Source organism: Streptomyces sp. NPDC031049 (assembly GCF_055571015.1).
On sequence record NZ_JBVIGC010000011.1, the window covers coordinates 71,308 to 126,502 of the forward strand.

54 protein-coding genes and 1 pseudogene (1 of these 55 cut by a window edge) are annotated in these 55,195 nt (G+C 73.4%); 32 read left to right on the plus strand and 23 right to left on the minus strand.

Features of this window, described 5'->3' with window-relative positions; translation table 11 throughout:
- Positions 1–195 precede the first annotated feature (195 nt).
- Positions 196–1,362, minus strand: coding sequence for a xylose isomerase (xylA, locus tag ACZ45Q_RS19670; protein WP_468262697.1), 1,167 nt, complete (start codon positions 1,360–1,362; stop codon positions 196–198).
- A 179-nt stretch (positions 1,363–1,541) separates the two neighbouring features.
- On the opposite strand from xylA, the gene xylB reads away from it, so the two are divergent.
- From xylB to ACZ45Q_RS19700, 6 genes are all read left to right on the plus strand, one after another.
- Positions 1,542–2,987: a xylulokinase gene (gene xylB / locus ACZ45Q_RS19675; RefSeq protein WP_468262700.1), complete on the plus strand. Its 1,446-nt coding sequence runs from the start codon at positions 1,542–1,544 to the stop codon at positions 2,985–2,987.
- A 268-nt stretch (positions 2,988–3,255) separates the two neighbouring features.
- A complete protein-coding gene (locus tag ACZ45Q_RS19680) occupies positions 3,256–4,491 on the plus strand; it encodes an ROK family protein (RefSeq protein ID WP_468262702.1) in 1,236 nt (411 codons plus the stop codon).
- A gap of 207 nt (positions 4,492–4,698) precedes the next feature.
- On the plus strand, positions 4,699–5,958 hold the full coding sequence (locus ACZ45Q_RS19685) for a GAF domain-containing protein (protein WP_468262705.1): 1,260 nt from the start codon (positions 4,699–4,701) through the stop codon (positions 5,956–5,958).
- 147 nt (positions 5,959–6,105) lie between these two features.
- On the plus strand, positions 6,106–7,629 hold the full coding sequence (gene adh, locus ACZ45Q_RS19690) for an aldehyde dehydrogenase (RefSeq protein WP_468262708.1): 1,524 nt from the start codon (positions 6,106–6,108) through the stop codon (positions 7,627–7,629).
- A gap of 232 nt (positions 7,630–7,861) precedes the next feature.
- Complete coding sequence (locus tag ACZ45Q_RS19695) at positions 7,862–8,434, plus strand: class I SAM-dependent methyltransferase (RefSeq protein WP_468262711.1); 573 nt, start codon at positions 7,862–7,864, stop codon at positions 8,432–8,434.
- 22 nt (positions 8,435–8,456) lie between these two features.
- Entirely contained in the window at positions 8,457–9,635 is a 1,179-nt protein-coding gene (locus tag ACZ45Q_RS19700) for a bifunctional class I SAM-dependent methyltransferase/NUDIX hydrolase (protein WP_468263247.1), read from the plus strand.
- Positions 9,636–9,713: 78 nt separating this feature from the next.
- On the opposite strand, the gene ACZ45Q_RS19705 is transcribed toward ACZ45Q_RS19700, so the two are convergent.
- Positions 9,714–10,940: an MFS transporter gene (locus tag ACZ45Q_RS19705; RefSeq protein ID WP_468262714.1), complete on the minus strand. Its 1,227-nt coding sequence runs from the start codon at positions 10,938–10,940 to the stop codon at positions 9,714–9,716.
- Between the two features lie 230 nt (positions 10,941–11,170).
- On the opposite strand from ACZ45Q_RS19705, the gene ACZ45Q_RS19710 reads away from it, so the two are divergent.
- The 7 genes from ACZ45Q_RS19710 (at position 11,171) to ACZ45Q_RS19740 (ending at position 18,533) form a co-directional block, all read left to right on the plus strand.
- Entirely contained in the window at positions 11,171–12,292 is a 1,122-nt protein-coding gene (locus ACZ45Q_RS19710) for a DNA polymerase III subunit beta family protein (RefSeq protein ID WP_468262716.1), read from the plus strand.
- A 255-nt stretch (positions 12,293–12,547) separates the two neighbouring features.
- The gene (locus ACZ45Q_RS19715) at positions 12,548–13,591 is read left to right on the plus strand and encodes a LacI family DNA-binding transcriptional regulator (RefSeq protein ID WP_468262719.1); all 1,044 of its coding nucleotides are present in this window, start codon (positions 12,548–12,550) and stop codon (positions 13,589–13,591) included.
- Positions 13,592–13,881: 290 nt separating this feature from the next.
- Positions 13,882–15,027, plus strand: a complete 1,146-nt coding sequence (locus ACZ45Q_RS19720; RefSeq protein ID WP_468262722.1) for a glycoside hydrolase family 12 protein — start codon at positions 13,882–13,884, stop codon at positions 15,025–15,027.
- Positions 15,028–15,154: 127 nt separating this feature from the next.
- A complete protein-coding gene (locus tag ACZ45Q_RS19725) occupies positions 15,155–16,249 on the plus strand; it encodes a lytic polysaccharide monooxygenase auxiliary activity family 9 protein (RefSeq protein ID WP_468262725.1) in 1,095 nt (364 codons plus the stop codon).
- Positions 16,250–16,384: 135 nt separating this feature from the next.
- The gene (locus ACZ45Q_RS19730) at positions 16,385–16,774 is read left to right on the plus strand and encodes a luciferase domain-containing protein (RefSeq protein ID WP_468262727.1); all 390 of its coding nucleotides are present in this window, start codon (positions 16,385–16,387) and stop codon (positions 16,772–16,774) included.
- Between the two features lie 94 nt (positions 16,775–16,868).
- Positions 16,869–17,237: a DUF779 domain-containing protein gene (locus ACZ45Q_RS19735; protein ID WP_468263249.1), complete on the plus strand. Its 369-nt coding sequence runs from the start codon at positions 16,869–16,871 to the stop codon at positions 17,235–17,237.
- A gap of 75 nt (positions 17,238–17,312) precedes the next feature.
- Positions 17,313–18,533: a phosphodiester glycosidase family protein gene (locus ACZ45Q_RS19740; protein WP_468262729.1), complete on the plus strand. Its 1,221-nt coding sequence runs from the start codon at positions 17,313–17,315 to the stop codon at positions 18,531–18,533.
- Positions 18,534–18,553: 20 nt separating this feature from the next.
- Here ACZ45Q_RS19740 and ACZ45Q_RS19745 read toward each other — a convergent pair whose 3' ends face one another.
- The 6 genes from ACZ45Q_RS19745 to ACZ45Q_RS19770 form a co-directional block, all read right to left on the minus strand.
- On the minus strand, positions 18,554–18,748 hold the full coding sequence (locus ACZ45Q_RS19745) for a hypothetical protein (protein ID WP_468262732.1): 195 nt from the start codon (positions 18,746–18,748) through the stop codon (positions 18,554–18,556).
- 124 nt (positions 18,749–18,872) lie between these two features.
- Positions 18,873–19,736, minus strand: a complete 864-nt coding sequence (locus ACZ45Q_RS19750) for a phosphatidylinositol-specific phospholipase C/glycerophosphodiester phosphodiesterase family protein (RefSeq protein WP_468262734.1) — start codon at positions 19,734–19,736, stop codon at positions 18,873–18,875.
- 220 nt (positions 19,737–19,956) lie between these two features.
- Positions 19,957–21,042, minus strand: coding sequence for an acyl-CoA dehydrogenase family protein (locus ACZ45Q_RS19755; RefSeq protein WP_468262737.1), 1,086 nt, complete (start codon positions 21,040–21,042; stop codon positions 19,957–19,959).
- Positions 21,039–22,238 (minus strand): acyl-CoA dehydrogenase family protein, encoded by a 1,200-nt coding sequence (locus ACZ45Q_RS19760; RefSeq protein ID WP_468262740.1) that lies wholly within the window; start codon positions 22,236–22,238, stop codon positions 21,039–21,041. Before ACZ45Q_RS19760 ends, ACZ45Q_RS19755 begins: the two co-directional genes overlap by 4 nt.
- On the minus strand, positions 22,235–23,206 hold the full coding sequence (locus ACZ45Q_RS19765) for an NADPH:quinone oxidoreductase family protein (RefSeq protein WP_468262743.1): 972 nt from the start codon (positions 23,204–23,206) through the stop codon (positions 22,235–22,237). The genes ACZ45Q_RS19760 and ACZ45Q_RS19765 overlap by 4 nt, the downstream gene beginning before the upstream one ends.
- Positions 23,207–23,301: 95 nt before the next feature.
- On the minus strand, positions 23,302–23,877 hold the full coding sequence (locus tag ACZ45Q_RS19770) for a helix-turn-helix domain-containing protein (RefSeq protein WP_468262746.1): 576 nt from the start codon (positions 23,875–23,877) through the stop codon (positions 23,302–23,304).
- A gap of 77 nt (positions 23,878–23,954) precedes the next feature.
- On the opposite strand from ACZ45Q_RS19770, the gene ACZ45Q_RS19775 reads away from it, so the two are divergent.
- The 5 genes from ACZ45Q_RS19775 to ACZ45Q_RS19795 all read left to right on the plus strand — a co-directional run bounded on the left by ACZ45Q_RS19775 (position 23,955) and on the right by ACZ45Q_RS19795 (position 28,938).
- Positions 23,955–24,932 carry an NAD(P)/FAD-dependent oxidoreductase gene (locus ACZ45Q_RS19775; RefSeq protein ID WP_468262749.1) on the plus strand — a complete coding sequence of 326 codons (978 nt, stop codon included), beginning with the start codon at positions 23,955–23,957 and terminating at the stop codon, positions 24,930–24,932.
- Positions 24,933–25,215: 283 nt separating this feature from the next.
- Entirely contained in the window at positions 25,216–26,754 is a 1,539-nt protein-coding gene (locus ACZ45Q_RS19780) for an ATP-dependent DNA ligase (protein ID WP_468262751.1), read from the plus strand.
- Positions 26,751–27,212, plus strand: a complete 462-nt coding sequence (locus ACZ45Q_RS19785) for an NUDIX hydrolase (RefSeq protein ID WP_468262754.1) — start codon at positions 26,751–26,753, stop codon at positions 27,210–27,212. The genes ACZ45Q_RS19780 and ACZ45Q_RS19785 overlap by 4 nt, the downstream gene beginning before the upstream one ends.
- A gap of 77 nt (positions 27,213–27,289) precedes the next feature.
- Positions 27,290–28,675, plus strand: coding sequence for an NADP-dependent succinic semialdehyde dehydrogenase (locus ACZ45Q_RS19790; RefSeq protein ID WP_468262757.1), 1,386 nt, complete (start codon positions 27,290–27,292; stop codon positions 28,673–28,675).
- 26 nt (positions 28,676–28,701) lie between these two features.
- Positions 28,702–28,938, plus strand: a complete 237-nt coding sequence (locus ACZ45Q_RS19795; protein ID WP_468262760.1) for a DUF6213 family protein — start codon at positions 28,702–28,704, stop codon at positions 28,936–28,938.
- On the opposite strand, the gene ACZ45Q_RS19800 is transcribed toward ACZ45Q_RS19795, so the two are convergent.
- Positions 28,926–29,612 carry a thiaminase II/PqqC family protein gene (locus ACZ45Q_RS19800; protein ID WP_468262762.1) on the minus strand — a complete coding sequence of 229 codons (687 nt, stop codon included), beginning with the start codon at positions 29,610–29,612 and terminating at the stop codon, positions 28,926–28,928. The two genes, ACZ45Q_RS19795 and ACZ45Q_RS19800, sit on opposite strands and share 13 nt — an antisense overlap.
- Before the next feature lie 176 nt (positions 29,613–29,788).
- Between ACZ45Q_RS19800 and ACZ45Q_RS19805 the strand changes: the two are divergent.
- The 3 genes and pseudogenes from ACZ45Q_RS19805 to ACZ45Q_RS19815 form a co-directional block, all read left to right on the plus strand.
- A pseudogene (locus tag ACZ45Q_RS19805) lies at positions 29,789–30,868 on the plus strand (type III polyketide synthase); the annotation flags it as partial.
- Positions 30,865–32,106: a cytochrome P450 gene (locus ACZ45Q_RS19810; protein ID WP_468262765.1), complete on the plus strand. Its 1,242-nt coding sequence runs from the start codon at positions 30,865–30,867 to the stop codon at positions 32,104–32,106. The pseudogene ACZ45Q_RS19805 and the gene ACZ45Q_RS19810, both read left to right, overlap by 4 nt.
- 7 nt (positions 32,107–32,113) lie before the next feature.
- Positions 32,114–32,635, plus strand: coding sequence for a cupin domain-containing protein (locus ACZ45Q_RS19815; protein ID WP_468262768.1), 522 nt, complete (start codon positions 32,114–32,116; stop codon positions 32,633–32,635).
- Positions 32,636–32,659: 24 nt separating this feature from the next.
- On the opposite strand, the gene ACZ45Q_RS19820 is transcribed toward ACZ45Q_RS19815, so the two are convergent.
- Positions 32,660–33,886 carry an acyl-CoA dehydrogenase family protein gene (locus ACZ45Q_RS19820; protein ID WP_468262771.1) on the minus strand — a complete coding sequence of 409 codons (1,227 nt, stop codon included), beginning with the start codon at positions 33,884–33,886 and terminating at the stop codon, positions 32,660–32,662.
- A gap of 169 nt (positions 33,887–34,055) precedes the next feature.
- Here ACZ45Q_RS19820 and ACZ45Q_RS19825 point away from each other — a divergent pair, with 169 nt between their 5' ends.
- Positions 34,056–34,700 (plus strand): TetR/AcrR family transcriptional regulator, encoded by a 645-nt coding sequence (locus tag ACZ45Q_RS19825; RefSeq protein WP_468262773.1) that lies wholly within the window; start codon positions 34,056–34,058, stop codon positions 34,698–34,700.
- A gap of 25 nt (positions 34,701–34,725) precedes the next feature.
- Here ACZ45Q_RS19825 and def read toward each other — a convergent pair whose 3' ends face one another.
- A complete protein-coding gene (gene def, locus ACZ45Q_RS19830) occupies positions 34,726–35,274 on the minus strand; it encodes a peptide deformylase (RefSeq protein ID WP_468262776.1) in 549 nt (182 codons plus the stop codon).
- Between the two features lie 168 nt (positions 35,275–35,442).
- On the opposite strand from def, the gene ACZ45Q_RS19835 reads away from it, so the two are divergent.
- The 5 genes from ACZ45Q_RS19835 (at position 35,443) to ACZ45Q_RS19855 (ending at position 40,042) form a co-directional block, all read left to right on the plus strand.
- Positions 35,443–36,681 carry a DUF1727 domain-containing protein gene (locus tag ACZ45Q_RS19835; RefSeq protein WP_468262779.1) on the plus strand — a complete coding sequence of 413 codons (1,239 nt, stop codon included), beginning with the start codon at positions 35,443–35,445 and terminating at the stop codon, positions 36,679–36,681.
- 23 nt (positions 36,682–36,704) lie between these two features.
- Positions 36,705–37,433 carry a type 1 glutamine amidotransferase gene (locus ACZ45Q_RS19840; RefSeq protein ID WP_468262781.1) on the plus strand — a complete coding sequence of 243 codons (729 nt, stop codon included), beginning with the start codon at positions 36,705–36,707 and terminating at the stop codon, positions 37,431–37,433.
- A 217-nt stretch (positions 37,434–37,650) separates the two neighbouring features.
- Complete coding sequence (locus tag ACZ45Q_RS19845) at positions 37,651–38,676, plus strand: 6-phosphofructokinase (RefSeq protein ID WP_468262784.1); 1,026 nt, start codon at positions 37,651–37,653, stop codon at positions 38,674–38,676.
- A 116-nt stretch (positions 38,677–38,792) separates the two neighbouring features.
- Positions 38,793–39,746: a cytochrome c oxidase assembly protein gene (locus ACZ45Q_RS19850; protein WP_468262786.1), complete on the plus strand. Its 954-nt coding sequence runs from the start codon at positions 38,793–38,795 to the stop codon at positions 39,744–39,746.
- Between the two features lie 128 nt (positions 39,747–39,874).
- Positions 39,875–40,042: a hypothetical protein gene (locus tag ACZ45Q_RS19855; protein WP_468262789.1), complete on the plus strand. Its 168-nt coding sequence runs from the start codon at positions 39,875–39,877 to the stop codon at positions 40,040–40,042.
- A 3-nt stretch (positions 40,043–40,045) separates the two neighbouring features.
- On the opposite strand, the gene ACZ45Q_RS19860 is transcribed toward ACZ45Q_RS19855, so the two are convergent.
- The 4 genes from ACZ45Q_RS19860 to ACZ45Q_RS19875 form a co-directional block, all read right to left on the minus strand.
- Complete coding sequence (locus ACZ45Q_RS19860) at positions 40,046–41,251, minus strand: sensor histidine kinase (protein ID WP_468262792.1); 1,206 nt, start codon at positions 41,249–41,251, stop codon at positions 40,046–40,048.
- Positions 41,248–42,975: a sodium/solute symporter gene (locus tag ACZ45Q_RS19865; protein ID WP_468262795.1), complete on the minus strand. Its 1,728-nt coding sequence runs from the start codon at positions 42,973–42,975 to the stop codon at positions 41,248–41,250. Before ACZ45Q_RS19865 ends, ACZ45Q_RS19860 begins: the two co-directional genes overlap by 4 nt.
- Before the next feature lie 70 nt (positions 42,976–43,045).
- Entirely contained in the window at positions 43,046–43,405 is a 360-nt protein-coding gene (locus tag ACZ45Q_RS19870; RefSeq protein ID WP_468262798.1) for a hypothetical protein, read from the minus strand.
- Positions 43,406–43,407: 2 nt separating this feature from the next.
- Positions 43,408–44,193 carry a LytR/AlgR family response regulator transcription factor gene (locus ACZ45Q_RS19875; RefSeq protein ID WP_468262801.1) on the minus strand — a complete coding sequence of 262 codons (786 nt, stop codon included), beginning with the start codon at positions 44,191–44,193 and terminating at the stop codon, positions 43,408–43,410.
- A 77-nt stretch (positions 44,194–44,270) separates the two neighbouring features.
- Here ACZ45Q_RS19875 and ACZ45Q_RS19880 point away from each other — a divergent pair, with 77 nt between their 5' ends.
- From ACZ45Q_RS19880 to rocD, 3 genes are all read left to right on the plus strand, one after another.
- On the plus strand, positions 44,271–44,786 hold the full coding sequence (locus tag ACZ45Q_RS19880; RefSeq protein WP_468262804.1) for an Lrp/AsnC family transcriptional regulator: 516 nt from the start codon (positions 44,271–44,273) through the stop codon (positions 44,784–44,786).
- A gap of 127 nt (positions 44,787–44,913) precedes the next feature.
- Positions 44,914–45,735, plus strand: coding sequence for a dimethylargininase (ddaH, locus tag ACZ45Q_RS19885; protein WP_468262806.1), 822 nt, complete (start codon positions 44,914–44,916; stop codon positions 45,733–45,735).
- The gene (gene rocD, locus ACZ45Q_RS19890; RefSeq protein ID WP_468262809.1) at positions 45,732–46,952 is read left to right on the plus strand and encodes an ornithine--oxo-acid transaminase; all 1,221 of its coding nucleotides are present in this window, start codon (positions 45,732–45,734) and stop codon (positions 46,950–46,952) included. Before ddaH ends, rocD begins: the two co-directional genes overlap by 4 nt.
- Positions 46,953–47,017: 65 nt before the next feature.
- On the opposite strand, the gene ACZ45Q_RS19895 is transcribed toward rocD, so the two are convergent.
- The gene (locus ACZ45Q_RS19895) at positions 47,018–47,476 is read right to left on the minus strand and encodes an RpiB/LacA/LacB family sugar-phosphate isomerase (RefSeq protein WP_468262812.1); all 459 of its coding nucleotides are present in this window, start codon (positions 47,474–47,476) and stop codon (positions 47,018–47,020) included.
- A 116-nt stretch (positions 47,477–47,592) separates the two neighbouring features.
- On the opposite strand from ACZ45Q_RS19895, the gene proP reads away from it, so the two are divergent.
- Together proP and ACZ45Q_RS19905 are read left to right on the plus strand one after the other, a co-directional pair.
- Entirely contained in the window at positions 47,593–49,113 is a 1,521-nt protein-coding gene (proP, locus tag ACZ45Q_RS19900; RefSeq protein WP_468262814.1) for a glycine betaine/L-proline transporter ProP, read from the plus strand.
- 124 nt (positions 49,114–49,237) lie between these two features.
- Positions 49,238–49,960, plus strand: coding sequence for a lysophospholipid acyltransferase family protein (locus tag ACZ45Q_RS19905; protein WP_468262817.1), 723 nt, complete (start codon positions 49,238–49,240; stop codon positions 49,958–49,960).
- Between the two features lie 182 nt (positions 49,961–50,142).
- Here the strand turns inward: ACZ45Q_RS19905 and ACZ45Q_RS19910 are convergent, their stop codons facing one another.
- From ACZ45Q_RS19910 to ACZ45Q_RS19940, 7 genes are all read right to left on the minus strand, one after another.
- Positions 50,143–50,919: an urease accessory protein UreD gene (locus tag ACZ45Q_RS19910; RefSeq protein ID WP_468262820.1), complete on the minus strand. Its 777-nt coding sequence runs from the start codon at positions 50,917–50,919 to the stop codon at positions 50,143–50,145.
- Positions 50,916–51,596 (minus strand): urease accessory protein UreG, encoded by a 681-nt coding sequence (ureG, locus tag ACZ45Q_RS19915; RefSeq protein ID WP_468262823.1) that lies wholly within the window; start codon positions 51,594–51,596, stop codon positions 50,916–50,918. The genes ACZ45Q_RS19910 and ureG overlap by 4 nt, the downstream gene beginning before the upstream one ends.
- Before the next feature lie 137 nt (positions 51,597–51,733).
- Complete coding sequence (locus tag ACZ45Q_RS19920; protein WP_468262826.1) at positions 51,734–52,408, minus strand: urease accessory protein UreF; 675 nt, start codon at positions 52,406–52,408, stop codon at positions 51,734–51,736.
- On the minus strand, positions 52,408–54,129 hold the full coding sequence (locus ACZ45Q_RS19925; RefSeq protein ID WP_468262829.1) for an urease subunit alpha: 1,722 nt from the start codon (positions 54,127–54,129) through the stop codon (positions 52,408–52,410). Before ACZ45Q_RS19925 ends, ACZ45Q_RS19920 begins: the two co-directional genes overlap by 1 nt.
- Complete coding sequence (locus ACZ45Q_RS19930; protein ID WP_468262833.1) at positions 54,122–54,433, minus strand: urease subunit beta; 312 nt, start codon at positions 54,431–54,433, stop codon at positions 54,122–54,124. The genes ACZ45Q_RS19925 and ACZ45Q_RS19930 overlap by 8 nt, the downstream gene beginning before the upstream one ends.
- A gap of 12 nt (positions 54,434–54,445) precedes the next feature.
- Positions 54,446–54,748, minus strand: coding sequence for an urease subunit gamma (locus ACZ45Q_RS19935; RefSeq protein ID WP_468262836.1), 303 nt, complete (start codon positions 54,746–54,748; stop codon positions 54,446–54,448).
- A gap of 137 nt (positions 54,749–54,885) precedes the next feature.
- Positions 54,886–55,195, minus strand: the end of a protein-coding gene (locus ACZ45Q_RS19940; RefSeq protein ID WP_468262838.1) for a TetR/AcrR family transcriptional regulator. Its footprint extends 332 nt past the window's final position; the window shows 310 of its 642 coding nt (coding positions 333–642); its start codon lies off the right edge, out of view; its stop codon occupies positions 54,886–54,888.

Genomic DNA, 55,195 nt, shown 5'->3' on the forward strand with positions numbered 1-55,195 from the left:
AGGGACAGGAATCACAACCGCGGGGGCCGGGTGTGGGGAGAACAAGATGGGGGGGCTCCGGTGTCTCCCTTTCCCCCCCCCCCCCCCCCCCGCCTCCCCCCCCCCCCCCTCCCCCCCCCCCCCCCCCCCCCCGGGCCCGCCACGCGCGCGTGAGCGGGCCCGGCCCGGCGCACAGACGCGCGCGTGCTTCAGCCGTCAGCCTCGGGCGCCCAGGAGGTGGTCCATGGCGAGCTGGTCGAGGCGCTCGAAGGCCATGCCGCGGGCGGCCGCAGCGTCGACGTCGAAGTCCTCGAACGCGGTGCGGTCTGCCAGCAGGGCCTGGAGCCCGTCCTCGGCGGTGGGCCGGGCCAGTTCGTCCAGCCGGGCCGCCCGCAGGGCCTCCTGCACCTCGGGGTCGGCGCGGAAGGCGGCGGCGCGCTCCTTGAGGATGAGGTAGTTGCGCATGCAGCCGGCGGCCGACGCCCACACCCCGTCCAGGTCCTCGGTCCGCGGCGGCTTGAAGTCGAAGTGCCGCGGTCCCTCGTAGCCGGCCGTCTCCAGCAGGTCGACCAGCCAGAACGCGGCGCGCAGGTCACCGGCGCCGAAGCGCAGGTCCTGGTCGTACTTGATGCCGGACTGGCCGTTGAGGTCGATGTGGAAGAGCTTGCCGGCCCACAGGGCCTGGGCGATGCCGTGGGGGAAGTTCAGGCCGGCCATCTGCTCGTGCCCGACCTCGGGGTTGACGCCGTACAGCTCCGGGCGCTCCAGCCGCTCGATGAAGGCCAGCGCGTGTCCGACGGTGGGCAGCAGGATGTCGCCGCGCGGCTCGTTCGGCTTCGGCTCGATGGCGAACCTCAGGTCGTAGCCCTGGGAGGTGACGTACTCGCCGAGGAGGTCGAAGGCCTCCTTCATGCGCTCCAGCGCGTCGCGCACGTCCTTGGCCGCGCCGGACTCGGCACCCTCCCGGCCGCCCCAGGCGACGTACACGCGGGCGCCCAGTTCCACGGCGAGGTCGATGTTGCGGATGGTCTTGCGCAGGGCGTAGCGGCGCACGTCCCGGTCGTTGGCGGTGAAGGCGCCGTCCTTGAAGACCGGGTGGGTGAACAGGTTGGTGGTGGCCATCGGCACCTTCATGCCGGTGGCGTCCAGGGCCTGCCGGAAGCGCTTGACGGCCGCCTCGCGCTCGGTGTCGCTCGCGCCGAACGGGATCAGGTCGTCGTCGTGGAAGGTCACGCCGTAGGCGCCCAGCTCGGCCAGGCGCCGTACCGACTCCACCGGGTCCAGCGCGGCCCGGGTGGCGTCTCCGAACGGGTCCCGGCCCTGCCAGCCGACGGTCCACAGACCGAACGTGAACCTGTCCTCGGGGGTGGGCTGGTAGCTCATGCCGCGGCTCCTTGCTCGCTCGAGACTATTTCGTCATGGCGGTTTACAAATTAGTATGCGAGCGCGTCCCTGGGAAGGGACAAGGTGTTCCCGAAGGAGTGATGTGCGGGCCGGCCCGGTCCGCACGTCCCGCAGAAGCCAGGTCAGATCCCGCGGAGCCGCGGAGAGGGAGAAGCCCGATGTCAGCAGCCGAGGGTCCGCTCGTCGTCGGCGTGGACACATCCACCCAGTCCACCAAGGCCCTGGTGGTCGACGCGGGCACCGGCCGGGTCGTCGCGAGCGGCCAGGCCCCGCACACGGTGTCCTCCGGGCCGGGCCGGGAGAGCGACCCGCGCCAGTGGTGGGAAGCGCTGTGCGAGGCGCTGCGGCAGTGCGGCGACGCCGCGCGGGAGGCCGCCGCGGTGTCGATCGGCGGACAGCAGCACGGCCTGGTGACCCTGGACGACCGGGGCGATCCGGTCCGCCCGGCCCTGCTGTGGAACGACGTGCGCTCGGCGCCGCACGCGCGCCGCCTGGTCGGGGAACTGGGCGGGCCCAAAGCCTGGGCCGAACGGACGGGCAGCGTGCCCAGCGCCTCGTTCACGGTCACCAAGTGGGCGTGGCTGGCCGAGCACGAGCCGGAGGCGGTCCGCGCCACGAAGGCCGTACGCCTCCCCCACGACTACCTCACCGAGCGGCTCACCGGGCAGGGCACGACCGACCGCGGCGACGCCTCGGGCACCGGGTGGTGGGTGTCCGGGACGGAGGCGTACGACGAGGAGACCCTCGCGCACGTGGGGCTCGATCCCGCGCTGCTGCCCCGGGTGGTCCGGCCCGGCGAGGTGGCCGGGACCGTGCGCGACAGCCACGACCTGCCGTTCTCCAGGGGCACCCTGGTCGCGCCGGGTACCGGCGACAACGCCGCCGCCGCACTGGGCCTCGGGGTGCGCCCCGGGGTGCCGGTGATGAGCCTCGGGACGTCGGGCACGGTGTACGCCGTGTCGCAGCGGCGGCCCGCCGACCCGACCGGCACCGTCGCCGGCTTCGCCGACGCGCGCGGTGACTGGCTGCCGCTGGCCTGCACGCTGAACTGCACGCTCGCCGTCGACCGGGTGGCGGCGCTGCTGGGTCTGGACCGGGACGCCGTCGAGCCCGGCACGGGCGTCACGCTGCTGCCGTACCTGGACGGCGAGCGCACCCCGAACCTGCCGAACGCCTCCGGCCTGCTGCACGGCCTGCGCCACGACACGACCGCCGGCCAGCTGCTGCAAGCCGCGTACGACGGCGCCGTGCACTCCCTGCTCGGGGCGCTGGACCTGGTCCTCGACACCGACGCCGACCCGGCCGCGCCGCTGCTGCTGATCGGCGGCGGCGCCCGTGGGACCGCCTGGCAGGAGACCGTGCGCCGGCTGTCGGGGCGCCCCGTGCAGATCCCCGAGGCTCGGGAACTGGTCGCCCTCGGCGCCGCGGCCCAGGCGGCCGGCCTGCTCACCGGCGAGGACCCGGCCGCGGTGGCCCGGCGCTGGAACACGGCCGCCGGGCCGGTCCTGGACGCCGTGGAACGGGACGAGGTGACGCTGAACAGGATCGCCGGGGTAGTCTCCGACGCGGCCGCGCTCCTGGAACGGGGCGCGGACACCCGCTGACCGGCCGGACTCGGGCGTCCCGGGCGGACCGTCCGGCCGACGGGCGGCCCGACCAGTACCTCGGTGGGTGGCCCGACCAATATGACGGTGGGCGGCCCGACCAGTACGACGGCGGGCGAGGACCGGCTGTCGGCCGGGCTTCGACCGTCGCCGGGCGGGAACGCTGTCGACCGGACTTGGACCGTCGGCGGGCGCGGACCACCCGCCGACCCGGCGGGGGCCCGACCGAGTGGGGATCGTGCGTGGAACGAACGAGGACCGAGGGGGCATGACCGCACCGCTGCAAGGAGCACGAGCCGCCGGCTCCGGGCATGCCCTGCCGGACACCCAGCAGGGCATGCGCCGCCGCAATCTCGCGCGGGTGATGCATGCCGTGAGCGCCGAGGGACCGCTGTCCCGGGCGGCCGTCGCCTCCCGGATCGGGCTCACGCGCGCGGCGGTGTCGACCCTGGTCGACGAGCTGGTCCGCTCGGGCCTGCTGGAGGAACTCGGCCCCGAACGCCCGGGGCGCGTCGGGCGGCCCGGCTCGGCGCTCGCCGTCAGCGGACGCGGCCCCGCGGGCATCGGCGCCGAGATCGGCGTCGACCATCTGGCGGTCTGCGCGGTCGACCTGCGGGGGCGGGTACGCGCGCGTGCCGAGCGGCACGGCAGCAACCGGGGCCGCCGCCCCGGGCCGGTGGCCGAGGAACTCGACGGCCTGGTGCGCCGGGTGGTGGCCGAGGCGGAGGGCGAGGGCCTGTGGCCGGCGGGGCTCGCCGTGGCCGTCCCGGGCCTGGTGTCGCGCGATGCCCGGACCGTCGTGCGCGCCCCCAACCTCGGCTGGCGCGACGTGGACCTCGGCGCTCTGCTGACCGTCGGGGAACCGTCCCGGGACGTGCCGCTGTCCGTGGACAACGAGGCCAATCTCGGGGCCCTCGCCGAGCTGTGGCTCGCGGACGGCACCCCACCCGACTTCCTGCACGTGTCCGCCGAGATCGGTATCGGCGCGGCCGTGGTCGTGGACGGAGGGCTGCTGCGCGGCACCCGCGGGTTCGCGGGCGAGCTGGGACACGTACCGGTGCGTCCCGACGGTCCCGCCTGCCCGTGCGGCGGTCGCGGCTGCCTGGAGCAGTACGCCGGTGAGGAGGCGGTGCTGCGCGCGGCCGGCCTGGAGCCGGGCGAGGACCGCGTCGGACTGCTCGCCGAGCGCGCCGAGGAGGGCGACGAGGACGTACGCCGGGCCCTGCGCGAGGCGGGGACGGCGCTCGGGATCGCCCTCACCGGAGCGGTCAACCTGCTGGACCCGCGGTGCGTGGTGCTCGGCGGCGCGCTGGCCGGACTCGCGCCGTGGCTGCTGGCCCCGCTGCGGGACGAACTGGCCCGGCGCACGGCGGGCCCGGCCTGTCCCGTGGCGGTGTCCGGGCTGGGACCCCAGGGACCACTTCTGGGAGCCGCGCACTCCGTCGTGCGGGCCGTCCTGGACGATCCGGCGGCGGTGGCGGAACGTTCCGCGGGGCTCACCTGACGGACCGACGGTCCCACCTGACGGACCGACGTCACACCTGACGGACCGACCGTCACACCTGACGGAGCTCGCGGGGGCCGGCGGGAAACCGCGGGGAGACCGTGACGGAACGCCACGTTCGAGTGAGCGGGTCGGTCGAAACGGTTGTCGGCGCGCAGCACCGGAGTGACGATGTCACCGGCAGCGTCGCCGTCCGGGGAGGCCGAGTTGAGCGATCCATGGGTGGCCCTGGAGCCGGGTGTGGACCCCGCCGAGCGGGCGCGGACCCTGCGGCGCGCGCACGAGACGTTCACCCGGGCCGGCACGGTGCCGCGGCCGGTGCGAGCGGTGGTGGCGGAGTCGTGGCGGCGCTCGGTCCGCGCGGGCGTCGGCCCGGACCGCACCGCGGACGTCGAGCTGGTGGACAGTGACCTCGGCGCCTACCGGGCCGAGCATCCGCTGGCCCGGGTGATGCCTCTGGTGCGTGAGCTGATGGCCCCGTTCGCCGCCGACGGAGAGCATCTGCTCGCCGTGTCCGACGCGCACGGCAGGCTGCTCTGGGTCGAGGGGCACCCGGCCACCCGGCGCCGGGCGGGCCGGATGAACTTCGTGCCGGGTGCGCGGTGGGCGGAGAGCGCGGTGGGCACCAACGCGCCGGGGACGGCGGTCGCCGTCGGGCGTCCGGTGCAGGTGTTCGCGGCCGAGCACTTCGTGCGGCGCGTGCAGCCGTGGACGTGCGCGGCGGCACCGGTGCACGATCCGCGCTCCGGCCGGGTGCTCGGTGCCGTGGACATCACCGGCGGGGACCGGCTCGCACATCCGCACAGTCTGGGCTTCGTCCAGGCGGTCGCCCGGGCGGCCGAGTCGCAACTGGCGCTGCTGGCTCCGCGGCAGGCCCCCGCCGACACGGCCGAGCTGTCCGCGCTGGGCCGTGACGAGGCCCTGCTGACCGCCCGGGGGCGCAGAGTCAGGCTGAGCCGGCGGCACAGCGAGATCATGGTGCTGCTCTCCCGCCGCCCGGAGGGACTGACCGGCGACGAGCTGCTGTGCGCCCTGTACGAGGACGAGACGGTCACGCCGGTGACACTCCGCGCGGAGCTGGCCCGGCTGCGCCGGATCGTGGGGCCGGACCTGCTGACGTCCCGTCCGTACCGGCTGACGCTGCCCGTCGACTCCGACGTGGCCGTCGTCGAGCGGCGGCTGCGCGCCGGGGCCGTTTCGGCGGCGGCGACGGCGTACGGCGGTCCCCTGCTGCCCGCCTCGCAGGCGCCGTCGGTGGCCCGGTTGCGGCGCCGGCTCGCCGACGGGCTGCGGACCGCGCTGATCGCGGCCGGCGACCCGGACCTGCTGGCCGACTGGGCGCACGCCCCGTGGGGCGAGGACGACGTCGACGTCTGGCGCGCCCTCGCCGCCGTACGGCCGACGGCGGCGACCCGTTCGCGCCTGGCGGCCCTCGAAGCCGAGCTGGCGGCACCGGGCACCGGGTGAACACCGCCCCGCCCGCTCGCTCCCCTCCCCTTGTCCTCGGCCTCCGGCCCCCCCTCGCACGCAACGTCCCTGCAACGTCCCGCTTCCTACTCTCGCGCCAAGCGCTGCCCGAGGGCGGGCGGCATCTGTCGAGGAAGGCGGACCAGGATGACCCGTTACGCGGCGCCCGGCACCGACGGCGCGATCGTCTCCTATCAGTCGCGCTACGACCACTACATCGGCGGGGAGTACGTACCGCCGGTGCGCGGGCAGTACTTCGAGAACCCGTCCCCGGTCAACGGTCAGCCGTTCACCGAGGTGGCACGCGGCACCGCGGAGGACGTGGAGCGGGCGCTGGACGCGGCGCACGCGGCGGCACCGGTCTGGGGCCGCACGTCCACGACCGAGCGCTCCGGCATCCTGCTGAGGATCGCCGACCGGATGGAGGCGAACCTCGAGCGCCTCGCGGTCGCCGAGAGCTGGGAGAACGGCAAGCCCGTGCGCGAGACGCTGGCCGCCGACATCCCGCTGGCCATCGACCACTTCCGCTACTTCGCGGGCGCGATCCGGGCCCAGGAGGGCTCGCTCGGCGAGGTCGACGACGACACCGTGGCGTACCACTTCCACGAGCCGCTCGGCGTGGTCGCGCAGATCATCCCGTGGAACTTCCCCCTCCTGATGGCGACGTGGAAGCTCGCCCCGGCCCTCGCCGCGGGCAACGCGGTCGTCATCAAACCGGCGGAGCAGACCCCGGCCTCCATCCACTACTGGATGAGCCTGATCTCCGACCTGCTCCCGCCGGGTGTGGTCAACATCGTCAACGGCTTCGGTGCCGAGGCGGGCAAGCCGCTGGCGTCCAGCCCCCGGGTGGCGAAGGTGGCCTTCACCGGGGAGACCACCACGGGGCGGCTGATCATGCAGTACGCCTCGGAGAACATCAAGCCGGTCACGCTGGAGCTGGGCGGCAAGTCGCCGAACATCTTCTTCGACGACGTCTGGGCCAGGGACGACGACTTCCGTGACAAGGCCCTCGAGGGCTTCACGATGTTCGCGCTGAACCAGGGCGAGGTGTGCACCTGCCCGTCCCGGGCGCTGATCCAGAGCGGCGTCTACGCCGACTTCGTCGAGGCGGCGGTGGCCCGCACCGAGCGGATCACGCCGGGCAACCCCCTGGACACCGACACGATGATCGGAGCGCAGGCGTCCAACGACCAGTTGGAGAAGATCCTCTCCTACCTGGACATCGGCCGGCAGGAGGGCGCGAAGGTGCTCACCGGCGGGCAGCGCATCGAGCACGACGGCGAGTTGAAGGGCGGCTACTACGTCCAGCCGACCATCTTCGAGGGCCACAACCGGATGCGGATCTTCCAGGAGGAGATCTTCGGCCCGGTCGTCTCCGTGACCTCCTTCGCCGACTTCGACGACGCCATGAAGATCGCCAACGACACGCTGTACGGCCTCGGCGCCGGTGTGTGGACCCGGGACATCAACACGGCGTACCGCGCGGGGCGCACCATCCAGGCGGGCCGCGTCTGGACCAACTGCTACCACGCCTACCCGGCGCACGCGGCGTTCGGGGGCTACAAGCAGTCGGGCATCGGCCGGGAGACCCACAAGATGATGCTGGAGCACTACCAGCAGACGAAGAACCTCCTGGTGTCGTACTCGCCGAAGAAGCTGGGCTTCTTCTAGACACGGCTGGACACGGCGAGGGCGCCTGCCTGGGGAACGCCGGGCAGGCGCCCTGCTCCATGCGCGGCGCCGGTGCGTGCCGAACGTGCGCGCCTTCACAGGAAGCGGCTTCCGCCATGCCTTCGAGGAGGCAACCCCGCACCTCGTCGACCGGCTCGCCCCGGTCTCCGGAAAGGCTCCCTCACGGGCCCGCGACGAACGCCATCATGGGGGTGAGAAGCAAAGGAGCCGTATGACGACCACTTCGGCCACCGCCGACCACTGGGAACCGCTCTGGGCCGGTGGACGCCGGTACCGGGAGGTCAGCGGCACCGAGGCCGCGCTTCTGGCCGACCATCTCGGACCGGGCCGTCGGCGACCGGCTCTCGACATCGGCACCGGCGAAGGCGCCCTGGCCCGTCACCTCCACCGGCTCGGTTACCGCACCACCGGCATCGACTTCGCGCCCAGCGCCATCACCGCAGCCCGCAACGCCCAGCAAGGGCAGGGCCCGGGCTGGCGTCTGATGGACTTCACCTCCGACGACCTCGGCGCTCTGCCGGACCCGGCGTACGCGGTCGTCTCCTGCCGTCTGGTCTACCGGTGGGTGGACGACAAGGCGGCCTTCCTCGACCGCGTCCGGCAGATCCTCGCGCCCGGCGGGACGTTCTGGGTCGTCACCGAACTCGCCGGCCGTCGCCCCGAGGACGATCCGCGCACGCACCTCGGGATCACCCCCGCCGAGGCCGAGACGCTCACCGCGGGATGGTCCGTCGTGCGCACCGCCGACCTCGATGTGCTGCGCTGCTACGCACTCCGCCCCTGAACTCGGCACGGAGGCCGACGTGTTGGACGCCGAGCACCAGACCCGCCTCGCCTGGGACTCCTACGGGACACACCACCTCGGGCGCGGTACGCGTCTGCCGGATCTGGACCGGATCGCCTGGGGTCCGGCCCCGGACGGGCCGGGGGACGCCATCCTCGGGGACATCGAGGGCCTGCGGGTCCTGGACATCGGCTGCGGCCCCGGTCGGCAGGCCGCACACCTGGCCCGCGCCCACGGTGGGCAGGTGGACGGCGTCGACGCTTCCCTCGGTCAGATCGAGCGGGCCCGCGCCCGCTACCCCGATGTACCGGGCCTGCGGCTGATCCACGCCGACGCCGTCGAGCACGTGGCCACGGCAGCACCGTACGACGTGTTCTACTCCCTCAGCACCTTCCACTTCCTCGACCCGCACCGGCTCCTGCCCGCTCTGACGGCCGCCCTCAAGCCGGGCGGACGGCTCTGCTTCACCGTGCTGCACACCAACTCCGCCGGCGACGGCCCCGCCTCGTCGGTCGCCCCGCGCCCGGAGGCCCTGCGCCTGGCCGACGGCGGCGCCCTGACCGTGCACATGTGGGTGCTCGCACCCGAGGTGTGGGAGAACCTGCTCGTCCGGTACGGGCTCCACGTGCAGGGCATCACCGTCCTCGACGCTCCGGAGCAGGGCAACCACGCCTCCTACCGGCTCTTCCAGGCCCAGCGGCCGGACCGAATCACCGCCCGTCCCCGCACCACGAAGCCGCCCGTCGCCCGCGCGGCCGTCGGCGTCGGCGCCGTGCTGCTCGGGCCCCAGGGCCTGCTCCTGGGCCGTCACCGGCTGGGCACACGGGAGCTGCCCGGTGGGACGGTGGAGCCCGGCGAGTCACCGCGGGATGCGGTCGTGCGCGAACTCGCCGAGGAGACCGGCCTGCACGCCGACCCCACCGACGTCCGCCTCCTGGGCCTGTTCCTCGACCACGTCGGCGACGTCGTCCGCGTCACCTTCGGCGCGGTGGTCACCCGCTGGCGCGGGGAACCGGCCGACCAGCCCGGCGAGAGCGTCGGCGACTGGCGCTGGTGGCCCCTGGACGCGCTGCCGCCGGACCTGTTCGAATGCAGCGCCCAGATCCTCACCGCCTGGCGCCCGGACCTGCCGATCGACCACGCCCCCGCCCACTTCACCCCCGTCACCGACCCGCCCACGGCCGCCCCCGGGGCGGCCTGATCCGGAAGGGCTCGACCGGGCGGCTGGGTGGGGAGCGGAGGTCGGCCACGCCTGTGAGGCCACCCAGGCGCCTTCTGCTCACGCCCCGTCAGCTCCCTGGCGGGAACCGGTCCGGCCGTCCCGCACCGTCCGCGCCCGCCGCAGCAGGTAGACGCCCGCCGTCACCACGAGGGCCGCCATGCAGGCGATGAACACCAGGCCCGCGCCCTCGAGGCCCATCGGGTCCGACAGCAGGCCCACGCCGATGACCGGCACCGAGATGCCGGTGTAGGCCACGACGAACAGGGACGAGATCACCGCCGCGCGCCGGTCGGCCGGCGACGCCCCGGCGACCGTCGTCAGGGCCCCGCGGAACGACAGCCCCTGCCCGACCCCTCCGACGATCGCGCTCAGCACCACCAGCGACAGCAGGTCCCAGTACAGGGCGGCGGCGAGCAGGGCCAGCCCGGTGAGCAGCACGGCGCAGCCCAGGGGCAGCGACCGCACCGCACCGACGCGGCCGACGGCCAACTGCCCGGCGGTGGAGGCGAAGAAGGCGAGCGCGACGACCAGGCCGCTCACGGCGTGGTCGGTCACGTCCAGGGAGTGGGCGAGGAACGACGGGCTGACGGAGGTGAACACCCCGAACAGGGCGAACCCCACGAACGACGCGGTCGCCGCCGGTCCGAAGACGGCCCGCACCGGCGGCGGCACACCGGGCCGCCGCGGCCGTACGGTACGCAGCGGGCGCCTGTCCGGCACGGTCTCCGCGAGCGCCAGCAGGACGGCGGCCGAGCAGGCCACCAGGGCGAGGTGCACGGCGAACGGCAGGTACAGCGGCCACGCCGCGTACTGGGCCAGCACACCCGCCAGCAGCGGCCCGCAGCCCAGCCCGCCCATGTTGGCCGCGGTGGCGACGAACGTGGCCCGCGCGGCACCGCCCTTCGGCGCCGACTCCATCACGTACGCCGTGGCGGCCCCGGTGAACAGACCGGCGGACAGCCCCGACAGCAGCCGGCCCGCGTACAGCAGGCCCAGCGTCGTGGCGCCCAGGAAGCAGACGGCGCTCATGGCCGCGAACCCCAGGCCCCACAGCAGCACCGGACGCCGGCCCACCGTGTCCGAGGCGTTGCCCACCAGCAGCAGAACGCCGATGACGGCGAAGGCGTACACGGCGTAGACGACGGTCACCGTCAGTTCGGAGAAGCCGAACTTCTCCTGGTAGAGGGGGTAGAGGGGCGTCGGCAGCGTGGTGCCGGCCATGCACACGGCGAACACCGCGCCGCCGAGCAGACACGCGCGCCACCGACGACGATCACCGTCCATGCCGCCGACCGTAACCCCCGCCCACCGCCCGCGCCCGCCCGGCACGCCACGGGCGGCGCGGCCGAGGGGGCCGCGCAGCCACGGGGCCACAGCCGTGTACGGGGACGGAACATGCCGGGACGGAACATGCGGGCACGGAACCATGGCGAGGGCCGGCCGGTGACCCCGGGGCGGCCCCGCTTGACCCTCGACCTGGTCAAGGGCCCAGGGTCTCGGGTGTGGAGAGCGACATGCGCAGTATCGGGGAGATGGCACGGGACAGCGGGCTCGGCGTGAGCGCGCTGCGGTTCTACGACCGTGCCGGTGTGCTGGTCCCCGCCCGGGTGGACCCGGTGAGCGGCTACCGGTGGTACGAGCCGGCGCAGGTGGCGGAGGCCCGGCTGCTGGCCCGGCTCCGTCGCGCCGGCATGCCGCTGGCGGACGTCCGCCTGGTGCTGGCCGCCTGGCCAGGCGGCGACACCGACCTGGTGCGAGGGCTCCTCGCAGCCCATCTGCGCCGGCTGGAACGGGGACTGTCCGATGCCCGCGCCGAGTTCTCCGCGCTCCGAGCCCTGCTCGATCAGAGGGAGAACCCCATGGCAACGCCCCGCACCGCCGCCGTACAGCTGTCCGTCCCCGCGCCCGAGCTGGCCGCCGCACTGGACGCGGTCCGGTTCGCGGTCGGCCGGGACCCCGCGCTGCCGATGCTCGGCGGTGTCCTCCTCGACGTCGAGGCCGACGGGCTGCGGGTCGTGGCCACCGACCGCTACCGCCTGGCCGTCGCGCGGGCCTCCGCCACCGGCCTCGACGGGCCGCGCGCGCAGGCCCTGGTGCCGGCCCCGCTCGCCGACGCGATGCGGGCCCTGCTGACCGGTCGGGAACCGGTCCGGCTCTCGGTCGAGGACGACCGGGTGACCCTGGAGACCGGCGGCGGACAGACGGCCGGGCAGTGCCTCGCGCACGACTTCCCCGACTACCGGCGGCTGGTCGGCCTGCCGCCCGGGCGGCGCGTCCTGGTCGACGTGGCCGACTTCCGACGGGCGCTGGAGACCGGTCCCGTGCGCACGAGCGAGGCCCGCGAGCAGGACGGCGACACCCCCGGTCCCGGCCACGGCCCCGACAGGTCCGGAGTGCCGGGCATGCTCAGCGTGCTCAGGGCGACCGGCGACGACAGGGTGGTCGTCTGCGAGGACGGTGACGAGGGTCCCGGCCGTGTCGCCGTCAACCGGGCGTTCCTGCTCCAGGCCCTCGCCGCCGGCGCCCGGGACCGGCTGGTCCTGGAGATCGGCGCCCCCACGGCACCGCTCGCCGTCCGGCGCCCCGACGACCAGGACTCGTTCTCGCTGCTGATGCCGGTGCGCCTGGAGGACTGAGAACCGGCCGGCTCCCGTCGAGCCGGCCTCCTCCCCCCTCCTCCCCCGCCTCATCCGCCCCACCCAGCCGGCTTCCTCCGCCCCGCCCCGCCGACTTCGTCCCTTCCGCCCCTGCCACCCTCATCCGCTCCCCCGTCGACGTGGGGTCCCAGGGCAGCCGGATCTTTCCCTCGGGCGGGTACGGACCCACCGGAGGTGGTGGTGCCCCGGCCCGTCCGCCGTAGTATCGGTTGATCGCGCAGGGGGGAGGCGGTCATGGGACGACAGCGGGCCGGTGCACCGACACTGGAGGAGGTCGCGGCCCGCGCCGGTGTCGGGCGCGGCACGGTCTCCCGCGTCATCAACAACGCGGCGGGCGTGCGCGAGTCGACGCGGCGGGCGGTGCAGCAGGCCATCGCGGAACTGGGGTACGTGCCCAATCTGGCGGCGCGTTCCCTGGCCGTGCGCCGGGCGGACGCGGTGGCGCTGGTGATGACGGAGACGGACTGGCGGCTGTTCGGGGAGCCGTTCTTCACGGAGATCGTCAGGACCGTCGGCGACGCGCTGGCCGACGCGCCGGTCGCGCCGCTGCAGTTGCTGCTCACCCAGGTCCGCACGGACGCCGAGCGGCAGCGCTTCGTGGAGTACGCGCGCGGTGGCCGGGTCGACGGGGTGCTGCTGATGTCCGTGCATGCCGAGGACCCGCTGCCGGACATGCTCACCGAGGCGGGGCTGCCCACCGTCATGCTCGGCCGGCGCTCCGGCGACGAGGGGATCACCTACGTCGACGCGGACAACTCCGGCGGCGCGCGCGGCGCGGTCACGCGTCTGCTGGAGCGCGGCCGGACGGCGATCGCGACGATCACCGGTCCCGCGGACATGTACGTCGCCGCCTGCCGGCTGCGCGGTTACCGCGAGGCGCTGCGCCGCGCGGGCATCGGCCCGAGGCCCTCCCTCGTCGCCGAGGGGGACTTCTCGGAGGAGAGCGGGCACCGGGCGATGGCGGAACTGATCGGGCGGCACCCGGAACTGGACGCGGTCTTCGCCGCCTCGGACACGATGGCCGCGGGAGCGCTGAAGGCACTCCGGGCGGCGGGCCGGCGCGTTCCGGACGACGTCGCGGTGATCGGCTTCGACGACTTCCCCCTGGCCCAGCACACGGATCCGCCGCTGACGACGGTCCGGCAGCCCCTGGAGGAGATCGGCCGGACGATGGTGCGGCTGCTGCTCGAGGAGATGGAGGAGCGGACGGGGGCTTCCTCGGTGGCCTGGCGGCACGTCATCCTCCGGACGGAACTGGTGCCGCGCGACTCCGACTGACCCCCACCGGCCGGAGAGCCGGACCGGGAGCACTCCGACCGGGAGCGCTCCCACCATCCGTGCAGGCAGCGCCCCTGCACACCGCCTCCTGCCGCCGTCCCGGCCGGAATTCCCTCCCACGAACCCTGACGCAAGGTCTTGTCAGGGACATGGAGCACTCCTACAGTCCCCACCGAGGCGAGTGATGGGAGCGCTCCCATCAGTGGGGAGTTGGGAGCGCTCCCGCACTCGCGCTCGCACGCACCCCACCCCACGCACCCCACCCTCATCCCTCAGAGAGGCTCCCCGCCATGAGACCGTCATCGCGTCAGAGCCGGATCGTGCGCGGGCTCTTCGGAGCGCTGCTCACCGCCCTCGCCCTCGTCGCCTCCCTGGTGACCGCGGCGGCACCGGCCCAGGCCGACACCACGATCTGCGAGCAGTTCGGCAGCACGACGATCCAGGGGCGTTACGTCGTCCAGAACAACCGCTGGGGCACCAGTGCCACCCAGTGCGTGACCGCCACCGACACCGGCTTCCGGGTCACCCAGGCCGACGGCTCGGTGCCGACGAACGGGGCGCCGAAGTCGTACCCGTCGGTCTTCAACGGCTGCCACTACACGAACTGTTCGCCGGGCACCAACCTCCCCGCCCGGCTCGACACCGTCTCCGAGGCGCCGTCCAGCATCTCGTACGGCTATGTCGGCAACGCCGTCTACAACGCCTCGTACGACATCTGGCTGGACCCGACGCCCCGGACCGACGGCGTGAACCAGACGGAGATCATGATCTGGTTCAACCGGGTCGGCCCGATCCAGCCCATCGGCTCCCCGGTCGCCACGGCCACGGTGGGCGGACGGACCTGGGAGGTGTGGACCGGCAGCAACGGCTCCAACGACGTGATCTCCTTCGTCGCCCCGTCGGCGATCAGCAGCTGGAGCTTCGACGTCATGGACTTCGTCGACCAGGCGGTCGCCCGCGGCATGGCGGAGCGGGACTGGTACCTGACGAGCGTTCAGGCCGGGTTCGAGCCGTGGCAGAACGGCGCCGGGCTGGCGGTGAACTCCTTCTCCTCCGCCGTGCACACCGGTGGCGGCGACCCGGGCGGCCCCGGTGAGCCCGGCGACCCGGACACCGCCTGCCAGGTCTCGTACGCCACCAACGTCTGGCAGGGCGGCTTCACCGCCGACGTGACCGTCAGGAACACCGGTTCCGCCGCCGTCGACGGCTGGACGCTCGGGTTCACCCTGCCCTCCGGGCAGCGCGTGACCAACGCCTGGAACACGACCCTGTCCGGATCGACCGGTGCCGTGACGGCCACCCCCGTGGCCCACAACGCGCGGATCGCGGCCGGCGGCACCCAGGCCTTCGGCTTCCAGGGCACCTACACCGGCACCTTCGCCGGCCCGGCCGGCTTCACCCTCAACGGCACCCCCTGCACGACCGGCACCGCCTAGCGCCCTCCTTCCCCCACGCCCCCTCGCCCGTCCGGTCGGACCGCCTCCCCGGGCGGGCGGGGGTTCCAGCGCAACCCGCCCACGTCATGGCTGTTCCCTTCGCAGGAGAAATCCGACAGGAGATCCCATGGTTCGACGCAGCAGACTCCTCTCCCTGGCGGCGGTGCTGGCCACCCTGCTCGGCGCGCTCGGCCTGAGCGTCCTCGGGCAGGGCAAGGCCGAGGCGCACGGCGTCGCGATGATGCCCGGCTCGCGCACCTACCTGTGTCAGCTGGACGCCATCACCGGCACCGGCGCACTGGACCCGACCAACCCCGCCTGCCGCAACGCGCTGAACCAGAGCGGTGCGACGGCGCTGTACAACTGGTTCGCCGTACTCGACTCCAACGCCGGCGGCCGGGGCCCCGGCTATGTGCCGGACGGCACCCTGTGCAGCGCCGGCGACCGCTCCCCCTACGACTTCTCCGCCTACAACGCGCCCCGCTCCGACTGGCCGCGGACCCATCTGACCTCCGGGTCGACGATCAAGGTGCGGTACAGCAACTGGGCCGCGCATCCCGGCGACTTCCGGGTCTACCTCTCCAAGCCCGGCTACTCGCCCACCTCGGAACTGGGCTGGGACGACCTGGAGCTGATCCAGACCGTCACCGACCCGCCCCAGCAGGGCGGGCCGGGGAGCGACGCCGGCCACTACTACTGGGACCTGGCCCTGCCCTCCGGCCGCAGCGGTGACGCGGTGCTGTTCATCCAGTGGGTGCGCTCCGACAGCCAGGAGAACTTCTTCTCCTGCTCCGACATCGTCTTCGACGGCGGCAACGGCGAGGTGACCGGCATCCGCGGTTCGGGCGGCACCCCCAGCCCGGACCCGACCCCGGACCCGACGGAGCCCGACCCCACGGACCCGCCGCACACCGGCTCCTGCATGGCGGTCTACAACGTCGTCAACTCCTGGAACGGTGGCTTCCAGGGCTCCGTCGAGGTCATGAACCACTCGACCGAACCGCGCAACGGCTGGGCGGTGCAGTGGAAACCGGGCGACGGGACCAGGATCAGCAGCGTCTGGAACGGCTCGCTGACCAGCGGGTCCGACGGCACCGTCACCGTACGGAACGTGGACCACAACCGGGTCATCGCCCCGGACGGCACCACGACCTTCGGGTTCACGGCCACGTCCACGGGCAACGACTTCCCGGTGGGGACGATCGGCTGCGTCACCCCGTGACCCGCGTGCCGACAGGGTGAAGGGAAGCGCCGTGCCGTCCGTGCACGGCGCTTCCGCCGCCCGGCGCACCTCACGTGCCGGTTACAAGTCGCTCAACCTCTGGTTGCAGGGCGGTGATCGGGCGACGATGGGGGCATGACACTGGCTCAGCGCGCGCTGCAGCGGCTGGCGGCGTGGTCCGACCTCACCACCGGGCCGGCCGGCTGCGGCACCGGGCAGGCGCTCCGCTCCGCGGGCGGCGAGATCGCCCATTTCCACACCGACCGCGACGTGGACCTGCACCTCACCCGTCGGATCATCCAGCGCTTCCACTACGACCTGGGCGGTTCCAGCGCGATCCACCTGGTGCCCGGCTCCCGCTGGGTGACCGTGCACCTGGACTGCGAGGCCGATGTCGACCTGCTGCTGAGCCTGGTGAGCGTCGCGCTCAAGGAGCATCAGGCGCCGCCCGCCGCCGACGCAGCCTCGGGCTGCAACTTCCACCGTGTCACAGTGCTGACCCGCGACGGCGCGCCGGAGGAGTGACCCACGGCGGCGGCGCCCCGCTCCGCCCGGGGCGCCGCCCCCGCGCACGCCCGTGCAACGCTCTCGCAACCTTCTCCGTGCTGGCATGGACCGCATGGAGGACACCTACGAGGAGACGCCCAGGGTCGAGCTGACCCCCGCGGCGGCCGAGCTGCTGCGGCGGCTGCGCGCGGCGCACGGTCCGCTGATGTTCCACCAGTCCGGCGGCTGCTGCGACGGCAGCGCCCCCATGTGCTACCCGGCGGGCGAGTTCCGCACGGGCTCCTCCGACGTCCTGCTCGCGGAGCTGGACGTCGACGGCGTGCCCGAGCCGGTGACCTTCTGGATGTCGCGCAGCCAGTACGAGGTGTGGAGCCACACCCGCCTCATCGTGGACGTCGTCGAGGGACGGGGCAGCGGATTCTCGCTGGAGGCACCCGAGGGGGTGCGTTTCCTCATCCGTTCCCGGCTCGTCGGCGCGTAGCCCTGCCCCGGGCCGCCTCCGTCTGGTCCACTGCCCGGTGGTCGCGGGATCGTCGACGAGACATCAGGGGTGTGCGTGGCGGCACGGCACAGATCGGTACTGGCGTTCCTCACGGCACTCGCCGCACTGGCCGGCGCGGCCCTGACGGGGGCGGCACCGGCCGGCGCCGTGCAGCGGGCCGTCCGTGTGGCGCCGGGCGTGACGTACGAGGACTTCGACGTCCGGGCGGCGGCCGGGGTCACGCACGTGCACCTGCTGCGCGTCGACCTGAGCGACCCGCACGTCCGCCTCGGGCTGCTGCATCCGGGAGCGGTGGCCGCGCGGGCCCCGGTCTCCCGTCTGGCCGACGCGCAGGGCGCCGTCGCGGGCGTCAACGGCGACTTCTTCAACATCACGGAGACCCAGCACCCGGGCGTGGCGGCGACCGGGGCGAGCGTGGGCCCGGCGGTCGCGGACGGCCGGGCGCTGAAGGCGGCGGTGCCGGACGGCCAGCGCTTCGGCCCGGCTCTGCCGCCCGGCACGAGCACCGAGGACGTCGTCGGCGTCGGCAGCGACGGGCGGGCCCGGCTGGGGCGGCTCTCCCTCGACGGCTCCGTCGTCACCGAGGACGCGGTGCTGCCGCTGGGCGGGCTGAACCAGTACGCGCTCGCGGTGGGCTCCGTCGGGGCGTTCACCGGCGACTGGGGCGAGGCCTCCCGGGTGCGCGCCACCTGCGGCACGGACACCGACCGGGCCGCCCCGTGCAGCACCGACACCTACGAGGTGACGGTCCGCGCCGGGCGGGTGGTGTCCGTCTCCGACACCCCCGGCACCGGGCCGATCCCCCCGGACACCGTCGTGCTGGTCGGCCGGGAGGCGGGGGCCCAGCAGTTGCGCAAGGTGTCGGCGGGCGAGGCCGTGCGGGTGACCCACCGGCTGACGGCCCCGGCGTCGCAGCCGCCGTACCGGTTCGCGGTCGGCGGCTATCCGGTCCTCACCGGCGGGCGGCCGCTGCCGGGCCTGGACGCGCGCGTGTCCGCGGTGCGCACCGCGGTCGGCGTGGCGGGCGGCGGGCGGCGGGTGCTGCTGCTGGCCGTCGACGGCTCGCCCGCGTACCGCACGGGGCTGACCGTCGCCGAGGTCGCCGACGTGATGCGGTCGGTGGGCTCGGTGGACGCGTTCAGCCTGGACGGCGGCGGGTCGTCGACGCTGGTCGCCCGGGAGCCGGGGGCGTCCGGCGTGTCGGTGCGCAACCGTCCGAGCGGCGGCGTCGAGCGCGCCGTCCCGAACGGCATCGGGGTCTTCACGGCACCGTGACCCGTGCGGGCGGCGCCCGGTCAGGGGGTGAGGCTGCCGACGATGTCCGCCGTCGCCGTGAGGCCGCTCTGGATGGTCGGGGCGATGCTGGTGCTGGCCAGGTAGAAGCCGAGCAGCATGCAGACCAGTGCGTGCGAGAACTTCAGCCCGCCGTTGCGCAGGAAGATCACCGCCAGGATCGCCAGCAACAGCACCACAGAGATGGAAATGGCCATCGTCAACCTCCTCCGCCACGCCGCCACGTCCGGTTCGCGGCGTTCGGCCGCAAGTGTGGCGTAGCGGAGGGTTGGTCCGGGCGGCCGACATGTCCTCCGAACGTGTGGTGTCCCGCCGTCGGCGCTACCCGGCGCGGTGGGCGTCGAGGAACGCCTCCAGCCCGGCGAGGTCGTCGGTGTTGAGGTGGTCGACCCCGGCGGCGAGCAGTTCGGTCCACACCGCGTCGCGGGCGGGGCCGGGCAGGTCGGGGGTGGCCCAGAAGCGGACGCGCTGTCCGCGGGCGTGCGCGGCGCCGACGATGCCGTGCAGCGTGCGGCGTTCGGCGTCCGGGAAGGGGCCCACGCCCTGCCAGGTGAAGGTGCGTGTCCAGTTGTCGCTGACGAGCGGCATGAAGGAGGCCGGGGCCGGGCCGCGGAGGTCGGTGAGCCGGCCGTCGTAGAAGGCCCGGCGTACCCGCTGGGCCTCCATCGGCGCGCGGGCCGCGCGGTCGCCGGAGATCACGGCGGTGACGGCGCCGGGGACGACCCGGCCGTTGACGCAGCGGGTGAAGAGGTGGCGGTAGCGGCGCAGGTGCCGGTCGAGTTCGAGGTAGGTCGAGGCTCCCTCGGTCTTGAGGTCGACGAGGAGTTGCAGGGGGCGGCGGTGGCCGCGGTAGACGGAGCCGTGGTGGGCGCGGACGCGGGCGGCGAGCGGGTCGAGGTAGAGGGACTCCAGGGTGCGGGACGGGTCGAGGTCCTCGGGGTCGTGGGCGACGAGGAGTTGGTCGCCGACGAGGAAGACGTCGGCCTCGACGCTGCCGAAGCGGTGGTCGAGGGCGTCGAGGAGGGGCCGGGGGTGCTCGTAGTCGTTGTGGGCGTGGGCGCGCCACAACGGGCGCGGGCGGTGGGTCCGGTCGCCGGCCAGCGCGGTGCCGGCGGGCAGGGCGACCGTGGCCGCGAGTGCGGCGCCGAGGGTGGTGAGGGCTCTGCGGCGGGTGGTGAGGGCCATGCTCTGCCTCCCAGGTGGGCCGGGCGGGACCCGTGGGGCGCCGCACGGTCGGGCGGGGTTCGGGACTGGGGAGAGTATGCGGTCCCTGTGGGCCCAAGCAGCAGTGCCGTGCGGGGAGTTGGCCGGAGTGCCGCTGTCCGTTCACTTGGGAGGCGGTGCGCACACGAAAAGCCCACCCGGGGGCCGGGTGGGCTTCGCGCGGGGTGCGGCCGGTCGTCCGTCAGGGGGCTCGCAGGTCGACCAGTTCGGCCAGTGCGGCACGGTGGGCGCCCGCCGTGCCGTGGGCGATCGAGTCGGCCTTGGCCCGCTTCAGGTACAGGTGGACAGGGTGTTCCCAGGTCATGCCGATGCCGCCGTGCAGTTGCAGCGCCTCCTCGGCGGCGCGGACGGCGACCGGCGCCGCGTAGGCCTGGGCGACGGCCACGGCCACGTCGGTGTCCTGCCCGCTCGCCAGGGCGTCGGCGGCGTTGCGGGCGGCGGCGCGGAGGTGGACGACCTCCAGCCACAGCTGGGCGAGCCGGTGCTTGAGCGCCTGGAAGCCGCCGACGGGCCGGTTGAACTGCTTGCGCTCCTTCAGGTAGCGCACGGTCTCGGTCAGCGACCAGTCGGCCAGGCCGAGTTGTTCGGAGGCGAGGAGTCCGGCACCGGCGCGCAGGGCGCGTCGTACGGCGGGACCGGCGTCGCCGAGCCGCTGCCCCGGCGCCCCGTCGAGGGTGACCTCGGCCAGCGGGCGGGTGAGGTCCAGGGAGGACTGCGGGGTCACGGTGGCGGCGTCCGCGGCGACCGCGTACAGCCCTCCGTCGTCCCCGGGCACGAGCAGGACGTCGGCGACGGCGGCGTCGGCGACGCCGGTGAGCGTCCCGTGCAGCGCGCCGTCCCGGACCCGGGCGGTGGCGAAGTCCGCGCCCGGCACGGTGTGCAGGCCGACGGCGAGGGCGGCGATGCGCCGCCCCGACGCCAGCTCGGCGAGCAGGTCGCCGGCCGCCTCGCAGGCCAGCAGCGCCTCGGTGGCGACGACGGCGCTGCTGAGGTACGGCACGGGCGCAACGGCCCGGCCCAGTTCCTCCAGCACGACGGCGGCCTCGCGGTGGGTGGCGCCCTGGCCGCCGCGCTCCTCGGGGACCAGCAGTCCGGCCAGGCCCATGCCGTCGGTGAGCTTCTTCCACAGGGAGAGGTCGTGCGGGGCGTCCGACTCGATGCGCGCGATCACGCCCGAGGCGTCGCAGTGGTCGGTGAGCAGGTCCCGGACGGCGGCGCGCAGCGCCTCCTCCTCCTCGGTGTACAGAAGATCCGGCTGTGCACTCATCGGGCGAGGTCCTTCCAGGCGACGTCCTTGTCGGTGCGCGGCTCGGAGGGCAGTCCGAGGACGCGCTCGGCGACGATGTTCAGCAGGACCTCGCTGGTCCCGCCCTCGATGCTGTTGCCCTTGGAGCGCAGGTAGCGGTAGCCGGCGTCGCGGCCGGTGAAGTCCACCAGCTCGGGGCGGCGCATGGTCCAGTCGTCGTACAGCAGGCCCTCGGCGCCGCGGAGTTCCACCTCCAGCCCGCTGATCTCCTGGTTCAGCCGGGCGAACGCCAGCTTCATGCCGGCGCCCTCGGGGCCGGGGTGGCCGGCCACGAGCTGCTGGCGCAGCCGCTCGCCGGTGAGCCGTGCGACCTCGGCCTCCACCCACAGCGTCAGCAGCTTCTGGTGCAGGTCGTGGGTGCGCAGTCCGGGGCGTTCGCGCCAGGTCCTCGCGGCGGGGCCGATCATGCCGCCCTCGCGGGGCAGCCGCATGCCGCCGATGGCCACGCGCTCGTTGTTCAGGGTGGTCTGGGCGACCCGCCAGCCGTCGCCGACCTCGCCGAGCCGCCGGGAGTCGGGGATGCGGACGCCGGTGAGGAAGACCTCGTTGAACTCGGCCTCGCCGGTGATCTGGCGCAGCGGCCGGACCTCGACGCCCGGGTCGGTCATGTCGCAGACGAAGTAGGTGATACCGCGGTGCTTGGGCACGTCCGGGTCGGTCCGGGCGATGAGGATGGCCCAGCGGGCCAGGTGCGCGCTGGACGTCCACACCTTCTGCCCGTCGACGACCCAGGTGTCGCCGTCGCGCACGGCGCGGGTGCCGAGCGCGGCGAGGTCGGAGCCGGCGCCGGGCTCGCTGAACAGCTGGCACCACACCTCCTCCCCGGTCCACAGGGGGCGCAGGTAGCGGCGCTTCTGCTCCTCGGTTCCGTACTGGAGGACGGTCGGCGCGGCCATGCCGAGGCCGATGCCGATGCGCCGGGGGTCGTTGTCGGGGGCGCCGGCGGCGGCGAGTTCGGCGTCGACGACGGGCTGGAGGGAGCGGGGGGCGCCGAGCCCGCCGAGTCCCTCGGGGAAGTGGACCCAGGCCAGTCCGGCGTCGAAGCGGGCCCGGAGGAAGTCCAGGCGGTCGGTGGTGGCCGGTGGGTGGCCGGACAGCAGTTCCCGTGTGCGCCGGCGGAGTTCTGCGGCGTCGGTCGCGCGGTGCGTGCCGGTCATGCGGCGGCTCCCTTCTCCAGGACGACGGCGACCCGGCCGGTGGTGAGTCCGTCGGCGACCCGCTGCACGGCGGCGGGGGCCTCCGGGAGCGGCACGCGCTCGCTGACCAGCGGCAGAATCGCGCCCCGTGCGGCCAGTTCGGTGAGCTGCTCGTGGCACTGCCGCACCAGCGCGGGGTTCTTGGTGTTGTACAGGCCCCAGTGCAGGCCGAGGATCGAGTAGTTCTTCACCAGGGCGTGGTTCAGGGCGGGGCTGGGGATCGTGCCGCTGGCGAAGCCGACGACCACGATCCGGCCCTCGAAGGCGACGGCCTTGGCGGACTGGGCGTAGGCGGCGCCGCCCACCGGGTCGTAGATCACGTCGGCGCCGCGTCCGCCGGTGGCCTCCTTCACGGCCGCGACGACGTCCTCGCCCTTGCGGTCGACGACCACGTCGCAGCCCAGCTCCCGGGCGACGGCGGCCTTGTCGGCGCCGCCGACGACACCGATGACGGTGGCGCCGGCGGCCTTGCCGAGCTGCACGGCCGCGCTGCCGACCCCTCCGGCGGCGGCGTGGACGAGCAGCGTCTCCCCGGCCTCCAGCCGGGCCCGGCGGTGCAGGCCGAACCAGCCGGTCTGGTAGCCGATGTGCAGGGCGGCGGCCTGCGCGTCGTCGAGGGCGTCCGGCGCGGGCAGCAGCGCGCCGGCGTCGGCGACGGCGTACTCGGCGAAGCCGCCGTGGGGCAGCGCCGGGGTGGCGATCACCCGCCGGCCGTCCTCGGTCTCGCCGCAGATCTCCACGCCCGGGGTGAACGGCAGCGGGGGCCTGACCTGGTACTGCCCGCGGCAGAGCAGGGCGTCGGGGAAGTTGATGTTCGCGGCGCGGACCCTCAGCAGGACCTGGCCGTCGCCGGGCGTCGGCGGCGCCACGTCCGCGAGGCGCATCACCTCGCCCGGCTCGCCGTTCTCGTGCACCTGCCATGCCTGCATGCGGGGCCTCCACCGACTGCGTCGTCCGACCGGGTCCACCGCATACTAAGCGGTCGCTTGCCATGAAGGGAACAGGTTCCCGGGGGTCGGCTGCGTCACGAGCGGGCGGCGGGCCGCGCCCGTACGTGCATCCGCTCGCCCTGCGGCCCGAAGAGGCTGAGGAACTCGGCCGGCCCCTCCCCCGTCGACCCGAACCAGTGCGGCACCCGGGTGTCGAACTCGGCGGCCTCGCCGGCCGTGAGCACCACGTCGTGCTCACCCAGGACCAGCCGCAGCCTGCCGGAGAGGACGTAGAGCCACTCGTACCCCTCGTGGGTGCGCGGCTCGGGCTGCTCCGTGCTCTGCGGGACCACCACCTTGAACGCCTGGAGCCCGCCGGGCTGGCGGGTGAGCGGCCAGTAGGTGCGGCCGTGACGCGTGACCGGCTTGGCGCGCACCCGGGGATCACCCACCGGCGGGGCACCGACCAGCTCGTCCAGCGGCACCTGGTGGGCCTGGGCGATCGGCAGCAGCAGCTCCAGGCTCGGCTTGCGCAGCCCGGACTCCAGGCGCGAGAGGGTGCTCACCGAGATGCCGGTCGACTCGGAGAGGGCCGCGAGAGTGACCTCCCGCTCCTTCCTGACCTGCCGCAGCCGGGGGCCCACACCCGCGAGAACATCGTCCGTCGTCATACGGATATTGCAGAACCGGCAAACACATTTGTCAATCCCGGGAGTCCTGAGCGACCTTTTCCGTGGAGGTGGTCACCATGACCGACAAGCCCCGGAGCGGGAGCGAGAACAGCGCGAGCAGCGAGCACACGGAGCGGTACGACGTGGTCGTGGTCGGGGGCGGTGCGGCCGGGCTGTCCGCCGGTCTGGTCCTGGGCCGGGCGCGGCGGCGCACGCTGGTCGTCGACGCGGGGGAACCGCGCAACGCGCCCTCGTCGAACATGCAGGGCTATCTGACCCGGGACGGGATGTCGCCGGCGGAATTCCTGGCGCTGGGCCGGGAGGAGATCGCCGGGTACGGCGTCGAACTGGTCCGCGACCGGGCGGTGGACGTCGCCCAGGACGACGGCTTCGTGGTGGAGCTGGCTTCCGGGCGGACCGCGCGGGCCCGGCGGCTGGTCGTCACCACCGGGCTGAAGGACGAACTGCCCGCGGTGCCGGGCGTCGCCGAGCGGTTCGGCCGGGACGTGCTGCACTGCCCGTTCTGCCACGGCTGGGAGGTGCGCGACGAGGCCTTCGGCGTGCTCGCGACCAGCCCGATGAGCGTGCACCAGGCGCTGATGGTCTCCGGGTGGTCGAAAGACGTGACGCTGTTCCTGCACACGGTCGCCGAGGCGGAGCTGTCCGACCAGGACCTGCGCCGGCTGGCCGCGGCCGGGGTGAAGGTGGTGCCCGGCGAGGCGGCCGAGGTGGTGGTCGAGGACGACCGGGTCACCGGCGTCCGGCTGAAGGACGGGTCGGTGCACGGGCGGTCGGTGGTGTTCGTGGCGCCGCGCGCGGTGCCGCGGACCGGACTGCTTCAGCGGCTGGGCGCCGAGCTGAACGACACCCCGGTCGGCGCCTACCCGGTCGTGGATGCGACGGGCCTGACCACGGTGCCCGGCGTGTGGGCGGCGGGCAACGCGATCGGCTTCGCCGAGCAGGTCGTCCACGCGGCCAGCGGCGGCTACCGCGCGGCTTCCGCGATCGTCGGCGACCTGATCATGTCGGACCTGGACGCCGCCCTGAAGGACTGACCGCCCGTCCAGTGACCGGCCGGCACCGTCCCGCCCCGGCACGAGAACGGACCCCGCACCAGCCCTTCGGGGCCGGGACCCCGCGCCGGCCGTGCCGGTCCTGCGCGGGAGCGGCCCCCCTGCACCGGCCCCAGCCCGCAAGGACCGGACGCCGCGGCACCCCGTAGGCGCGGCGGCCCGCAGGCTCGGCGCCCCCGCGGGCTCACCGGCGCCCTGGGCGCACCTGGCCCCCGGGTGCGGTGGGCCAGGTGTGAGCTCGCCCGTCCCGGTGCACCATGGCTGCATGCTGCTCGCCCGGCTGGCCCAGGTGTCCCGGGAGGTCGCCGCCACCTCGGCGCGGTCCCGGAAGACCGCCCTGCTCGCGGAGTTGTTCCGGGAGGCGGAGGCGGAGGACGTGCCGATCGTCATCCCCTATCTCGCGGGCCGCCTCCCGCAGGGGCGGATCGGCGTCGGCTGGAAGGTGCTCGGCCGCCCCGTGGCACCGGCCGCCGGGCCGTCGCTCACCGTGCGCGAGGTGGACGCCCGGCTGACGGAGCTGGCCGGGGTGTCCGGCACCGGGTCGCAGGCCGAGCGCTCCCGGCTGGTCGGGGACCTGCTGGGCGCGGCCACCGAGGACGAGCAGCGGTTCCTGCTGGGCCTGCTCACCGGCGAGGTCCGCCAGGGCGCCCTGGACGCGGTGGCCGTCGAGGGACTGGCGCAGGCGACGGGCGCGCCGGCGGCGGACGTGCGCAGGGCGGTGATGCTGGCGGGCTCGCTCCAGTCGGTGGCCGAGGCGCTGCTCGCCGACGGACCGCCCGCGCTGGAGCGGTTCCGGCTCACCGTGGGCCGCCCGGTGCTGCCGATGCTCGCGCACAGCGCGTCCTCGGTCGCGGAGGCGGTGGGCAAGCTCGGCGAGGCGGCGGTGGAGGAGAAACTGGACGGCATCCGCGTCCAGGCGCACCGCGACGGCGACACCGTACGGCTGTACACGCGCACCCTGGACGACATCACCGACCGGCTGCCCGAGGTGACCGCGGCCGTGCGGGAGCTGCCCGGCGAGCGGTTCGTGCTGGACGGCGAGGTGATCTCCCTCGACGCGGGCGGGCGCCCGCGGTCGTTCCAGGAGACCGCCGGGCGGGTCGGCTCCCGCGTCGACGTCGCCACCGCGGCGAAGGCGGTGCCCGTCTCCCCCGTCTTCTTCGACGCGCTGTCGGTGAACGGCCGTGACCTGCTGGACCTGCCGCTGACCGAGCGGCACGCGGAGCTGGCCCGGCTGGTCCCGGAGCCGATGCGGGTGCGCCGTACGCTCGTGTCGGGGGCCGACGGCGTCCCGGCGGCCGAGGAGTTCCTCGCCGAGACGCTCGAGCGCGGCCACGAGGGCGTCGTCGTCAAGGGCACCGGTGCTGCCTACAGCGCCGGCCGGCGGGGCGCGTCCTGGCTGAAGGTGAAGCCCGTGCACACCCTGGACCTGGTGGTCCTGGCCGCCGAGTGGGGGCACGGCCGCCGCACCGGCAGGCTCTCCAACCTGCATCTGGGCGCGCGCACCGCCGACGGCTCCTTCGCGATGCTCGGCAAGACCTTCAAGGGCATGACCGACAAGATGCTGGCCTGGCAGACCGAGCGGCTGCGCGAACTGGCCGTGCGGGAGCACGGCTGGGGCGTGACCGTCCGCCCCGAACTGGTCGTCGAGATCGCCTACGACGGTCTCCAGCGCTCCACCCGCTACCCGGCCGGCGTCACCCTGCGCTTCGCCCGCGTGGTCCGCTACCGCGAGGACAAGCGGCCCGAGGACGCGGACACGGTGGAGACGCTGCTGGCCGCGCACCCCGGGGCGGCCCCGTGAGGCGCAGCGCGGGCCTGCTGCTCTACCGGCGCACCGACCAGGGCCTCGAGGTGCTGCTCGGCCATATGGGCGGCCCGTTCTTCGCCCGGCGCGACCAGGGCGCCTGGACGGTCCCGAAGGGCGAGTACGGGCCCGGCGAACCGGCCTGGGAGGCGGCCCTGCGCGAGTTCCGCGAGGAGCTGGGCGTGCCGCCGCCCGCCGGGGACGCGGCGGTGCCGCTCGGCGAGGTGCGCCAGTCCGGCGGCAAGCTGGTCACGGTCTGGGCGGTGGAGGCCGACCTCGACCCGGCGGCCGTGAACCCCGGCACCTTCCTGATGGAGTGGCCGCCGCGGTCCGGCCGGACGCGGGAGTTCCCGGAGCTGGACCGGGTGGCGTGGCTGCCGCTGGACCGGGCCCGCGAGGTGATCGTCACGGCGCAGTCCGCGTTTCTCGACCGGTTGGCGGAGCACTCGGCGTGAGACGCGCCCTCCCGCGTTGCGGTGCCCGCCGCCGCGCGCGAGGGTCGGAGCACAGCCCGCTGCCAGGGAGGTCAGCCATGCCCATCGCGACGGTCAATCCGGCGAACGGCGAGACGGTCAGGACGTACGAGGCCATGGGCGAGGAGGAGGTCGAGCGCCGGCTCCAGCTCGCCGAGGCCACCTTCCGCACGTACCGGACGACCACGTTCGAGGAGCGCGCCCGGATGATGCACCGGGCGGCCGAGCTGCTGGAGCGGGACCAGGAGGAGATCGGCCGGGTCATCACCACGGAGATGGGCAAGCCGGTCAAGCAGGCCCGTGCGGAGGCCGCGAAGTGCGCCAAGGCGATGCGCTGGTACGCCGACCACGCCGCCGGGCTGCTCGCCGACGAGGAACCCGCCGAGGCGGACGTGAAGGACTCCGGCGCCTCGCGGGTGCTGGTGCGCTACCGGCCGCTGGGCCCGGTGCTCGCGGTGATGCCGTGGAACTTCCCGCTGTGGCAGGTGGTCCGCTTCGCGGCGCCCGCGCTGATGGCGGGCAACGTGGGCCTGCTCAAGCACGCCTCGAACGTGCCGCAGACCGCGCTGTACCTGGAGGACCTCTTCCACCGGGCCGGCTTTCCCGAGGGCTGCTTCCAGACCCTGCTGATCGGCTCCGCCGCCGTCGACGACGTGCTGCGCGACGAGCGGGTCCGGGCGGCCACCCTCACCGGCAGCGAGCCCGCCGGCCGCGCGGTGGCCTCCACCGCCGGTGAGATGATCAAGAAGACGGTGCTGGAGCTGGGCGGCAGCGATCCGTTCGTGGTGATGCCGTCGGCCGACCTGGACCGGGCCGCCGAGGTGGCGGTGAACGCGCGGGCGCAGAACACCGGGCAGTCGTGCATCGCCGCCAAGCGCTTCATCGTGCACACGGACGTGTACGACGCCTTCGCCGAGCGCTTCACCGCGGGCATGAAGGCGCTGAAGGTCGGCGACCCGATGCAGGAGGACACCGAGGTCGGTCCGCTCTCCAGCGAGCAGGGGGTGAACGACCTGGTGGAGCTGGTCGACGACGCGGTGCGCCTCGGCGCGGACGTGCTCTGCGGCGGCGAGCGCCCGGACGGGCCGGGCTGGTACTACCCGCCGACCGTGCTGGCCGGCATCACCCGCGAGATGCGCATCCACCGGGAGGAGGCCTTCGGCCCGGTCGCCACGCTGTACCGGGCCGCCGACCTGGACGAGGCCGTGCTGATCGCCAACGACACCGACTTCGGGCTCAGTTCCAACGTCTGGACCCGCGACGAGTCGGACGTCGACCGGTTCGTGCGGGACCTCGAGGCGGGCGGCGTGTACGTCAACGGGATGACGGCCTCGCACCCGGCGTTCCCGTTCGGCGGGGTCAAGCGGTCGGGCTACGGGCGTGAGCTGTCCGGACACGGAATCCGCGAGTTCTGCAACATCACCACGGTGTGGCACGGAGCGTGAGCGTTCCGGGGCTACGATCCCTTTTTGTGACCCGCGAAGTGACACTCCCTCTGATCGTCGACGACCGCGGCACCTTGCAGGTGGCCGCGGCCGACGTGAGCAAGCTGCTGCGCACCGTGGGCGGCCGGTGGCTGCGTCTGGTGGAGGCCGGCGAGGAGAGCCTGGACGAGGACACGGTGGCCGCCCTGACCATCGAGCTGGCCAAGCTGGCCGACCGGATCGACGTGGCGTGCATCGCCCACAGCAGCGGTCAGACGACCTGACCGGGCTGTCCCTGGTCCCGCTCCCAGAGCGTGTGCCAGAACATCCGCTCGTAGCTTTGCAGCAAGGCCCCGTAGCGGCGCACGAGCCGCTCGCTGACGGACCCCGCGTCCAGCCCCTCCTGGACGGCGGCCGTCGCCTTCCGGTCCAGCTCGGGGTCGGGTTCGGCGAACAGGTCGAAGAAGGCGCAGGCCTCGTCGCCCATGCCGTAGTGGCGCCGCAGCGCCTCGGCGATCGTCGCGCAGTAGCCGCCCCAGGCGGAGAAGTTGGCGTGCAGCGCGAGCACGGTCTCGGCGGGTGAGCCGTTCAGTGCCAGCCAGGCGACGTACGCGGGGTAGGCCTGGCAGCCCGGCAGCGGTGCGTAGGCCACCGACCGGGTCTCGTCCACACCGCAGGCCTCGACGAACGCCTCCAGCCGCTGCCCGGCCAGCGCCTCGCCCTCGGCCAGGGCGGTGAAGTACGCGGTGCTCCCCGGCGTGTCGGCGGTGCGGTGGGCCAGGTACTCGAAGGCACGCCGGTCGGCGGCGATCACCCACCGCTGCTCCAGTGCCAGCGCGGCGAGCGTGTCCCGGTGGGCGGCGCCGCGGGCCACCAGCGGCACCAGCCGGTTGGCGTGCGGATCGGGGGCCAGTTTTCCGGTCGTCGTCCGAAGCAGTTCCCGAGCCGTGCGCGCCATCGCTTCCTCCGTCACCCGAGCCGTGGGGTCCTCCCTCCACCCTGCCACGGTCCCCGGGACGGAGTAGTCCGGCGAGAGATCGTCGCCCCGGCGGGTGAGTGTGGGGTGAACACCCCTAGAGGTGAACCACTTTCTGACCGGGGGGCGAAGGGCCTCCCGGGAGGCGAAAGCAGGCACGGTTCATGGCGACTTTGTGCAGACCTTCGGTGTCCGTTCCAGAGCACGTGATCACGATGGAGGAGACGCTCCAGCTGGCGCGCGAGCGCCACGCCGACCACCCCCAACTGCCGCTGGCCCTCCGGCTGATCGAGAACACGGGAGTGCGCACCCGGCACATCGTGCAACCGATCGAGGAGACCCTGAAGCACCCCGGGTTCGAGGACCGCAACAAGCTCTACGAGGCCGAGGCGAAGGCACGCGTCCCGGCCGTCATCCAGCGGGCGCTCGACGACGCGGAGCTGCTCACCACCGACATCGACGTGATCATCTACGTGTCGTGCACGGGCTTCATGATGCCCTCGCTCACGGCCTGGCTGATCAACGAGATGGGCTTCGACAGCACCACGCGTCAGATACCCATAGCCCAGCTGGGCTGCGCCGCGGGCGGCGCGGCGATCAACCGGGCCCACGACTTCTGCACGGCCTATCCCGAGGCCAACGCGCTGATCGTGGCCTGCGAGTTCTGCTCGCTGTGCTACCAGCCCACCGACATCGGCGTCGGCTCCCTGCTCTCCAACGGCCTGTTCGGCGACGGCATCGCCGCCGCGGTGGTCCGCGGACAGGGCGGCACCGGCGTCCGGCTGGAGCGCAACGGCTCGTACCTGATCCCCAAGACCGAAGAGTGGATCATGTACGACGTGAAGGCCACCGGCTTCCACTTCCTGCTGGACAAGCGGGTGCCGGCCACCATGGAGCCGCTCGCCCCCGCGCTGACGGACCTGGCGAGAAACCACGGCTGGGACGCCTCCGACCTGGACTTCTACGTCGTCCACGCGGGCGGACCGCGCATCCTGGACGACCTGAGCAAGTTCCTCAGGGTCGACCCGCACGCGTTCCGGTTCAGCCGGGCGACGCTCACCGAGTACGGAAACATCGCCAGCGCCGTCGTCCTGGACGCGCTGCGCCGGCTCTTCGACGAGGGCGGCCCCGACCCCCGGGCCCGCGGACTGCTGGCCGGCTTCGGCCCCGGCATCACCGCGGAGATGTCCCTGGGCCGCTGGGTGACCGCGGACGAGACACAAGGCGTGAGAACGTGACCGAAGAAACGATTCCACTGGCCGCGCCGCCCGACCCCGAACCGGGGACGGCACCCCCCGTGCGCGACTGGCCGGCCCTCGACCTGCCCGGGACGGACTTCGACCCGGTGCTGCGCGAGCTGATGGCCGAGGGACCCGTCACCCGCATCTCGCTGCCCAACGGCGAGGGCTGGGCCTGGCTGGTGACCCGCTACGACGACGTGCGCATGGTCACCAACGACCCCCGGTTCGGCCGGGAGGCCGTGATGGACCGGCAGGTGACCCGACTGGCCCCGCACTTCATCCCGGCCCGCGGCGCGGTCGGCTTCCTCGACCCGCCGGACCACACCCGGCTGCGCCGCTCGGTGGCCGCGGCCTTCACGGCCCGGGGCGTGGAGCGGGTGCGCGAGCGGGCCCGCGCCATGCTCGGCGAGCTGGTCGACGCGATGCTGGCGGAGGGGCCGCCCGCCGACCTCACCGAGGCCGTCCTGAGCCCCTTCCCCATCGCGGTGATCTGCGAGCTGATGGGCGTCCCCGCGGCCGACCGGCACGGCATGCACACCTGGACCCAGCTGATCCTGTCCTCCTCGCACGGCGCCGAGATCAGCGAGAAGGCCAAGCACGAGATGAGCGCCTACTTCGCGGACCTGATCGGCCTGCGGGAGAACAGCACCGGCGAGGACGTGACCTCGCTGCTGGGCGCGGCGGTGGGCCGGGGCGAGATCACGCTGGAGGAGGCCGTCGGGCTGGCGGTGCTGCTCCAGATCGGCGGCGAGGCGGTCACCAACAACAGCGGGCAGATGTTCTACACCCTGCTGACCCGGCCCGAACTCGCCGAACGCCTGCGCTCGGAGCCGGGACTCCGCCCCCGGGCCATCGACGAGCTGCTGCGCTGGATCCCGCACCGCAACGCGGTCGGGCTGTCCCGGATCGCCCTGGAGGACGTGGAGATCCGCGGCGTGCGGATCCGGGCGGGCGACGCGGTCTACGTGTCGTACCTGGCCGCCAACCGCGACCCCGAGGTCTTCCCGGACCCGGAGACGATCGACTTCTCCCGCAGCCCCAACCCGCACGTCTCCTTCGGCTTCGGCCCGCACTACTGCCCGGGCGGCATGCTGGCCCGGCTGGAGTCGGAGCTGCTGGTCGACACCCTGCTGGACCGGGTGCCCGGCCTCAAGCTCGCGGTGCCGCCCGAGGACGTGCCCTTCAAGAAGGGCGCGCTGATCCGCGGGCCCGAGGCCCTGCCGGTGACCTGGTGAGCCGCCGATGACGTCGACGGAGGGGCTGCTCGTGCCACCCGGTCACGGCCGGGTCGTCGAGGCGCCGGCCCAGCACGTGACCTTCAAGGTGACCGGCACGCACTCGCGCATGGCGTCCACCTTCGAGGTGGTCGTGCCGCCGGGCTTCGACGTCGGCGCCCATGTGCACACACGCAGCGAGGAACTGTTCTACGTGCTCGAGGGCGAGCTGGACGTGCTCGCCTTCGAGCCGCGGGTCCGCACCCCCGACACCTGGCAGAAGTGGGAGTCCCGCACGGGCAGCCGGGTGGTCCGCGCCACCCCGGGCACGGTCATCGTCGTGCCGCCCGGCTGCCCGCACGCGTTCGCGAACCCGACGGACACGCCGGCGAAGATGTTCTTCCAGGCGTCCCCGCCCCCGGACCACGAGCGCTACTTCGAGGAGCTGCTGGAGATCCTGAACGAGGGCGGCCCGCCGGACCACGAGGCCATCGAGGCACTGCGGGCCAAGTACGACATCGAACAGCTCACCCCGCTGAAACACCGGTGAGCCATCCCGCCGGCGCCGCCGCGGCTACCGGATCGCCATCCCCGAGACCGTTCGGGCGATCACCAGTCGCTGGATCTCGCTCGTGCCCTCGAAGATCGTGTAGATGGCGGCGTCCCGGTGCATCCGCTCCACCGGGTACTCCCGCGTGTATCCGTTGCCGCCCAGGATCTGCACGGCCTGGGCGGTCACCTTCTTCGCGGTCTCGCTGGCGAACAGCTTCGACATCGAGCCCTCGGCCGCGGTGAAGGGCCTGCCGTTGATCGCCATCCAGGAGGCGCGCCAGACCAGCAGCCGCGCCGCGTCGATCGAGGTCCGCATGTCGGCGAGCTGGAAGGCCACGCCCTGGTTGTCGATGATCGGGCGGCCGAACTGCTCGCGCGTCTGCGCGTAGTCGAGGGCGACCTCGTAGGCGGCGCGCGCGGTGCCCACCGCCATCGCGCCGACGGCCGGGCGGGAGGCCTCGAACGTGGCCATCGCCGCGTTCTTCACGCGCTCCCCGCCCTTCTTCGCCCTCTCCCGGGCCCGGGCGAGGCGCTCGTCCAGCTTCTCCTTGCCGCCGAGCAGGCAGGAGCCGGGCACGCGCACGTTGTCGAGGATCACCTCGGCGGTGTGCGAGGCACGGATGCCGTGCTTCTTGAACTTCTGCCCCTGGGAGAGGCCGGGGGTGTCCGGCGGGATGATGAAGGAGGCGTGGCCCTTGGAGCCCAGCTCCGGGTCGACGACCGCGACGACCACGTGGACGTTGGCGATGCCGCCGTTGGTGGCCCACGTCTTCGTGCCGTTGATCACCCACTCGTCCTTGGCCTCGTCGTACACGGCCCGGGTGCGCATGGAGGCCACGTCGGAGCCGGCGTCGGGCTCGGAGGAGCAGAAGGCGGCGACTTTGACGTCGCTCGCGTCGCCGTACATCTGCGGGATCCAGGTGCCGATCTGCTCCTCGGTACCGTTGGCGAGGACGCCGACGGCGGCGAGGCCGGTGCCGACGATGGACAGGGCGATGCCGGCGTCGCCCCAGAACAGCTCCTCCATCGCCATGGGGATGCCGAGGCCGGTGGGGTCGAAGTACTGCTGGGCGTAGAAGTCGAGGGAGTAGATGCCGACCTTGGCGGCCTCCTGGATGACCGGCCAGGGAGTCTCCTCACGCTCGTCCCATTCGGCGGCCGCGGGACGGATGACATCGGCGGCGAAGCCATGGAGCCAGTCCCGGACCTCCTTCTGTTCGTCGTTGAGCTCCATGGTGAACTCGGCCATGTCCCCTCCAGCGTGCACGTGCGTGTTACTTGCGGTAACACGCAGTCTGTTACCCGCGGGTAAGAAAAGTCAACTCCCGGCGATCCGTCGGCAGCCCGTTCGATGGGCGGGGCATGCTGGGTGCTAGTTTGCGCAGGCATCACCGAAAGAGCACGGGTGGGGAGAGCACATGGACACCACGCAGCGGACCGATCAGCAGCGGTCGGCCGACCGCCGGCGACGGGAGCTGCTGGAGGCCGCCGACCGGGTGGTGCTGCGCGACGGCCCGCAGGCCTCGATGAACGCCATCGCGGCCGAGGCCGGCATCACCAAGCCGATCCTCTACCGGCACTTCGGCGACAAGGGCGGACTGTACGCCGCGCTCGCCCAGCGGCACACGGACGCCCTCCTCGACTCGCTGCGGGCCGCCCTGGACGCCCCGGCGGACCGGCGGGAGCGCGTGGAGTCCACGCTGGACACCTATCTGGCGGCCATCGAGGCACGACCGCAGGTGTACCGGTTCCTGATGCATCCGGCGGAGGGGGGCCAGTCCGGCGAGCCGGGCTTCGACGTCGGCAAGCACTCGGCGCCGCTGCTGCGCCGGATGGGCGAGGAGCTGGGCAAGGTCATCGAGGAGCGGCTGGACCTCGGACCGGGCAGCGAGCAGCTTGCGCGGGTGTGGGGGCACGGGATCGTCGGCATGATGCACGCCGCCGGGGACTGGTGGCTGGGTGAACGCCCCTGTTCCCGCCAGGAGTTGGTGCGCAGTCTCGCCGACCTGCTGTGGGGGCGGCTGGCGGCGGCCGGAGACCGGATGGGCGGCCCGGGATTCTGACCCCCGGCGGCCCGCGCCCTCGAGGTCAGGAAGCTCCCCCGCCCCACGGCGCCCGGGCCACTTGCCGCATCAGTCTGCGGTGGCGCCAGCCGGTGAGGTGATCGGCGTACACCCTGCCCTCCAGGTGGTCGCACTCGTGCTGGAGGCAGCGGGCGAAGAAGCCCGTGCCGTGGACCGTGACCGGCTCCCCCGTCACCGTCACGCCCTCGACCACCGCGTGGTCGTGGCGCTCGGTCCCCGCCTCCAGGCCCGGCAGGGACAGGCAGCCCTCCGGGCCGCGCAGGACCACGCCGTCCGTCTCGACCAGGCGCGGATTGACCACGTGGCCCAGATGGCGCACGTCCTCGTCGTCCGGGCAGTCGTAGACGAAGACCCGCAGCGGCACCCCCACCTGGTTGGCGGCCAGGCCCACGCCCCGAGCGGCGTACATGGTGGCGAACAAGTCCTCCACCAGACCGGACAGTTCCGGGCCGAAGTCGGTGACCTCGCGGCACGGCTCGCGCAGTACCGTGTCACCGAGCAGAGTCAGGGGCCGTACGCGCCCGCGGGCGCCCGGGATCGAGCCGTGTCGCATGGCGGCCAGGGTACGGTCACCCCGGCCCGCGCCCGTCGGGCGGGACCGCCCGGCGGTGCCGCGATTCGGGAGTGCGAATGGATCTCGATAGGCTGACGTCCACACCACGTGGCCGTCAGGCCTCACAGGCTTCAGGCGCGGCGCGTACGCAAGGAGGATCGAGAACTGATGGCAGGCAACTCGGACCCGCTTTCGCCGCGGGCCAAGCTGGCCGTGACCGCGGGCAAGGCGGTCGCGGCGGCATCGCGCGCCGCGGGGCGCGGCAGCGGTTCGGTGATCGGCGGCCGGGTCGCACTCAAACTCGACCCCGACCTCCTCGCCCGGCTCGCCCAGAACCTGGACGTCGTGCTGGTCTCGGCGACCAACGGCAAGACCACCACCACCCGGCTGATCGCCGAGGCCCTGCGGGCGGCGGGCCCCGTCGTGTCCAACGCGCTCGGCGCCAACATGCCGGCCGGCATCACCTCGGCCCTGGCCGGGAACTCGGACTCCCGCTACGGCGTGATCGAGGTCGACGAGAAGTACCTCGCCGGCGTCGCCCGGGACACCGACCCGAAGTGCATCGCGCTGCTCAACCTCTCGCGTGACCAGCTCGACCGCGCCGCCGAGACCCGGATGCTCGCCGAGAACTGGCGGGAGGGTCTGGCCGGCTCCAAGGCGGTCGTCGTCGCCAACTGCGACGACCCGCTGGTGGTGTGGGCCGCGTCCTCCTCCCCCAATGTCGTGTGGGTCGCCGCCGGCCAGATGTGGAAGGACGACGCCTGGTCCTGCCCCGCCTGCGGCGGTGTGATGCAGCGCCCCGGCGACGACTGGTTCTGCGGCGAGTGCGGCTTCCGCCGGCCCACCCCCAGCTGGGCGCTGTCCGGCGACCACGTCCTCGACCCGCACGGCTCCGCCTGGCCGATCCACCTCCAGCTGCCGGGCCGCGCCAACAAGGCCAACGCCGCCTCCTCGGCCGCCGTCGCAGCCGTCTTCGGCGTGCCGCCGCAGGTCGCCCTGGAACGCATGTACCAGGTGCAGGCGGTGGCCGGGCGCTACGACGTCGTGCAGTTCCAGGGCCGCGACCTCAGACTGCTGCTGGCCAAGAACCCGGCCGGCTGGCTGGAGACGTTCTCCCTGATCGACCCGCCGCCGACCCCGGTGATCCTCTCGGTGAACGCGCGCAGCGCCGACGGCACCGACACCTCCTGGCTGTGGGACGTCGACTACACGCGGCTGTCCGGCCACCCGATCTGCGTGATCGGTGACCGCAGGCTGGACCTCGCGGTGCGCCTGGAGGTGGCGAACCAGCAGTTCCAGGTGTGCGAGAACCTCGACCAGGCGGTGCAGCAGTGCCCGCCGGGCCGGATCGAGGTCATCGCCAACTACACCGCCTTCCAGGACCTGCGCCGCCGCGTCGGCAACTGACCGCACGACTTCAGGGGACTTTCGTGAGCGACAACCAACTGCGGGTCGTCTGGATCTACCCGGACCTGCTCAGCACCTACGGCGATCAGGGCAACGTCCTGGTCGTGGAGCGCCGGGCGCGGCAGCGGGGCCTGGACGTGGCCCGGCTCGACGTGCGCAGCGACCAGCCCATCCCGACCTCCGGCGACATCTACCTGATCGGCGGCGGCGAGGACCGGCCGCAGCGGCTGGCGGCCGAGCGGCTGCGCCGCGACGGAGGGCTGCACCGGGCCGTGGAGAACGGCGCCATCGTCTTCTCGGTCTGCGCCGGCTACCAGATCCTCGGGCACGAGTTCGTCAACGACCTCGGCCAGCGCGAGCCCGGCCTCGGCCTGCTCGACGTGGTGTCGGTACGCGGCGAGGGCGCCCGGTGCGTCGGCGACGTGCTCGGCGACATCGACCCCCCGCTGGGCCTGCCGCCGCTGACCGGCTTCGAGAACCACCAGGGCGTCACGCATCTGGGCCCGACGGCCCGCCCGTTCGCCCGGGTCCGCTTCGGCAACGGCAACGGCACGGGCGACGGCACGGAGGGCGCGTACAACGACACGGTCTTCGGGACGTACATGCACGGGCCCGTGCTCGCCCGCAACCCGCAGATCGCGGACCTGCTGCTGAAGCTGGCCCTGGACGTGAACGCGCTGCCGCCGACGGACGACCGGTGGTACGAGGCGCTCCGCAACGAGCGCATCGCTGCTGCGCAGCAGCCTGCGTAGTGACTGCTGCGCAGCGGCCTGCCTGACACCCGGTGTCCACCGGGCCTTCAGCGGAGCGCCGGCGGCCCGTCTGATGGCTCGTCCGCACAGGTGAGCGGGCACGTCCAGCAGGCGGACGCGTTGTTCGGACCCGCCGCCCGATGCCGCTAGGGTGGCGGGGATCGAGCCGGACAGCGCGGTCCGGTCCCCGTGCCCAGTTGAGAAGGTATATCGGGCTATGCGCATTGGTGTCCTCACGTCCGGCGGTGACTGCCCCGGTCTGAACGCCGTCATCCGGTCCGTCGTTCACCGCGCCGTCGCCGACCACGGCGACGAGGTCATCGGCTTCCGGGACGGCTGGAAGGGCCTGTTGGAGTGTGACTGGCTCAAGCTCGACCTCGACGCGGTGGGCGGCATCCTGGCCCGCGGCGGCACCATCCTCGGCTCGTCCCGGGTCCGGCCCGAGCATCTGCGGGACGGCGTGCAGCGGGCCAAGGGCCATGTCCGGGAACTCGGCCTCGACGCGATCATCCCGATCGGCGGCGAGGGCACGCTGAAGGCGGCCCGGCTGCTGTCCGACAACGGCCTGCCGATAGTCGGCGTGCCCAAGACCATCGACAACGACATCGCCGTCACGGACGTCACGTTCGGCTTCGACACGGCCGTCACGGTGGCGACCGAGGCGCTGGACCGGCTGAAGACCACCGCCGAGTCCCACCAGCGGGTGCTGATCGTGGAGGTCATGGGCCGCCACACCGGCTGGATCGCGCTGCACTCCGGCATGGCGGCCGGCGCCCACGCCGTCGTGGTGCCCGAGCGGCCCTTCGACATCGACGAGCTGACCGCCAAGGTCGGTGAGCGGTTCGCGGCGGGCAAGCGGTTCGCGATCGTCGTCGCCGCGGAGGGGGCCAAGCCCAAGCCGGGCACCATGGCCTTCGACGAGGGCGGCAAGGACGTCTACGGTCATGAGCGGTTCGCCGGTATCGCCCGGCAGCTCTCCATCGAGCTGGAGGAGCGGCTCGGCAAGGAGGCGCGGCCGGTGATCCTCGGGCACGTCCAGCGCGGCGGGACGCCGACGGCGTACGACCGGGTGCTGGCCACCCGGTTCGGGTGGCACGCGGTGGAGGCCGTGCACCGGGGTGAGTTCGGGCGGATGACCGCGCTGCGGGGCACCGACATCGTGACGGTGTCCCTGGCGGAGGCCGTCGAGACGTTGAAGACGGTGCCCGAGGACCGGTACGGCGAGGCGGAGAACGTTCTCTGAGTTGCCGCGCCCCCTTCGGGCGCGTAGTGCCGCCCCCGGTGACGAAGGTCGCCGGGGGCGGTTCTAGTCTTGGGGCGGACGTAAAGGCACAACCCCCACGAAACAGGAGCCGGCGGATGGATCACAGCGGGCACGGCATGACCATGGACCTGCCGCCGTTCACGCTGGCACGGGGCCTGGAGTGGTCCACCGACGCGTTCTTCCTGATCGCCTGTCTTGTCGGGCTGGCCCTGTACGGCTGGGGCGTCGCCCGGCTGGTGCGCCGCGGTGACCGCTGGCCGGTGGGGCGGACCGTCGCGTACGTCGCGGGTGTGCTCACGGTCCTGCTGATGATGTGCACCAAGCTGAACGACTACGGCATGGTCATGTTCAGCGTGCACATGGTGCAGCACATGGTGATCAGCATGGTGTCGCCCATCCTGATCCTGCTGGGCGCGCCGGTGACGCTGGCGCTGCGGGCGCTGCCGCCGGCGGCGGTGCGGGGCAGCAAGGGGCCGCGCGAGCTGCTGCTGATGCTGCTGCACAGCCGCTACCTCCGGATCGTCACCCATCCGGCGTTCACCATCCCGCTGTTCATCGCGAGCCTGTACGGGCTGTACTTCACGCCGCTGTTCGACTTCCTGATGGGCTCCAAGACGGGGCACATCGCGATGATGGTGCACTTCCTCGCCGTCGGCCTGGTCTTCTTCTGGCCGATCATGGGCGTGGACCCGGGGCCGCACCGGCCCGGGTACCTGATGCGGATGCTGGAGCTGTTCGCGGGCATGCCCTTCCACGCGTTCTTCGGCATCGCGCTGATGATGGCGTCCACGACCATGGTCACGACGTTCGACGATCCGCCGGCGTCGCTGGGGATCGACCCGCTGTCCGACCAGAACGTGGCCGGCGGCATCGCCTGGGCGTTCAGCGAGATCCCGTCCGTGCTGGTGCTGATCGCGCTGCTGTTCCAGTGGTACGCCTCGGAGCAGCGTCAGGCCCGGCGCAAGGACCGCGCCGCCGACCGCGACGGGGACAAGGAGCTGGAGGCGTACAACGCCTATCTGGCCTCGCTGAACGCCCGCGGGAACTGAGCGCGGTACACCCGCGGGAAAGCGGGGGACCCGGCAGGTTCCGGCCGTCCCCGGCGCACCGGCGGGAAACCGGGGCACCATGGAGGGACCGGACCACGGAGGGACCGGACCACGAGGAGGGTGTCGCGATGCCCGGATCGACGGACAGTTCGACGAAGACGATGGGGGCCTTCACCATCGGCGGCCTGATCGCGGTGACGGCCTACACGGTGGCGCTCGGCAGCAACGGCTGGCTGTGGTTCGGCTGGGTCGTGCTGGGCCTGCTCACCCTCGGGATGGTCGCCACCCGCCCCTGACCGTCACGGGCCGCTGAGCCGGCCCCCGGAGTGCACGCCCGGCTGGTACTTCGGCAGCCGGACGGTGATCTTCATGCCCGCGCCCACGGCCGTCTCGATGACCAGGCCGTGGGCGTCGCCGTAGACCTGCCTGAGCCGGTCGTCCACGTTGGACAGGCCGATGCCGCCCGACGGGCTGACCTCACGGGCGAGGATGCGGCGCAGCAGCCCGGGGTCCATGCCGGCGCCGTCGTCCTCGATCACCACGAGGGCCTCGGCGCCCGCGTCCTGGGCGGTGATCTGGATGTGGCAGCGGTCGGCCTTGCCCTCCAGGCCGTGCTTGACGGCGTTCTCCACGAGCGGCTGGAGGCAGAGGAAGGGCAGGGCGACCGGGAGCACCTCCGGGGCGATCTGGAGGGTGACGGCGAGGCGGTCGCCGAAGCGGGCCCGTACCAGCGCCAGGTAGTGGTCGATGGCGTGCAGCTCGTCGGCGAGGGTGGTGAAGTCGCCGTGTCGCCGGAACGAGTAGCGGGTGAAGTCGGCGAACTCCAGCAGCAGCTCACGGGCGCGTTCGGGGTCGGTGCGGACGAAGGACGCGATCACCGCGAGCGAGTTGAAGATGAAGTGCGGGGAGATCTGGGCGCGCAGGGCGCGGATCTCGGCTTCGATGAGGCGGGTGCGGGACTGGTCGAGGTCGGCCAGTTCCAGCTGGACGGAGACCCAGCGGGCCACCTCACCGGCGGCCCGGACGAGGACGGCGGACTCGCGGGGCGCGCAGGCCACCAGGGCGCCGTGCACCCGGTCGTCGACGGTGAGCGGGGCGACGACGGCCCAGCGGACCGTGCAGTCGGGGGTGTCGCAGCTGAGCGGGAAGGCCTCGCCGCGGCCGGTCTGGAGGGGGCCGGCGAGCCGGTCCATGATCTCGGTGCGGTGGTGGGCGCCGACGCCGTCCCAGACCAGGACCTCCTTCTCGTCGGTGAGGCAGAGCGCGTCGGTGCCGAGCAGGGAGCGCAGTTTGCGGGCCGACTTGCGGGCCGTCTCCTCGGTCAGTCCGGCGCGCAGCGGGGGCGCGGCGAGGGAGGCGGTGTGCAGGGTCTGGAAGGTGGCGTGCTCCAGGGGGGTGCCGAGCCCGGCGAGGCTCCCCGGCCGGGCCGTCCGCCGGCCCAGCCAGAAACCGGCCGCCAGCAGCGGCAGCGCCGCGACGCACAGCCCCGCCAGGAAGCCGCTCATGCCGTCACCTCCTGACGCAGCTCCTCGCTGCGCAGCTCCTCGGGCAGGTGGAAGCGGGCGAGGATGGCCGCCGTCCCGGCCGGGACCCGGCCCGGCGTGGCCAGCGACACCAGCATCATGGTGAGGAAGCCCAGCGGCACGGACCAGAACGCCGGCCAGGCCAGCAGGGCGTGCAGCGCCCCGCCGCCCGGGAACCCGGCCATGGTCGCGGCGACGGCCAGCAGCGCGGAGCCGCCGCCGACCAGCATGCCGGCCGCCGCGCCGGGCGGGGTGAGCCGCCGCCACCAGATGCCGAGGACGAGCAGCGGGCAGAAGGACGAGGCGGACACGGCGAAGGCGAGCCCGACGGCGTCGGCGACCGGCAGCCCGCCGACCAGGACGCTCGCCGCGAGCGGGGCGGCCATGGCGAGGACGGTGCCGAGCCGGAAGTGCCGTACGCCCCGGGAGGGCAGCACGTCCTGGGTGAGCACCCCGGCGACGGCCATGGTCAGGCCGGAGGCGGTGGACAGGAACGCGGCGAAGGCGCCGCCCGCGATCAGCGCGCCGAGCAGGTCGCCGCCCACTCCCCCGATCATCCGCTCCGGCAGCAGCAGGACGGCGGCGTCCGCGTCACCGGTGAGGGTCAGCTCGGGGGCGTAGAGGCGGCCGAGGGCGCCGTAGACGGGCGGGAGCAGGTAGAAGGCGCCGATCAGGGCGAGGACGGCGACGGTGGTGCGGCGGGCGGCGACGCCGTTGGGGCTGGTGTAGAAGCGGACGACGACGTGCGGCAGGCCCATGGTGCCGAGGAAGGTGGCGAGGATCAGTCCGTACGTGGCGTACAGCGGGCGTTCGGTGCGGCTCTCGGCCCGGGAGGGCGACAGGGCGTCGTCGGCGCCGCGACCGGCGGGCGGGACGGTGGCGCCCTGCGCGAAGGTGAGGCGGGTGCCGGCGTCGATGCGGTGGGTGCCGGCCGGGAGGTCGAGGCGGGTGCCGTCGTGGGCGCGGCCGTCCACGGTGCCGTCGACCGTGACCGTCAGGGGGGCGTCGAGCTTCAGCGAGAGGTCGTCCTCGACGCGGACGGAGCGCTGCTCGCGGAACGTGGCCGGCTCGTCGAAGGCGCGGCTGGGGGCGCCGTCGCCCTGCCAGGCGAGGATCAGGAAGAGGGCGGGGACCAGCAGGGCGGTGAGTTTCAGCCAGTACTGGAAGGCCTGCACGAAGGTGATGCTGCGCATGCCGCCGGCGGCGACGATCGCGGTGACGACGACGGCGACGATCACACCGCCGAGCCAGTCGGGGGCGTCGGTGAGCACCGTGAGGGTCAGCCCGGCGCCCTGGAGCTGGGGCAGCAGGTAGAGCCAGCCGACGCCGACGACGAAGGCCCCGGCGAGCCGGCGCACCGCCGGGGAGGCGAGCCGGGCCTCGGCGAAGTCGGGCAGCGTGTAGGCGCCGGAGCGGCGCAGCGGGGCGGCGACGAACAGCAGCAGGACCAGGTAGCCGGCGGTGTACCCGACCGGGTACCAGAGCATGTCGGGGCCCTGGACCAGGACCAGCCCTGCGATGCCGAGGAAGGAGGCGGCGGAGAGGTACTCGCCGCTGATGGCGGCGGCGTTCAGGCGGGGGCCGACGGTGCGGGAGGCGACGTAGAAGTCGGAGGTGGTGCGGGAGATGCGCAGGCCGAAGGCGCCGACGAGGACGGTGGCGACGACGACCAGGGCGACGGCTGCGACGGCGTAGCTGGAGTTCATGGGGCCTGCGTCGCGGCGATCACGTACATGATGTTCGCGGCGTTCCGGGCGTGCGCGGCGTTCATGGCGGTCATCGGTCTTCGACGAGGCGGACGAGGTCGCGTTCGTTGCGTTCGGCGCGGCGCACGTACCAGCGGGCGAGCAGGACGAGCGGGGCGTACAGGCCGAAGCCGAGGACCGCCCACTCCAGGCGGCGGGCGTCCGGGGCGGCGGCGAAGACCAGCGGCAGGGGCCCGATGAGCAGGACGAGGACGGCGCAGACGGCGAGGGCGGCGCGCAGCTGGGTGCGCATCAGGGAGCGGACGTAGGTGTGGCCCAGGGTGGTCTGCTCCTCGATCTCGGTGCGGGGCCGGTAGTACGCGGAGACGGGGCGGGCGCGCCGGGGCGGTCCGGTGACGACGACGCGGCGGTCGGCGGGGTTCGGGGGCACGGTCAGGGCCTCCTCATCAGCAGGTCCCGCAGTTCGCGGGCGTGGCGTCGGCTGACCTGGAGTTCCTCGGTGCCGATCAGGACGCTGACGGTGCCGGCGTCGAGGCGGAGTTCGCCGATGTGGTGCAGGGCGACCAGGTGGCGGCGGTGGATGCGGACGAACCCGCGGGAGCGCCAGCGCTCCTCCAGGGTGGACAGCGGGATGCGGACGAGGTGGCTGCCCTTGTCGGTGTGCAGGCGGGCGTAGTCGCCCTGGGCCTCGACGTGGGTGATGTCGTCGACGGCGACGAACCGGGTCACTCCGCCCAGCTCGACGGGTATGTGGTCGGGGTCGGGCTCGTGCACGGGGATCTGCGGGGCGGCGGTGGCAAGGGGTGGGCCCGCGGTGGCCAGGGCGTTGCCGCGCAGTTCGGCGGCGCGGCGGACGGCCTCGGCGAGCCGTTCCTTGCGGACGGGTTTGAGCACGTAGTCGACGGCCTTGAGGTCGAAGGCCTGGACGGCGAAGTCCTCGTGCGCGGTGACGAACACGACCAGCGGCGGCCGGGCGAACCCGGTGAGCAGCCGGGCGAGGTCGAGCCCGTCGAGGCCGGGCATCTGGATGTCGAGGAAGACGACGTCGATGGCCTCGGGGCCGTCCGGGCCGGACTCCAGCGCGCGGTTGATGCGGCGCAGCGCCTCGGTGGCGTCGCCGGCGCCCTCGGCGGCGGTGATCCGCGGGTCCGCGTGGAGCAGGTACAGCAGTTCCTCGAGCGAGGGGCGTTCGTCGTCGACAGCCAGGGCGCGCAGCATGAACGTGGAGTGTAGGGGCGATCCGCGCGCCTGCACACGTGCCCGGTGCGGACGTATCCGCTGGATACAGTGCCCGCATGAGCAGCAGGCCCGCGCCGTTCGACGAACTCGACCGCAAGATCATCACCGCGTTGATGGCGAACGCCAGGACGTCCTTCGCCGAGATCGGCGCTGACGTGGGGTTGTCCGCGACGGCGGTCAAGCGCCGCGTGGACCGGCTGCGGGAGACCGGGGTGATCACCGGGTTCACCGCGACGGTGAAGCCGTCGGCGCTGGGCTGGCGCACCGAGGCCTATGTGGAGGTGTACTGCGAGGGGGCGGCGCCGCCGCGGCGGCTGGCCGAGGTGGTGCGCAACCACCCGGAGATCGCCGCGGCGATGACGGTGACGGGCGGCGCGGACGCCCTGCTGCACGTGCGGGCGCGGGACGTGGAGCACTTCGAGGAGGTGCTGGAACGCATCCGTGCGGAGCCGTTCATCCGCAAGACGATCAGCGTGATGGTGCTGTCCCACCTGATCCCGGACAGTCCGGACGCGGGTGCCCGTCACCCCGCCCCGGAAGGCGCCCCCGACGACGCAGCAGACATGCGCTGAACGGTTCGACGACGCAGCGATCCTGCGTGAACACGCAGCTCTTCGTGCTTGTCGCCCGTCGGCGTCGGTTCCTACCGTGGTGTCACCCCCCAGTCACCAATCGTGAGTGAAGCGGAGGAACCCCTCTGTGACCGACTCCCGTGTGCCGCGCCGGCGGCGCTTCCTGGTCTGCGAACCCAGACACTTCGCCGTGCAGTACGCGATCAACCCGTGGATGCGTCCCGACCGACCGGTCGACGTCATCCGCGCCCTGGACCAGTGGCAGGCGCTGGTCGACGCCTACCGCGCCCACGGCCACACCGTCGAGAGCGTCAAGCCGGTGCCCGGCCTGCCCGACATGGTCTTCGCCGCCAACGCGGCGGTCGTCGTCGAGGGCCGGGTCCTCGGCTCCCTCTTCCACGCGCCCGAACGCCGCCCCGAGTCCGTGCCCTACGAGGCGTGGTTCAAGGGCCAGGGCTTCGACGTCCACCATCCGGAGTCCGTGTGCGAGGGCGAGGGCGACCTGGTCCCGGCCGGGCGATGGATCCTCGCCGGTACGGGCTTTCGCACCACCCCGCAGGCGCACCGGGAGGCGCAGGAGTTCTTCGGCGTGCCGGTGATCTCCCTGACGCTGGTGGACCCGTACTTCTACCACTTGGACACGGCACTCTTCGTGCTCGACGAGGACAATGTGGCGTACCACCCCGACGCGTTCTCGCCGGGCAGCCGCGAGGTGCTGGCCCGGCTGTATCCGGACGCGGTGATCGCCACCCGGGAGGACGCCATGGCCTTCGGGCTGAACTCCGTCTCCGACGGCCGTCACGTGTTCATCTCACCGGGGGCGACGGGCCTGGCGGCCCAGCTGGCCGACCGCGGCTACGTCCCCGTCCCCGTCGACCTGTCCGAGTTCCACAAGGCCGGCGGCGGCATCAAGTGCTGCACCCAGGAGATCCGGGAGACCCGCTCATGACCGCACCCGCCCGTACCCGCAGCTCGGCGGAGCTGATCCGGGCCGAGGAGCCCGTCCTCGCGCACAACTACCACCCGCTGCCCGTGGTCGTCGCCCGGGCGGAGGGCGCCTGGGTGGAGGACGTCGAGGGCCGCCGCTATCTCGACATGCTGGCCGGCTACTCGGCCCTCAACTTCGGTCACCGCCACCCGGCGCTGATCGAGGCCGCGCACCGCCAGCTGGACCGGCTGACGCTGACCTCGCGCGCCTTCCACAACGACCGCCTGGCGGGCTTCGCCGAGCGCCTGGCGGCGCTGACCGGCACGGAGATGGTGCTGCCGATGAACACCGGCGCCGAGGCGGTGGAGAGCGGCATCAAGGTGGCCCGCAAGTGGGCGTACGACGTCAAGGGCGTGCCGGAGGACCGGGCGACGATCGTGGTCGCCGCCGACAACTTCCACGGCCGCACGACGACGATCGTCGGCTTCTCCACCGACGAGGTAGCCCGGCGGGGCTTCGGCCCCTTCGCGCCCGGTTTCCGGATCGTGCCGTACAACGACCTGGCGGCGCTCGAGGAGGCGGTCGACGAGACGACGGCGGCCGTGCTGATCGAGCCGATCCAGGGCGAGGCCGGGGTGATCGTCCCCGACGACGGCTATCTGGCGGGCGTGCGGGAGCTGACCCGGCGCGCGGGCTGTCTGTTCGTCGCGGACGAGGTCCAGTCGGGCCTGGGCCGCACCGGGCGCACCCTGGCCGTCGAGCACGAGTCGGTGGTGCCGGACGTGGTGCTGCTCGGCAAGGCGCTGGGCGGCGGCATCGTCCCGGTGTCGGCGGTGGTCGGCAGCCGGGAGGTGCTCGGCGTGCTGCATCCGGGCGAGCACGGCTCCACGTTCGGCGGCAATCCGCTGGCCGCCGCCGTCGGCACCGCCGTGGTGGAGCTGCTGGAGACCGGCGAGTTCCAGCGCCGGGCGGACGAGCTGGGCGCGGTGCTGCGCGACGGGCTGGCCGCGCTGACCGGCAAGGGTGTCGTCGGCTTCCGGGCGCGCGGGCTGTGGGCCGGCGTCGACGTGGACCCGGCGCTCGGCACCGGCCGTGAGGTGAGCGAGCGCCTGATGCGGGAGGGCGTCCTGGTCAAGGACACCCACGGCTCGACGATCCGGATCGCCCCGCCGCTGACCATCACCGAGGAGGAGCTGCGGGAGGCGCTGGGGACGCTGGAGAAGGTGCTCACCGCCTGAGGCGGGAGCCCGGGGACGGGCGGCTCACGGACAGCCGTCCCCGGCCGCGCACCACCGAACGCACATCACCGAACGGCTCGGCCCTCCCGGTCGAGCCGTTCGACGTGTGCGACGTTCCCCCGGTCCTCGGCGTCGGTGCCGGGCTCGCCGGCGAACCAGGCGTCGAGGATCTCCGTGAGCAGCGGCCCGGACGTGGTCCGCAGGCTGAGCGCCAGGACGTTGGCGTCGTTCCAGCGGCGGGCCCCGTCCGCCGTGTACGCGTCCGCGCACAGCGCCGCCCGGACGCCGGGCACCTTGTTCGCGGCGATCGACGCGCCGGTGCCGGTCCAGCAGCACACCACCGCCTGGTCGGCCGCACCCTCGGCGACGTCGCGTGCCGCCCGTTCGGAGCAGACCGCCCACTGGGGGTCCGCCCCGGGACGCAGGGCGCCGTGCGTGCGCACCTCGTGGCCCCGTCCGCGCAGTTCCTCGACGAGCAGGCGGGCCACGGGTTCGTCCATGTCGGACGAGACGGAGATCCGCATGCTCCCGAGCGTACACATCGGCCGGCCGATCGCTGAGCCCTATGAGTGAACCCTGCATTTTGTGGCAGATGCTGTTGGAAAGCTGATGAACGAGCATAAGTTCCGTTTGGAGCGCTATGCCCCCGGAAAGGAACGCAGCCACGTCCCCCAGCGACAACGGGCCCGTGCCCGACTCCGCAGCGATCAAGCGCCATCCGCTGCTCTTCCGCGCCATCAAGCGCCGGCAGAACCCCCGCCTCCGCCGGTCGGACATCACGGTGACGGACGAGCGGGCGGTCAAGCGCGCGGTGAAGGCGGCCTCTCTCGGCAACGCCATGGAGTGGTTCGACTTCGGCATCTACGCCTATCTGGCCGGCACCCTCGGCCGGGTCTTCTTCCCGTCCGGGAACGAGACGGCGCAGTTGCTGTCGTCGTTCGCCACCTTCGCCGTGGCCTTCCTGGTCCGGCCGCTCGGCGGCATGGTCTTCGGGCCCATGGGCGACAAGATCGGCCGCAAGAAGGTCCTGGCGCTGACGATGATCCTCATGGCGGTCGGCACGGCCTCGATCGGGCTGATCCCGAGCTACGCCACCATCGGCTTCTGGGCCCCGGTGCTCCTGATCGCCTTCCGGCTGCTCCAGGGCTTCTCCACCGGCGGCGAGTACGGCGGCGCGTCCACGTTCATCGCGGAGTACGCCCCGGACAAGCGGCGCGGCTTCTTCGGCAGCTTCCTGGAGCTGGGGACGCTCGCCGGCTACACGGGCGCGGCCGGTCTGGTGACGGCGCTGACCGCCTGGCTCGGGCAGGACACGATGGACGCCTGGGGCTGGCGCGTCCCGTTCCTGGTCGCGGGGCCGCTGGGCCTCATCGGTATCTACCTGCGGCTGAAGCTGGACGACACCCCCGCCTATCTGAAGCTGGAGGAGGGCAACGTCCACGTCTCGGAGGCCGCGGACACGGTGGAGACCACCGCCCGGGGCGACCTGGCGAGGATCTTCCGGGAGCAGTGGCGCACGCTGCTGCTGTGCATCGCGCTGGTCGGCGCGTACAACATCACCGACTACATGCTGCTGTCGTACATGCCGACGTACCTCTCGGACGAGCTGCACTACTCGGAGACGCACGGTCTGCTGATCCTGGTGGCCACGATGGTGGTGCTGATGCTGGTCATCAACCAGATCGGCCGGCTCTCCGACCGGTACGGCCGCAAGCCGCTGCTGATGACCGGGATGCTGGGCTTCTTCGTGCTGTCCGTCCCGGCGTTCGTGCTGGTGCAGCAGGGCAGCCTGCTCGCCGTCTCGGCCGGCATGCTGATGCTCGGTCTGTCCCTGGTCTGCCTGCTCGGGACCATGTCGGCGTCGCTGCCGGCCATGTTCCCGACCGCGGTGCGCTACGGGTCCCTGTCGGTCGGCTACAACCTGTCGGCGTCGCTGTTCGGCGGCACCACCCCGCTGGTCATCACCGCCCTGATCAGCGCGACCGGCTCGGACATGATGCCGGCGTACTACGCGATGGCCGCGGCCCTGGTCGGGGTCGTCGCGGTGGCCTGTATGAAGGAGACCGCGCAGCAGCCGCTGGCGGGCTCCCCGCCCTCGGTGCAGACCGAGGAGGAGGCGGCGGAACTCGTGGAGTCGCAGACTCCGGTCCCGAGGTTCTGAGGGTCCCGCGCCTGGCCGGGCCGGTGCCGGTGACGTCCTGGGGCACCGGCATTAGCCTGCCCCCAGAGCGCGGTCGCTCAGGGCCGCGGGTGCACGGGGACCACGGCGGAGTGAGGGGCGCGCCATGTTCTACTACCTGCTCAAGTACGTGCTGCTGGGCCCGCTGCTGCGCCTGGTCTTCCGGCCGCGGATCGAGGGGCTGGGCCACGTTCCGTCCTCGGGCCCGGCGATCGTGGCCGGCAACCACCTGTCGTTCTCGGACCACTTCCTCATGCCCGCGGTGCTCAGGCGCCGGATCACCTTTCTCGCCAAGGCGGAGTACTTCACCGGTCCCGGCCTCAAGGGGCGGCTCACGGCGTTCTTCTTCCGCAGCGCCGGGCAGATCCCCGTCGACCGCTCCGGCAAGGACGCGGGGCGGGCCGCGATCAGGGAGGGCCTCGGCGTGCTGGGCCGGGGCGAGCTGCTCGGCATCTACCCGGAGGGGACCCGCTCGCACGACGGGCGGCTGTACAAGGGCAAGGTCGGCGTGGCGGTGATGGCGCTGAAGGCGGGCGTGCCGGTCGTGCCCTGCGCGATGATCGGCACCTTCGAGGCACAGCCGCCGGGCAAGGTGGTCCCGCGCCTGCACCCCGTGGTGATCCGTTTCGGGGAGCCCCTGGACTTCTCCCGCTATGCCGGCATGGAGCACGAGAAGGCGGTGCTGCGCGCCGTCACCGACGAGATCATGTACGCGATCCTGGAGCTGTCCGGGCAGGAGTACGTGGACCGGTACGCGGCCGTCGTCAAGGCCGAGGAGGCGGAACGGGCGGCGGCGGGGCGCCGCTTCCCGCGGCTGCCGCTGCGCTGATCCGCCGACAACGAAGACGAAGGCGGGAGCGATGGCAGGGGCGGGAGCGATGGCGGGGGCGGGGAAACGTACGGCGGCCCGCCTTCCGCCGTGGTCGCGGCTTCGGCGTGGCATGCGGCGCGCAGGTCACGTCACGGCGGTGCGGTGCGGACGACGGTGTGGACGACGGTGCCGCACGGCCGTCAGCCGGAGTGGTGCCCGTCGAGTCGGGCCAGCCCCTCGTCCAGCAGCCGCCGCAGCCGCAGCGCGTCCGGCGCCACGGCCGTCACCAGGGCGGCCGGTCCGGCCAGCGGCAGCACCGCAGCGCCCTCCCCCAGGACGTGTGCCGCGGGCGGTGCGGTGCCGAACTCCGGGCGTACGACGACCAGTTGGCCGACGGCTCGGTGTCCCGCCAGCCCGGCCGGGCCGTCCCAGCCGCCCGGCGCCCCGGGGCCGAGGGCCAGTTCCTGGTCGAGCACGCACCGCCCGGCGATCCGTACGGAAAGCCGGCTGCCGAGCCGCCCCGGCCGCTCGCCGGCCCGGCCGAGCACCTGTTCCTCGCGCAGCACGAGCCGGGCTGTGGCGGCGAGGTCGACGCGTGTGGTGGTGTACAGCTCGCTGTCGCCCGTGGAGATCAACTGCTCGGGTGTCCAGTGCAGTTCGCCTCCGTCGGCGACGCCGATCCGGACGTCGTGGCGGGCCTCGCCCTTGCGCGGGCCGGGCAGCGCGATGGTGGCGGCGGCCGACCCGACGCGCAGCCGGGCGCCCTCGGCGACGTCCACCTCGACGGCGAGGCGGTCGCCGCCGAGCGGCCCGCTCATGGCGCCGACCAGCATCACCCGGGCCTCGGCGCCGCTCCCCCGGGTCCGCCGGACCGCGAGCGGCCCCTGGCCCTCCAGCACGGGCAGCGACGTACCGCCCCGCCCGTCACCGCGGGCGACGATCCGCGCCGTCGCCCGCACGCCGCCCGGAGTGCTCATGCCGACGCCCACACCGCGAGGCGCTCCCGCACCCAGTCGGCGACGTCCCGCACCCCGCTTCCGGCCCGCAGCGACTGGAGCACGACCGGCAGTTCACCACGCTGCGCCTTGGCGTCGGCGGCCATCCGCCCGAGGTCCGAGCCGACGTGGGGCGCGAGGTCGGTCTTGTTGACGACGAGGAGGTCGGCGGTGGTGACGCCGGGTCCGCCCTTGCGCGGGATGTCGTCGCCGCCGGCCACGTCGATGACGAAGATCTGCGCGTCGACGAGGCCCTTGGAGAAGGTGGCGGTGAGGTTGTCGCCGCCGGACTCCACCAGGATCAGGTCCAGCGGCCCGACCTCCTCCTCCAGGTCCTCGACGGCCTCCAGGTTGGCGGAGATGTCGTCGCGGATGGCGGTGTGCGGGCAGGCCCCCGTCTCCACGGCGGCGATCCGCTCGGGCGGCAGCACGGCCTCGCGGAGCAGGAACTCGGCGTCCTCCCGGGTGTAGATGTCGTTGGTCACGACGGCGAGCGACAACTCCTCGCGCAGCGCCCGGCACAGGGCGGCGACGGTCGCGGTCTTCCCGGACCCGACGGGCCCGCCGAGCCCGATCCGCAGAGCCCGCCGGCTCCCGTCGGGCCGCCGGGCGTCGGCGCTGAGGGCGGCGGGGGCGGAGTGGGCGTGGTCGAGGTGCATGGAACGGCTCCTGATCGACTGACCTGGTGAATTCAGCCCGTCCGGCGCTCGAGGACGAGGCCGTCCAGGCCGAGGCGGGGATCCGGGGGCGGCAGCCCCCGGGTTCGGGACGGGAAGGGGCGGCGGGGGCGAGGAGGCTACGACGCGAACAACCGCACACCCCACCCCGCATGCCCCTCCGCCGCGATCTCCAGCAGCGGCGCGGACGCGGAGGGCAGCGCGTCGACCCCGCCGGCCGCGCACTCCCGACCCGCCTCCACCGCCCGGCCGGCCACCCGGTCCGTCTCGGCCGCCAGCCGCGCCAGCACCCCCGTCGCGGCGAACGGGTCCAGACTCAGCAGCCGCACCGCCGCCGTCGCGGGCCCGCCCACGCTCTCGTAGGCCGCGCAGTACGCGGCGTCCTCGGGGCCCAGCCCGGCACCGCGGGCCGTCACCCCGAGCACCACCGGCTGGTGCGCGCCCTTGGGGAACCGACGGGCCAGGGCGTCGAGTTCAGCGGACGGCCAGACCGCCCGCGCGGCGCGTGCCAGCTGCCGCCCGAGCCGCCGCGCGGCGACCCGCAGCGCGGGCGACGGCGTCCGTGCGTCCGCCGCCGCGTCCAGCTCCCCCGGGTCGACGCCGAGAGCGGCGCTCGCGGCGAGCGAGGCCGACACCAGTCCCGTCGTGTGCAGCCGGCCCCGGCAGAACTCCGCGAGGCTCGCCGCGTCGGTGACCCGCCCGGCCCGCACGGCCGCCTCGACCCCGCCGGAGTGCGCGTGCCCGCCGGCGGGGAAGCGCCCGTCGGCCAGGACCAGCAGCGTCGCCCGTGACATCAGAAGAGGAAGTAGCGCTGGGCCATCGGAAGTTCCGTGGCGGGCTCCGCCTCCACCAGCTCGCCGTCGATGTGCACGGCGAAGCTGTCGGGGTCGATCCGCACGTCGGGCCGCGCGTCGTTCTCCCGCATGTCGGCCTTGGTGACGGCGCGGGTGGACGCGATCGGTACATAGCGCTTGCCGAGCGGCAGCCGCTCGGCGAGCCCGTCCTCGATCGCCGCGCCGGCGACGAAGTTGACCGAGTTGGCGGCCGGCGCCCGGCCGATCGCCCCGTACATCGGCCGCGGCAGGATCGGCTGCGGCGTCGGGATGGAGGCGTTGGCGTCGCCCATCTGCGCGTACGCGATCTGCCCGCCCTTGAGGACGAGCAGCGGCTTGACGCCGAAGAACGCCGGTTCCCACAGCACCAGGTCGGCGAGCTTGCCGGTCTCGACGGAGCCGATCTCGCGGGCGAGGCCCTGCGCGAGGGCCGGGTTGATCGTGTATTTGGCGACATAGCGGCGGACGCGCCGGTTGTCCGCGCGGCCGTCGCCGGGCAGCGCGCCGCGCCGCCGCTTCATCACATGGGCCGTCTGCCAGGTCCGCATGATCACCTCGCCGACCCGGCCCATGGCCTGGGAGTCGGAGGAGATGATCGAGATCGCGCCCAGGTCGTGCAGCACGTCCTCGGCGCCGATCGTGGAGGGCCGGATGCGGGACTCGGCGAAGGCCAGGTCCTCGGGCACCGCCGGATTGAGGTGGTGGCAGACCATCAGCATGTCGAGGTGCTCCTCGACGGTGTTGACGGTGAACGGCCGGGTCGGGTTGGTGGAGCTGGGCAGCACGTGCGCCTCGGAGACCACGGTCATGATGTCGGGGGCGTGGCCGCCGCCCGCTCCCTCGGTGTGGTAGGCGTGGATGCCGCGTCCGCCGATCGCGGCGAGCGTGTCGCCCACGAACCCGGCCTCGTTGAGGGTGTCCGTGTGGATCGCGACCTGGACGCCGGTGCGGTCGGCGACGGTGAGGGCCGCGTCGATGGCGGCCGGGGTCGCGCCCCAGTCCTCGTGGATCTTCAGGCCCACGGCGCCGCCGCGGATCTGGGAGAGCATCGCCTCGTGCGAGACGGTGTTGCCCTTGCCGAGCAGGCCGATGTTGACGGGGTGGGCCTCCATCGCCTCCAGCATCCGGGCCAGGTGCCAGGGGCCCGGGGTGACGGTGGTGGCCTTCGAGCCCTCGGCGGGTCCCGTGCCGCCGCCGACCAGCGTGGTGACGCCGGAGGCCAGCGCCTCGTCGGCGATCTGCGGGCAGATGAAGTGGACGTGCGCGTCGACGGCCCCGGCGGTCAGGATCCGCCCGTTGCCGGCGATGACCTCGGTCTCCGGTCCGATGACCAGGTCGGGGTGGACGCCGTCCATGGTGTCGGGGTTGCCGGCCTTGCCGATGCCGGTGATCCGGCCGTCGCGGATGCCGACGTCGGCCTTGACGACGCCCCAGTGGTCGACGATCACCACGCCGGTGACGACGGTGTCCGGGGTGCCGTCGGCCCGGGTGGCGCGGGACTGGCCCATCGACTCCCGGATGACCTTGCCGCCGCCGAACACGGCCTCCTCACCGGCGCGTCCGGGCCCGCCGGCGAGGTCCTCCTCGATCTCGACGAGCAGGTCGGTGTCGGCGAGCCGGACGCGGTCGCCGGTGGTGGGGCCGAACAGGTCGGCGTAGGCGGCGCGGGAGAGTTCAGGCATCGAGGGCACCTCCGGTCTCGCCACGCAGTCCCGGCACGACGCGCGCTCCGGCCACGGGGACCAGTTCGACCTCGACGGGGATGCCGGGCTCGAAGCGTACGGCCGTGCCGGCGGCGACGTTGAGCCGCTTGCCGCGCGCCGCGGCGCGGTCGAACTCCAGGCCGGGGTTGGCCTCGGCGAAGTGGTAGTGGGAGCCGACCTGGACGGGCCGGTCGGCGGCGTTGAGGACGGTCAGCCGGGTGACGTCGCGGCCCTCGTTGCAGACGATCGGCCCGTCGGCGTGAAGGATCTCTCCGGGGATCACGGCACGGGCCTCTCAGACGATCGGATCGTGGACGGTGACGAGCTTGGTGCCGTCGGGGAAGGTCGCCTCGACCTGGACGTCGCGGATCATCTCCGGGACGCCGTCCATGACGTCGTCGCGGGTGAGCAGCGTGCGGCCGGAGGACATCAACTCGGTGACGGTGCGGCCGTCCCGGGCGCCTTCGAGGATGTGCGAGGTGATGAGGGCGACGGCCTCGGGGTGGTTGAGCCGCACGCCGCGGGCGCGGCGCTTCTCGGCCACGTCGGCCGCCACATGGATCAGCAGCCGTTCCTGTTCGTGCGGGGTCAGTTGCACGTGCCACCTCACAGTCGTCGCTCCGGGCCGTGCGGGCCCGGTTGCCGCGGCCACGGACGACAGTGAACGCGCAGGTGGCCGGGTCGGCAGGCTAGTCGCGCCTGGTTTCGGTCACGTTAACCCGGCGAAGATCCATTTCAGTTGCCCCGGGCTCCTTCTTGATCCGTTCTTTGTACGCTCATGAGCGCCCGCAGACCATCGCGGAGCACGCTCTCCGCCGGCTCGCCGAACAGGACGGTCTGGACGGCGTAGCCCTGCACGAGGGCGATCATCGCCCGGGCCAGGGCGTCGGGGTCGGAGCCGGCGGGCATCAGCCCGGCCTCCCGGTAGCTCTCGGCGACCTTGACCCAGGCCGCGCGGACCGTGCGGAAGCCCTCCTCCAGCAGGGCCGCCAGCTCCGGATTGCGCACCGTCTCGACCCAGACCTGCATCATCAGGCGCGGGAAC

Excerpts from the sequence above, each read along its gene's own strand:
- ACZ45Q_RS19735 (WP_468263249.1), top strand. The coding sequence starts at position 16,869 with ATGGAGGACACCTACGAGGAGACGCCCAGGGTCGAGCTGACCCCCGCG.
- ACZ45Q_RS19800 (WP_468262762.1), bottom strand. The coding sequence starts at position 29,612 with ATGGCGCGCACGGCTCGGGAACTGCTTCGGACGACGACCGGAAAACTG.
- ACZ45Q_RS19770 (WP_468262746.1), bottom strand. The coding sequence starts at position 23,877 with ATGACGACGGACGATGTTCTCGCGGGTGTGGGCCCCCGGCTGCGGCAG.
- ACZ45Q_RS19920 (WP_468262826.1), bottom strand. The coding sequence starts at position 52,408 with ATGTCACGGGCGACGCTGCTGGTCCTGGCCGACGGGCGCTTCCCCGCC.
- ACZ45Q_RS19775 (WP_468262749.1), top strand. The coding sequence starts at position 23,955 with ATGACCGACAAGCCCCGGAGCGGGAGCGAGAACAGCGCGAGCAGCGAG.
- rocD (WP_468262809.1), top strand. The coding sequence starts at position 45,732 with ATGACCGCACCCGCCCGTACCCGCAGCTCGGCGGAGCTGATCCGGGCC.
- ACZ45Q_RS19780 (WP_468262751.1), top strand. The coding sequence starts at position 25,216 with ATGCTGCTCGCCCGGCTGGCCCAGGTGTCCCGGGAGGTCGCCGCCACC.
- xylB (WP_468262700.1), top strand. The coding sequence starts at position 1,542 with ATGTCAGCAGCCGAGGGTCCGCTCGTCGTCGGCGTGGACACATCCACC.
- ACZ45Q_RS19745 (WP_468262732.1), bottom strand. The coding sequence starts at position 18,748 with ATGGCCATTTCCATCTCTGTGGTGCTGTTGCTGGCGATCCTGGCGGTG.
- ACZ45Q_RS19760 (WP_468262740.1), bottom strand. The coding sequence starts at position 22,238 with ATGACCGGCACGCACCGCGCGACCGACGCCGCAGAACTCCGCCGGCGC.
- ACZ45Q_RS19720 (WP_468262722.1), top strand. The coding sequence starts at position 13,882 with ATGAGACCGTCATCGCGTCAGAGCCGGATCGTGCGCGGGCTCTTCGGA.
- ACZ45Q_RS19845 (WP_468262784.1), top strand. The coding sequence starts at position 37,651 with ATGCGCATTGGTGTCCTCACGTCCGGCGGTGACTGCCCCGGTCTGAAC.
- ACZ45Q_RS19820 (WP_468262771.1), bottom strand. The coding sequence starts at position 33,886 with ATGGCCGAGTTCACCATGGAGCTCAACGACGAACAGAAGGAGGTCCGG.
- ACZ45Q_RS19815 (WP_468262768.1), top strand. The coding sequence starts at position 32,114 with ATGACGTCGACGGAGGGGCTGCTCGTGCCACCCGGTCACGGCCGGGTC.
- ACZ45Q_RS19825 (WP_468262773.1), top strand. The coding sequence starts at position 34,056 with ATGGACACCACGCAGCGGACCGATCAGCAGCGGTCGGCCGACCGCCGG.
- ACZ45Q_RS19790 (WP_468262757.1), top strand. The coding sequence starts at position 27,290 with ATGCCCATCGCGACGGTCAATCCGGCGAACGGCGAGACGGTCAGGACG.
- ACZ45Q_RS19925 (WP_468262829.1), bottom strand. The coding sequence starts at position 54,129 with ATGCCTGAACTCTCCCGCGCCGCCTACGCCGACCTGTTCGGCCCCACC.
- def (WP_468262776.1), bottom strand. The coding sequence starts at position 35,274 with ATGCGACACGGCTCGATCCCGGGCGCCCGCGGGCGCGTACGGCCCCTG.
- ACZ45Q_RS19910 (WP_468262820.1), bottom strand. The coding sequence starts at position 50,919 with ATGAGCACTCCGGGCGGCGTGCGGGCGACGGCGCGGATCGTCGCCCGC.
- proP (WP_468262814.1), top strand. The coding sequence starts at position 47,593 with ATGCCCCCGGAAAGGAACGCAGCCACGTCCCCCAGCGACAACGGGCCC.
- ACZ45Q_RS19695 (WP_468262711.1), top strand. The coding sequence starts at position 7,862 with ATGACGACCACTTCGGCCACCGCCGACCACTGGGAACCGCTCTGGGCC.
- ACZ45Q_RS19755 (WP_468262737.1), bottom strand. The coding sequence starts at position 21,042 with ATGAGTGCACAGCCGGATCTTCTGTACACCGAGGAGGAGGAGGCGCTG.
- ureG (WP_468262823.1), bottom strand. The coding sequence starts at position 51,596 with ATGCACCTCGACCACGCCCACTCCGCCCCCGCCGCCCTCAGCGCCGAC.
- ACZ45Q_RS19835 (WP_468262779.1), top strand. The coding sequence starts at position 35,443 with ATGGCAGGCAACTCGGACCCGCTTTCGCCGCGGGCCAAGCTGGCCGTG.
- ACZ45Q_RS19865 (WP_468262795.1), bottom strand. The coding sequence starts at position 42,975 with ATGAACTCCAGCTACGCCGTCGCAGCCGTCGCCCTGGTCGTCGTCGCC.
- ACZ45Q_RS19730 (WP_468262727.1), top strand. The coding sequence starts at position 16,385 with ATGACACTGGCTCAGCGCGCGCTGCAGCGGCTGGCGGCGTGGTCCGAC.
- ACZ45Q_RS19880 (WP_468262804.1), top strand. The coding sequence starts at position 44,271 with ATGAGCAGCAGGCCCGCGCCGTTCGACGAACTCGACCGCAAGATCATC.
- adh (WP_468262708.1), top strand. The coding sequence starts at position 6,106 with ATGACCCGTTACGCGGCGCCCGGCACCGACGGCGCGATCGTCTCCTAT.
- ACZ45Q_RS19710 (WP_468262716.1), top strand. The coding sequence starts at position 11,171 with ATGCGCAGTATCGGGGAGATGGCACGGGACAGCGGGCTCGGCGTGAGC.
- ACZ45Q_RS19765 (WP_468262743.1), bottom strand. The coding sequence starts at position 23,206 with ATGCAGGCATGGCAGGTGCACGAGAACGGCGAGCCGGGCGAGGTGATG.
- ACZ45Q_RS19680 (WP_468262702.1), top strand. The coding sequence starts at position 3,256 with ATGACCGCACCGCTGCAAGGAGCACGAGCCGCCGGCTCCGGGCATGCC.
- ACZ45Q_RS19715 (WP_468262719.1), top strand. The coding sequence starts at position 12,548 with ATGGGACGACAGCGGGCCGGTGCACCGACACTGGAGGAGGTCGCGGCC.
- ACZ45Q_RS19905 (WP_468262817.1), top strand. The coding sequence starts at position 49,238 with ATGTTCTACTACCTGCTCAAGTACGTGCTGCTGGGCCCGCTGCTGCGC.
- ACZ45Q_RS19850 (WP_468262786.1), top strand. The coding sequence starts at position 38,793 with ATGGATCACAGCGGGCACGGCATGACCATGGACCTGCCGCCGTTCACG.
- ACZ45Q_RS19705 (WP_468262714.1), bottom strand. The coding sequence starts at position 10,940 with ATGGACGGTGATCGTCGTCGGTGGCGCGCGTGTCTGCTCGGCGGCGCG.
- ACZ45Q_RS19750 (WP_468262734.1), bottom strand. The coding sequence starts at position 19,736 with ATGGCCCTCACCACCCGCCGCAGAGCCCTCACCACCCTCGGCGCCGCA.
- ACZ45Q_RS19725 (WP_468262725.1), top strand. The coding sequence starts at position 15,155 with ATGGTTCGACGCAGCAGACTCCTCTCCCTGGCGGCGGTGCTGGCCACC.
- ACZ45Q_RS19895 (WP_468262812.1), bottom strand. The coding sequence starts at position 47,476 with ATGCGGATCTCCGTCTCGTCCGACATGGACGAACCCGTGGCCCGCCTG.
- ACZ45Q_RS19860 (WP_468262792.1), bottom strand. The coding sequence starts at position 41,251 with ATGAGCGGCTTCCTGGCGGGGCTGTGCGTCGCGGCGCTGCCGCTGCTG.
- ACZ45Q_RS19855 (WP_468262789.1), top strand. The coding sequence starts at position 39,875 with ATGCCCGGATCGACGGACAGTTCGACGAAGACGATGGGGGCCTTCACC.
- xylA (WP_468262697.1), bottom strand. The coding sequence starts at position 1,362 with ATGAGCTACCAGCCCACCCCCGAGGACAGGTTCACGTTCGGTCTGTGG.
- ACZ45Q_RS19875 (WP_468262801.1), bottom strand. The coding sequence starts at position 44,193 with ATGCTGCGCGCCCTGGCTGTCGACGACGAACGCCCCTCGCTCGAGGAA.